We start from the raw sequence: 56,966 nt of genomic DNA, 5'->3' as shown, positions 1-56,966 counted from the left end.
CACACACCCTTGCGCGGATATTCGACCAGCCCGACCTGGCGGAACATGTCACCCTTGTTCGACAGCACGGTCTCGAAAATCTGCTTCAGCGAGCCATAGATGCCGCGCACCAGCGGCATGCGGCCAAGCAGGCGCTCGCCGAAATTGACGATGGCGCGGCCGACTATGTTGGCCGTCAGGAAGCCTATCAGCGTGATCAGGATCAACGCGACGATCAGCCCGAACCCCGGCACCGGAAACGACAAATAGGTGTCAGGGCTGTAGCGGGCCGGAATATAGGGTTTCACCCAGGAATCGACCCAGCCGATGAAAGACCATGCAATGTAGGCGGTGATCGCCAGCGGCGCGCAGACAATGAAGCCCGTGAGGAAATAGTTCCTCAGCCGGGTCACGCCGGAAGTCTTGGGAGCGTCGGACATGATTCACCGGAGGCGCGGGTTGCAGCGCAACATTAGTGAACCGGACGAAGCTTTGGAACTGCGAAGTTTTTAAAGAGCCGATTATGCCGCCGCTTCCAGCGAAGCAATCCAAACGGAAGCAGCATACGTTCGCGATTAGCCGAAACATCCCTCCCCTTCGTCATCCACGGGCGGAGCAAGGAGCGAAGCGACGCGGCGCAGACCCGAGGATCCATTCCGTGACGTCGGCCGAAGAACGCAACCCCTCAAGATGGTCGGCGAATCCTTCGGTCGCTATACTTCGTTCATGACGGGCTATGTCTATTTAACTGCGAGCCGGAAACGCGGCACCATCTATATTGGCGTCACAAACGATCCGATGCGATCCAGCGCGAGAAGTCGCTGAAACGTTGGCCGCGTCAGTGGAAGATTGAATTGATCGAAAAGGTCAATCCGGAGTGGTTCGAGCTTTTCCGCGGGACTGGGTGGTAGCGCCAAGTTCTGCACCGCTTTGATCCGCCATACCGTCCCGGAATGGATCCTCGGGTCTGCGCAGGAGCTTCGCTCCCGCTCCGCCCGTGGATGACGAAAGGATGAGGCCTACTCCACCGTCACCGATTTCGCCAGATTGCGCGGCTGGTCGACGTCGGTGCCCATAAAGACGGCGGTGAAATAGGCGAGCATCTGGATCGGCAGCGCGTAGATGATCGGCGAGATGATTTCCGGCACGTCCGGCAGCACGATCGTCTCCATCGTCTTGACGCTCGTCAGTGCCGCACCCTTGCTGTCGGTGATCAGGATGATCTTGCCGCCGCGCGCCGCCACTTCCTGCATGTTCGACACGGTTTTTTCGAAAATGCGGTCGTGCGGCGCGATGACGATGACCGGCATGTTCTCGTCGATCAGTGCGATCGGGCCGTGCTTCAGTTCGCCGGCTGCATAGCCTTCGGCGTGGATATAGGAGATTTCCTTGAGCTTTAGCGCGCCTTCCATGGCCAGCGGGAAATTGGTGTCGCGGCCGAGATAGAGCACGTTCTTATAGTGAGCGAGGTCGCGCGCGGTCTTTTCGATCTGATGGTCGAGCTTCAGCACCTGATTGGCATAGCGCGGTGCTTCCGAAAGCTCGCGCACAAAGGTCTTTTCCTGCTCCTTCGAGATCGTACCGCGCGCCACGCCAGCCCGCACGGCAAGCGATGCCAGCACCGACAACTGGCAGGTGAACGCCTTGGTGGAGGCGACGCCGATTTCCGGCCCGGCGAGCGTCGGCAGCACGACGTCGGATTCGCGCGCCATGGTCGATTCGCGCACATTGACGACGGCGCCGATCTTCATCCCCGCCTTGCGGCAGTAGCGCAGCGAGGCCAGCGTGTCGGCGGTCTCGCCCGATTGCGAGATGAAGAAGGCGGCATCGTTCTTCGACAGCGGCATTTCGCGGTAACGGAATTCCGAAGCGACATCGATATCGACCGGCAGTCGCGCGTAGCGCTCGAACCAGTACTTGCCAATCAGGCCGGCGAGATAGGCGGTGCCGCAGGCCGAAATCGCCAGCCGGTCGATTTTGGCGAAATCGAAAGGCAGGTCGAGCGGCTTGGAGACGCCGCCGACAAAATCCAGATAATTCGCCAGCGTGTGCGAGATCACCTCGGGCTGTTCATGGATTTCCTTCTCCATGAAGTGGCGTCTATTGCCCTTGTCGACCATGAAACTGGTCGAGAGGGACTGCTGGCGCTTGCGGTCGACCTTTGTGCCGTCGATGTCGAAGATGGTGACGCCGTCGCGGCGCACCACCGCCCAGTCGCCATCTTCGAGATAGGTGATCGAATTGGTGAACGGGGCGAGCGCGATGGCGTCTGAACCCAGAAACATCTCGCCATCGCCATGGCCGACAGCCAGCGGCGGACCGTTGCGCGCGCCGACGATCAGGTCTTCATCGCCCTTGAACATGATGGCCAGCGCGAAAGCGCCTTCCAGCCGCTTCAGCGCCTGGTGCGCGGCATCAACCGGCTTCAGCCCCCTGGCGAGTTCGCGCGCCACCAGATGCGCCACGACCTCGGTGTCGGTCTGCGACGAAAAAGAATAGCCGTCGCGGATCAGCTCGGCGCGCAGTTCGGCGAAATTCTCGATGATGCCGTTGTGGACGATGGCGACGCCATCGGAAAAATGCGGGTGCGCATTGGTCTCGTTGGGCACGCCATGCGTCGCCCAGCGTGTGTGACCGATGCCGATCGTGCCGTCGAGCGGCTCGTCCTTGAGCCGGCGCTCCAGGTTGATCAGCTTGCCTTCGGCGCGGCGGCGGGCGAGTTCGCCACGCTCGATGGTGGCGACGCCGGCCGAGTCATAGCCGCGGTACTCCAACCGCTTCAACGCATCGACGATGAGCGGCGCAACCTGCGAGTGGCCGACGATTCCAACGATACCGCACATGCAGAAAGCCCCCGATTCCCCGGAAAACCAGCGCTATTTAGGGATGGCCGGCCTGCCGTGGAAAGTCACATTGCATTTCGTCCCGTATAACGGAACGCTCATTCTGTCGATGCACCATGACAGGCCGCCTTGCAATCCGGTTACTGCAATCGTTCGGTTTGTCAGGCTTCGGTTTTCAGACGATGGTTTTCACCAGAGAGATATCTCGCTAATAGCCCTGCCATGAGCGAGAGCAAGCCCACCGTAACCCTCTGGCGCCCTGTCGGCCCCAGGGAACTGAAACTGATCCAGGCCTCGGGGATGCAGGCGTTTCCGCCGCGCCTGCCCGAGCAGCCCATTTTCTATCCCGTGACGACCGAAGCCTATGCGGTGCAGATCGCACGCGACTGGAACGTGCCGGCCAGCGGCTCGGGGTTCGTCACCCGGTTCGACGTTCTCAAGAGCTTTCTCGACCGCTACCGGGTCGAGCACGCTGGCAGCAAGGCGCATCTGGAATACTGGATTCCGGCCGAAGATCTCCCTGAATTCAACAAGGCGATCGTCGGCAAGATCGAAGTCACAGCCGCTTTCGGCAAGGACGCGAAGACTTCCGGCTAACGCCCGTTATCCAGCAGCCTTTTTCTTCGCCGCCGCCGCCGAAGCAAAGCGCTCGCGCAATTCCTTGCCCTTGCCTGGAATCGTCTTCTGGCGGGCGCGGCCGAAGGCCAGCGCGTCGTCGGGCACGCTTTCGGTGATCACGCTGCCCGAGGCGATGTAGCCGCCCTTGCCGATGGTGACAGGCGCCACCAGCGACGAATTGGAGCCAATGAACGCGCCCTCGCCGATGTCCGTGAAGAATTTCGAATAGCCGTCGTAATTGCATGTGATGGTGCCGGCGCCGATATTGGCACCCGCGCCGACGCGGGCATCGCCGATATAGGTCAGATGGTTGACCTTGGCGCCCTCCTCGATAACCGCCTGCTTGACCTCGCAGAAATTACCGACCTTGGCCTTGTTTCGGAGATCCGCGCCCGGCCGCAGCCGCGCGTACGGCCCGACATCGCAATTGGACGCAATGGTGGCGCCCTCGATATGGCTGAAGGCATGGATCTTGGCGCCCGTGGCGATTTTCACGCCCGGGCCGAACCAGACATTGGGCTCGACGATGGTGTCAGCGCCGATCTCGGTGTCGTGCGAGAAGTACACGGTCTCCGGCGCGATCAGCGTCACGCCCGACAGCATTGCCTCATGGCGGCGGCGCGCCTGCCAGATGCCCTCGGCCTGCGCCAGTTCGGCGCGATTGTTGATGCCGAGCGCGCTCTCGAAGCTGGCTTCGGTGGCGACGACATCGAGGCCTCGCGCGCCGGCGATCTCGACAATGTCGGTGAGGTAATACTCGCCTTTGGCATTCTTGTTGTCGACCTGATCGAGCAGCGTCAGCGCGTGAGCGCCGGCTAGCGCCATCATCCCGGCATTGCAGAAGCCGATTTTTTTCTCCTCCTCGGAGCAATCCTTTTCCTCGCGGATGGCGACCAGCTTGCCGTCCTTTTCGATCAGCCGGCCATAGCCCGTCGGGCTGGGCGGACGGAAGCCAACCACCACGACGGCCGCACCTTCCGCCAGTTTCAGCCGCGCCACGGTCAGCGCATCGGCGTCGATCAGCGGCGTGTCGCCGAACATCACCAGGATATCGTCATAACCCTTTGATATCGCATCGCGCGCGGCGAGCACGGCATGCGCGGTGCCGAGGCGCTTGTCCTGCACGAAGGTCTCGGCCTTTGGAGCGAATTTCGCCGCCGCCTTGCGCATCTCTTCGGCCCCATGGCCGATCACCAGCGCCTGGCTGCCGGCACCAGCGGCTTCGGCTGCCTTCACCACATGGGCGACCATCGGCAGGCCGGCGATCTGGTGCAGCACCTTCGGCAGCACGCTCTTCATGCGCGTGCCTTCGCCGGCGGCAAGGATGACGGACAGGCAGGATCTCTGGCTCATGGAACGACAACCATATGAAAGGGTTGGGAATCAAAGCATGCTAGCAGTGGCGCCATGCTTCACCAATGCGGTTAAATTCCGGTGAGGTGGGAGCGGAGGCGTTCAGGATTCGATCCGCGTTGCCGTAGGCATCCGCGTCGCCCTAAGCAAAAGCAAAGCGATAGCCGGTGCTGTTAGATCATGTTAAATTTTCTAATCGTCTCGGGGATAATTCACATGTGGCCGTTTTCAAAAAAGCAGTCGAATATCTCGCGAGAAATTGTTTCGAGCGCCGACCAGAAAAATTCAAGGCTTGGTAGTGTAGAGAACTTTGCAAGGTATCTTGGCGTTGACATCACCCCCTACGGAGCAGGTGTCGCGCTACTGTCTCTCGAGAGCGGATACAGCGAAGCCGAAACAGCATCACATTTCGCGGTTGTAACTTTGGCTCGCGACATTCGGGAGGCAGGATTCGATATCGAAAAGATAGTGCGATTTGCGCCCATTGCCATGGCAACGCTTGAATGCCTGAAGGAGCTGAAAGATCGAGGATTAATGCGCGAAGAAATTTGGCAAAATGACACCACGGCGATTGGCAAGATCGCTTTTCCAAGTCCGGATACCCATTCTTGGATCGAGCGAGTTCTCAGCGATCCCACGGTAGCTCGTGACCGCGTTGCGGTGAGCCGCATCCAAATTTAGATCAAACCTACCCCAGCCGCCCCAGCACCGGAAAATTCTCCAGCAGCCAATACGACACCGTCTGCACGCCACCAGTGAGGAAAAACACCCCGGCGACGACCAGCAGCGCGCCGATCGCTTTTTCGACGCGGCCGAGATGGACGCGGAATTTGCCGAGGAAGCGCATGAAGGCGCCGGAAAACAGTGCGGCGATCAGGAATGGGATGCCCAGCCCGAGCGAATAGGCGGCGAGCAGCAGCGCGCCCTCGCCCACCGTTTCGCGGCCACCTGCCAGCGTCAGGATCGGCCCCAGCACCGGGCCGATGCAGGGCGTCCAGCCGAAGGCGAAGGCCAGTCCCATGACATAGGCCGCGACGGCACTTGCCGGCTTGCCCTGCGACTGGAAGCGCGCCTCGCGCGACAGCAGCGGAATGCGCAGGATGCCGAGGAAATTCAGGCCCATCAGGATGATCAGCACACCGGCGCCCATTGCCAGCGGCTCCTGCCAGACGCGCAGCAGCCGGCCGATGGTCGAGGCGCCGGCGCCCAGCGCGACAAAGACGGTCGAGAAGCCGAGCACGAAGGCGATCGAGGAAAAGAGCAGCGCGCCGCGTGCGCCTTCACGCGCTGTCGCACCGGCATTGCCGCGGAAATCGTCGACCGACACGCCGGCCATATAACAGAGATAAGGCGGCACCAGCGGCAGCACGCAAGGCGACAGGAACGAGATAGCTCCCGCCCCGATCGCGCTGACATAGCCGATGTCCAATGCCATTTCCAAGAACTCCAATGCCGTGACGCCGATATAGCGACGCGCAGCCTTGTCCACCAATCACCATTGTGTTGGCAAGATCATCCATTGCCCGACGCACTTGCCAGGAAGAAACCACAGCCCGCAGGCGTTGATGCTGTGAGGCCGCGATTTCCCGCGCGTCTCCAGATATCAGTCAGGGAGATTTCCATGAAAACCATAACCGCAGGACTGGCAGCGCTTCTACTCAGCACAGCCGCATCCTTCGCCGCCGACGCGTGGAAGGAAGCCGAGGTCAATGGCACCAAGATCTACACCGACGCCAACGGCATGACGCTTTACACCTATGACAAGGACGAGAAGGGCAAGACCAACTGCTATGACAAATGCGCCACCAACTGGCCGCCGCTGAAGGCCGAAGCCGGCGCCAAGGCGGATGACGAATGGACCGTTGTCGACCGCACCGACGGCACCAAGATGTGGGCCTATGACGGCAAGCCGGTCTACACCTTCATAAAGGACAAGAAGCCCGGCGACGTGACCGGCGACGGCGTCGGCGAAGTCTGGCACATCGTCAAGGCCGACTAAGCCACTCTATCCCAGTCCCGCCTGCTGACTGGTCGCCGGGCATCGCTTCATGCCGCCGGCGGCCAGCATCAATCAGCCGTTCTGGCGTCGAACCGACGCTATTCCCGGCCGTCACTCCGCGACTCGGTGGAAAAGTGAAACCAGGTCGTTTTCGCCGGCTCGGCACCACATCTCCCTTTCCCAAAATTCTGTGATTTTCTCCATACACTCTTAGAGTGTATTGCTGCGGACCGGCCCGCAATTTGGGCGCTTCCCCTTGACCGGATGCAAAAGCGCGGCCATGTGAGCGACAAATAGAACGAGATTTCGTCGCGCGCAGCGGAATTCTTCTGCCGCACCACAGCTGATATGAGACCTCATGGACGTCGTCGTCGTCGAATCGCCGGCCAAGGCGAAGACAATCAACAAATACCTCGGCAAGAACTACAAGGTTCTGGCCTCGTTCGGCCATGTCAGGGATTTGCCGGCCAAGGATGGCTCGGTGCGTCCGGATGAGGATTTCGCCATGTCCTGGGCGGTCGACACCGCCTCTGGCAAACGCCTCGCCGACATCGCCAAGGCGGTCAAGGACGCCGACGGCCTGATCCTCGCCACCGATCCGGATCGCGAAGGCGAAGCGATTTCCTGGCATGTGCTGGAAGTGCTGAAGCAGAAGCGCGCGCTGAAGGACAAGCCGGTCAGCCGCGTCGTCTTCAACGCCATCACCAAATCGTCGGTGCTGGAGGCGATGGCCAATCCGCGCCAGATCGATGCACCGCTGGTCGATGCCTACCTCGCCCGCCGGGCGCTGGATTATCTCGTCGGCTTCACGCTGTCGCCGGTGCTGTGGCGCAAGCTGCCGGGCGCCCGCTCGGCCGGCCGCGTCCAGTCGGTTGCGTTGCGTCTCGTCTGCGACCGCGAATCCGAGATCGAGCGCTTCATCCGCGAGGAATACTGGCAGATCGCCGCCCTGCTGGGCACGCCGCGCAACGAGAATTTTGAAGCGCGGCTGACCGCCTTCGACCGCAAGAAGCTGCAAAAGCTCGACATTTCCAACAAGGCGCAGGCCGACGACATCAAGTCGATGCTTGATGGCGCAACCTTCAAGGCGGTGTCGGTGGAAGCCAAGCCGACCAAGCGCAATCCCGGCCCGCCCTTCACCACTTCGACCCTGCAGCAGGCCGCTTCGTCAGGTCTCGGCTTCTCGGCCAGCCGCACCATGCAGGTGGCGCAACGCCTCTATGAAGGCATGGAGATCGGCGGCGAGACCACAGGTCTCATCACCTATATGCGAACCGACGGCGTGCAGATGGCACCCGAGGCGATCGACGCCGCACGCGACGCCATTACCAAGGAATTCGGCGCAAAATACCTGCCGGAAAAGCCGCGCCAGTATACGGCCAAGGCCAAGAACGCCCAGGAAGCGCACGAGGCGATCCGCCCGACGGATTTCATGCGCACGCCGGCATCGGTCAGGCAATATCTCGATTCCGACCAGATGCGGCTCTATGAGCTGATCTGGAAGCGCGCCATCGCCAGCCAGATGCAGTCGGCCGAGATCGAGCGCACCACCGCCGAGATCGAAGCGGTCAATGGATCGCGCACCGCCGAGCTTCGCGCCGTCGGCTCGGTCGTTCGCTTCGACGGCTTCATTGCCGCCTACACCGACCAGAAGGACGACGATACGGAAGACGAGGAAAATCGTCGCCTGCCCGAAATCCGCGCCGGCGAGCAGCTTGCCCGCCAGGCGATCAATGCCACCCAGCACACCACCGAGCCGCCGCCGCGCTATTCCGAGGCGTCGCTGATCAAGAAGCTGGAAGAACTCGGCATCGGTCGGCCTTCCACCTATACGGCGATCCTGAAGACGCTCGAAGACCGCGACTATGTCACCATCGACAAGCGCCGGCTGGTGCCGCAGGCCAAGGGCCGGCTGCTGTCGGCCTTCCTCGAAAGCTTCTTCAAGCGCTATGTCGAGTACGACTTCACCGCGTCCCTCGAGGAAAAGCTCGACGAGATCTCGGACGGCAAGCTCGCCTGGAAGGACGTGCTGCGCGATTTCTGGAAGGATTTTTCCGGTGCCGTCGCCGACATCAAGGAACTGCGCGTCACCGACGTGCTCGACGCGCTCAATGAGGAACTGGCGCCGCTGGTGTTTCCCGCGCGCGAAGACGGTTCGAACCCGCGCATCTGCCCGAAATGCGGCACCGGCAATCTGTCGCTGAAACTCGGCAAGTTCGGCGCCTTCGTCGGTTGCTCCAACTATCCCGAATGCTCCTTCACCCGCCAGCTCGGCGACGCCGCCAATCCGAATGGCGAGAATGGCGGCGGCGAGGACGGCACCAAGGTCATCGGTAAGGATCCCTACACGTCAGAGGAAATCACGCTGCGGAGCGGCCGCTTCGGCCCCTACCTGCAGCGCGGCGACGGCAAGGAAGCCAAGCGCTCCAGCCTGCCCAAGGGCTGGACGGCAGAATCGATCGATCACGAAAAGGCGCTGGCGCTGCTGTCGCTACCCCGCGATGTCGGCCAGCATCCGGAAACGGCCAAGATGATCTCGGCCGGGCTCGGCCGCTACGGTCCGTTCGTGCTGCATGACGGCACCTATGCCAATCTCGAGAGCATCGAGGACGTGTTCTCGATCGGCCTCAACCGCGCCGTGTCGGTGATCGCCGAGAAGCAGTTGAAGGGCAAGGGCGGACGCAATGGCGGCACTGCCGCTGCGCTCAAGGAGCTTGGCGACCATCCCGATGGCGGCGGCAAGATCGTCGTGCGCGACGGCAAATACGGACCTTACGTGAATTTCGGCAAGGTCAACGCCACCCTGCCCAAGGGCAGGGATCCACAGTCGGTGACCATCGAGGACGCGCTGGCGCTGATTGCCGAGAAGGAAGCCAAGGGCGGCGGCGGCAAGAAGCCTTTCCGCAAGGCGGCAGCGGCCAAGGCGCCGGCAACCAAGAAAGTGGCAGCCAAGAAGCCGGCCGCGAAGAAAAAAGGATAGGGCAGCGTGGCGCGCAAGATCACCGGCAGAACCCACGGCGATCCGCGCACCGCCGACACCAGGGCCAAGGTCAAGGACGACTACCGGCCGTCGCGTGACGAAATCCTGCGCTACATCGCCGAAAATCCCGATCGCGCCGGCAAACGCGACATCGCAAAGGCGTTCGCGCTGCGCGGCGACGACCGCATCTGGCTGAAGGACATTTTGCGCGACTTGCAGGACGAAGGCATCCTTACCAAGGAGCGCAAGGGGTTGGCCCGCGTCGGCGCCCTGCCCCATGTCACGGTCCTCGATATTTTCGACCGTGATGCCGATGGCGTGCTCTTGGCGCGTCCTACCGAACACACGGCCAATGGACCGCCGCCCATCGTTTCCATCCGCCTGTCGCGCAGTGGCAGTGGACCGGCGCCCGGCATTGGCGACCGCGTGCTGGCCAAGACCTTTCCGGCCGACGACACGAACGTCGCCCTGGGCGGCCCCGCCTACACCGGGCGGGTGGTGAAGATTTTCGAAAAACGTACCGATGCCGTGCTCGGTGTCTTTCGCATCTTGCAGGACGGCACCTTCCGCATCGAGCCGGTGGAACGGCGCCAGCCCGAACTGATCGTCGACAAGGAATTCCAGAACGGCGCCAAGAACGGCGACCTGGTCGAGGTCGAGCCCGCGCGGGCTTCTCGCTATGGGCTGCCGAGAGCCAAGGTGCTCAACGTGCTGGGTTCGCTGACCAGCGAAAAGGCGGTCTCGATGATCGCCATCCACGCGCATGACATTCCGCATATCTTCCCGGCCGACGTCATCGCAGAATCCGAAGCGGTCAAACCCGCGACGCTGGATCACCGCGAGGACTGGCGCGACCTGCCGCTGGTCACCATCGATCCGGCCGACGCCAAGGACCACGACGACGCCGTCTTCGCCACGCCGGATCTCGACGAGAAGAACCCAGGCGGCGTGGTCGCCACTGTCGCAATCGCCGACGTCGCCGCCTATGTGCGCTACGGCACGGCACTCGACCGCGAAGCGCTGAAGCGCGGCAATTCGGTGTATTTCCCGGATCGCGTCGTGCCGATGCTGCCCGAGCGCATCTCCAACGATCTCTGCTCGCTGCGCGAGGGCCAGGACCGGCCGGCATTGGCAGTGCGCATGGTTTTTTCGGCCGAGGGCCGCAAGCTCAGGCACTCCTTCCATCGCGTCATGATGAAGTCGGCGGCAAAGCTCGCCTACCAGCAGGCTCAGGCGGCGATCGACGGGGCGCCGGACGACAAGACAGGCCCGATCCTCAAAACCGTGCTGAAGCCACTGTGGGACGCCTATGCGATCCTGAAGCGCGGCCGCGATGGCCGCCAGCCGCTCGAACTCGACCTGCCGGAGCGCAAGATCGTGCTAAAGCCGGACGGCACCGTCGATCGCGTCATCGTGCCGGACCGGCTCGATGCCCACAAGCTCATCGAAGAATTCATGATCCAGGCCAATGTCGCGGCGGCCGAAACGCTCGAAGCGAAGAAACAGGAACTGGTCTATCGCGTCCATGACGCGCCATCGCTGGCCAAACAGGAATCGCTGCGCGAGTTCCTGCAGACATTGGGCCTGTCACTTGCGCGCGGCGCGCAGATGCAGCCAAGCCAGTTCAACGGCATTTTGGAGCGCGTGCGCGGCGCCGACAATGAAGGCCTGGTCAACGAAGTGGTTCTGCGCTCGCAGAGCCAAGCCGAATACTCGCCAAAGAACATCGGCCATTTCGGTCTCAACCTCCGCCGCTACGCCCATTTCACCTCGCCGATCCGCCGCTATGCCGATTTGATCGTGCATCGCGGACTTATTGCCGCACTCGGATTGGGTCCGGGCGGGCTGACGCAGGACGAAGCGGCACGGCTCGAAGATGTCGCGGTGCTGATTTCCGGCACGGAACGCCGCGCAATGGCGGCCGAGCGGGACACGGTCGACCGTCTGATCGCCAGCTATCTCGCCGAACGCGTCGACGACCGGTTCGATGCCCGCATCTCCGGCGTCACCAAGTCAGGACTATTTGTCCAATTGCCGCAGTACGGCGCGGATGGCTTCATCCCGGTGTCAACTCTGGGCGGCGATTACTATATATACGATGAAACCGCTCGCTCCCTGTTCGGAGAACGCTCGGGCAAAGGTTATCAGCTCGCGGACCGTGTCGAGGTCCGACTCATTGAGGTGGCGCCGATGGCCGGGGCGATGCGCTTCGAGATGTTGAGCGACCCGAAGCCTCTGCCGGGCTCCAAGCGGTCGTTTCACAAGGCCAAGGGCCGCGCCCGCGCGTCGCAATCGCGACCGGGTTCGCGCGGCAGGAGACGATGATGACAACAGCCATGGAAGAACAGGTTTTCGGCGGAGAACATCACTCGGGCCGGACCACGCGCCCGCTGTGGACGGCGATGAAGCGCGGCCTGCTCGGCCGCTGCCCGCATTGCGGCGAAGGCAAGCTGTTTCGCGCTTTCACCAAGACCGTCGACACATGCAGTGTCTGCGGCGAGGAATTGCATCACCACCGGGCCGACGACCTGCCCGCCTATCTCGTCATAGTCATCGTCGGCCATATCGTGCTGGGCGCCTTCATGGGCGTTGAGGCGACGTCGACGCTGTCCACATGGCAGCACATCGCCATCTGGGTGCCGCTGACCATCCTTTTGTCGGTTGCGCTGCTGCAGCCGATCAAGGGTGCCGTCATCGGACTGCAATGGGCCTTCTATATGCACGGCTTCGGCGGCGAGCACGACGTGATCGAGCCGCATCCCGAAGCCTAGGCCGCAGCCAAGAATGCTGCCTGGTGCAACATACCGACCGTGAAAGGCCACTTTCGCTTGCCAGAAGTTTCCGCTAGGTCCTGCGCATGGACGGTATGACCAAGGCGGAAGTCGACAGGATCGAGCGGAGCATGATCGCTCATAGCGACCGGCCAATCCGCCCGCGCGACGCGGCAACCCTCATCCTGCTCGACCGCAAAGACGATGATGTGCTGGTTCTGATAGGTCGCCGTCATGCCGGCCACGCCTTCATGCCGGGCAAGTTCGTCTTTCCCGGCGGCCGCACCGATCCGGCCGACAGCCGCATACCGGTCGTCGCCGCCTTGCACCCGGAGCAGGAAGCCAGGCTGATCGCCGGGCCAGGCCGCACAAGCGCCGCACGAGCCCGCGCCATCGCCCTGTCGGCCATCCGCGAAACCTATGAGGAAGCCGGGCTGCTGATCGGCCGCAAGGGTGCTTTCGCAACCCTCAGGCCCGATTGGCAAGGCTTTGCCGAACACGGCGTGCAACCCTCTCTCGACATGCTGCGCTTCGTTGCGCGCGCCATCACGCCGCCCAACCGGGTGCGCCGCTTCGACACCCGCTTCTTCAGCGCCTGGCGTGACGACGTCGCCGTCGAACTGCCCGGTGGCGGTCCCACCAACGAGCTCGAAGAGCTGGTCTGGCTGCCGCTCGCCAAGGCCAGGGAAGCCGACATACCCGACATCACCCAAATGATCCTGGACGAGCTGCAAAAGCGCCTCGCCCATGACCCGCTGTTGCGTCCGGGCGGTCCCGTGCCCTTCTACCGGCTTGTCCGCAACCGCTTCACCCGCGAACTTCTCTAGAGCAATTCCAGGAAAAGTGTGACGCGGTTTTCCGCCCGGAATTGCGTAAGATCAAACAGACAGAGTATTCAGAATCCCATGACGGTCGATACCCAACCACAGGGCGACGAACGCGTACACTGGCTGCCGATGGTGGCGGCGATCTCGTCGATCAGCGTCGTCGGCATCGCCATCGGCCTCGGTATGCCGCTGCTCAGCGTCATCCTTGAAACGCGCGGCCATTCGGCTTCGATGATCGGCCTCAACACCGCCGTCGCCGGCCTCGCCTCGATCGCCGGTGCGCCGCTGGCGACCCCGCTCGCCATGCGCTTCGGCGTTGCCTGGACAATGATCGCCATGATCGCCGCCGGCGCGCTGGCCTTTGTCGGCTTCCATTTCGCACCCGATTTCTGGATGTGGTTTCCGCTGCGCATCGTGCTGCACATTGCGCTGACGGTGCTGTTCATCCTGTCCGAATTCTGGATCAGCACCTCGGCGCCGCCGCACCGACGCGGCCTTGTCCTCGGCATTTACGCCACTGTCCTGTCGCTCGGCTTTGCCGCCGGACCGTGGCTGTTCGCCCATCTCGGCAGTTCCGGTTTCAGGCCGTTCGGCGTTATCATCGCGTTGGTGACGCTGGCGGCCATACCCGTGCTGGCAGCACGCAACGAGAGCCCGTCGATCGCCTCGGATGGCGAAACCAGCAATTTTCTGCGCTACATCTGGCTCGTGCCGTCGGCGACCGCTGCCGTGCTGGTGTTCGGCGCGGTGGAAACCGGCGGCTTTGCGCTGTTCCCGATCTACGGCAGCCGAATCGGCTACTCCGAAGCCGATGCAGCCCTTCTGCTGACCATGATCGGCCTCGGCAATGTGTTGTTGCAGATCCCGATCGGCATGATCAGCGACCGCGTCAGCGATCGCCGCTACCTGCTGATTGCCTGCGCCACGGTCGGTCTTATCGGCACCGTCTTCATGCCCTTCTTCGCCCAGAATTGGCATTTGATGGCCGCGCTTCTGTTCGTCTGGGGCGGCGTCGTCGCTGCCATGTACACGATCGGCCTCGCCCATCTCGGCTCGCAGCTTTCCGGCCATGAACTGGCGTCGGCCAACGCCGCCTTCGTGCTGTGCTACGGCGTCGGCATGGTGCTCGGCCCGCAGGCGATCGGCATCGGCATGGATGCGTTCGGCCCGTCCGGCTTCGGCTGGTCGCTCGGCCTGTTCTTCGCCGCCTATATCGCTTTGGTCGCCGTCAGGTTGGTTCGCAAGATCCTGCTGTAGCGCGACTGTGGCCAGCCATGCATTTGGCACGGCACGGAGACAGGCTGCTGACAGAACCGTGTCAGGAGCACAGGGCTAAAAAGGCGTCCCAAAACACTCGAGGACACTTCCATGATCGACAGCGGCTTTGAAACCACATCGCTACGAATGACACTGCTTCTGCTCGTAACGTTCCAGGCTCCGGCCGCCGACGTCGACCGCATCATGGATGCCGTGGTGGCGATTGCGCCGCTGGCCATGGGCAAATACGACCGCAATGCCTATCAGTCGGCGCACGGCATCGAACGCTACAGGCCGCTTGACGGTGCGGCCGCCGGCGCCGAAACCGAATTGAGACGGCGGCCCGGCACGGTCGAGGTTTCCTTCGAACTGCCGGACGATCAGGCGCTGGCCGCTCGTGTCGTCGAGGCGATTTTCCAAGCACATTCCTATCAGGAACCGGTGATCCGCATTCAACCGATTCTCGCCAGCCGTTCCAAGGGGCTGGACGACCGCGCCAATCCGAATCGCTGGTGGAACACGACCGGAGACTGGAAGAAGGTTGCTGCACCGGCGACAGAAACCGCATGATTTCCGTTCACCAGCAGGCTCAGGCGGATCGCACGAGGCTTGCCGGGCTTGACTTTCCGGGCGCGTTCTTTATGTGTCGCGCCAAGTTTCCCGCGTCCGGGTGTTTCCCCGTGCTCCAGCGGCCAAAACCCCACGAACAAACGGACTGATATCATGGCCAAAGCCGCAAACATCAAGATCAAGCTTCTGTCGACCGCCGACACCGGTTTCTTCTACGTGACCAGCAAGAACAGCCGCACCAAGACCGACAAGCTGTCGTTCCGCAAGTACGACCCGGTCGCCAAGAAGCACGTCGAATTCAAGGAAACCAAGATCAAGTAATCTGGGTTTCTCGCTGCAATGCCGAAACGCCGCCCAATGGGCGGCGTTTTTCGTTTGTAGCCAATTGATTTCGTTGCATCCGAGCAGAGACTCCAGCCAAAGGATTGACCCTTCGCCATGGTTGCGGCACCCTTGGCCGTGGGTTGGGTGTCACGAACAAGGCGCCTATGGATGTCGAAGAAGTTGAAAGCTGCAATCATTGCAGCCCTTGTCGCTCTGGCTGCTGGTTTCGCCGTCAGCAACGGGCTGATAAGCCAGCAGACGGCCGATGAGATCAAGGCCAGGACTGACCAGGTTCTGACTGAGGAAGAGGCCGCACAGCCTGCACCTCAGCCTGACAGCCCCGCCCCGCCTTCCACGGAACCCACACCGCAGGCTCCGGCCCCTCCCGCCGCGGCACCCCCGCAAGGATCACAACCGGGTCAATGAAGAAGCCCCGCCAGAATGGGCTCCTCTCGTGCGATCGCGCCATCACCATACCTGCTGAGTGTATCGTTTTAATACAATCGCCGATTGGTAGACTTGCACCACGGATAGGCAGTTAGTTTCAGCGTCAGGCAAAAAGGGGGGAAATGCCTCGCACTGGGAGAAAACGATGTCCGTACAAAAAGGCGACTTTCGAACCAACAGAGCCGACTACGTGATTGCCGCGATGCATGGCGGAGTGACCGCCGAAGACAGCGTTCGAGACGAGAACCTGGCAAGGAGAAAGAAGTCCCTGTGGCTGAAGGAGCGGCGATCGGCCAAGTCGGCTGAGAACCCGTTGGACAGCTCGCCGCTGTCTAAAAGAAGCCCTCGCGGTTAGCGATTTACAATCACCTTCCGCGATCACACCATATCCGCACACAACCCACTCACCCATATTGCAGGTGCCGCCGTCGGTGTTGACTAGCTCCGACGGCGGCCTAGTTCGTGGCGAAATAACCTCCGTTTTTTGAGAAGACGGCGGGACCAAGGTCTTGTGCTCGACACGCAAAGGTCCGAGTGGTCCTGTTAGGTTCCGGAAATGTCTCTTGGACGTTCCGCTATTTTATCCAATTGAAATGTAGCGTTACCGTGTATTCCCGCCCGATAGCGGCGCGTGATCCTGCCCGCATCCGCCCTGGCTGAGTCCCTCAGCCGATGCGCTCACCGCTCTTCGGATCGAATAGATGCAGCTGGTGTGGTTCGGCCGCCAACCGTACCTCGTCGCCGGGCTTCACGCCGGCACGGCCCATAGCAAAGACGCAAAGCTGCTGGCTGGCCAGCTTGACGTAGAACTGCGTCGAAAGCCCGAGCGGCTCGACCACACCCACCTCGCCCTTCAAGGCGCCGTCATCCGCCAACTTGATATGCTCGGGCCGCAAACCGACGGTGATGGCGTCACCATCCTTGAGCGGCAGGCCTTCCGGCAGCCTCAGCGCCTGGCCGTCGGTCAGCACGGCCTCCGGGGTAGCGCCCTCCCGAACCGTCGCCGGCAGGAAATTCATGCCGGGTGAACCGATGAAACCGGCGACGAACATGTTGGCCGGCCGATCGTAGAGATCGAGCGGCGCGCCGACCTGCTGGATCAGCCCGTCATGCATGACGACGATCCGGTCGGCCATGGTCATCGCCTCGATCTGGTCGTGCGTGACATAAACCGATGTCGTCTTCAGCTGCTGGTGCAGCGCCTTGATCTCGGCGCGCATATGGACGCGCAGCTTGGCGTCGAGGTTCGACAGCGGTTCGTCGAACAGGAAGACCTTGGGATCCCGCACGATGGCACGGCCCATGGCGACGCGCTGGCGCTGGCCGCCCGACAATTGCCGCGGCAGGCGCTGCAGGAAGGTGTCGAGCCCGAGCCGCTTGGCGGCGCCGTCCACCCTGGCATCGATCGTCGTCTTCTGCGCCTTCTTCAAGAGCAGGCTGAAACCCATGTTCTTCGACACGTCCATATGCGGATAGAGCGCATAGGACTGGAACACCATGGCGATGTCGCGGTCCTTGGGTGCTACGTCGTTGACCAGCCGCTCGCCGATGCGGATCTCGCCGCCGGAAGCCTCCTCCAGCCCGGCGATCATGCGCAAGAGCGTGGACTTGCCGCAGCCTGACGGCCCAACCAGGACCACGAACTCGCCATCGGCGATTTCAAGGTCGACCGCGTGCAGGACGCGGACGGCGCCATAGTCCTTGCGGACGTTTTCGAGCGTAACAGAGGCCATCGATCTATCCTTTGACGGCGCCGGCGGTCAGGCCGGTGACGAGATAGCGTTGCAGGAAGGCGAAGAAGATACAGACCGGGATCAGCGCCAGGATGGACGCCGCCATCATCTGTCCCCAGTCGACGGCGAACTTGCCGATGAAGGTGAGCAAGCCGACGGCAAAGGTCTTTTGGTCGTCGCTGGAAATCAGCATCAGCGCGAACAGAAGCTCGCTCCAGGCGGCGGTGAAGACGAAGCCGAGCGTTGCGCCCATGCCCGGTAGCGTCAACGGCACGATCACCTTGCGCATCGCCTGCGCTCGGGTGCAGCCGTCGATCATCGCGGCCTCCTCCAAATCCTTTGGGATGCCGTCGAAGAAGGACTGCATCAGGAAGGTGGCAAAGGCCGTGTTGAAGGCGGTGTAGATGATGATCAGCCCGGTCAGGCTGTTGATCAGGCCGATCTGACCCATCACGCGGTAGATCGGCGGAATGACCATCACCAGCGGAAAGGTCTGGGTCAAAAGCAACATCAGCGCCAGTGCCGCCTTGCCGCGAAAGGTGAAGCGCGACATTGCATAGCCGGCGAGCGTGGCGATGATTGTCACCAGTGCCGCCGTCGATACCGAGACGATGACGCTGTTGAGGAAATAACGCGGAAAATCGGTGGCCTCGAGCACGGTGACGAAATTCTGCAGCGTCATGTGCGACGGCCAGAAGGTGATGCCTTCGGAATAGAGAAGCCGCTCCGGCGTGACCGAGATTTTTAGCGTCCAGTAGATCGGGAACAGGGCAAAGAGCACGTAGGCCGCGATTGCCGCGTAGAGGCCGATGCCGCCGAAGAAGCGCTGCGAGGTTGAGCGTCCTGCGATCATCAGACGTGCCTCACCAGGGTGCGGCGGATACCGATCAGCGCAATCGCATAAGCAATGAGCAGGACGAGCAGCAGCACCGCCACCGCCGAGGCATAGCCCTTGTCCAGCGATTTGAAGGCGCTGACATAGATGTAGACCGGCACCGTGTTGGTCGAGCCGGCTGGCCCGCCCTCCGTCATGACGAAGATCAGGTCGGCGAAGGTGGCGATCCAGATGGTGCGCAACATCACGGTGATGGCGATGGTCGGCGCCAGAAACGGCAGCGTCACCTTGGTGAAGCGCTGCCAGGGCGAAGCGCCGTCGATGGCCGCCGCCTCATGCAGTTCCGATGGAATGGATTTCAGTGCCGCCAAGAGCGTGATGGCGAAGAACGGAATGCCGAACCAGATATTGGCGACGATCGGCCCCCACATGGCGGTTGACGGATCGGACAGCACATTGGTCGGCTCGGCCTTCAGCCCCAATGCAAACAGCCAGTGCGGCAACGGGCCGATGATCGGATTGAACAGCCAGGCCCAGGTCAGGCCTGACAGGAAGGACGGCACCGCCCAGGGCAGGAACACCAGGGCTTGCACGGCCTTGCGGCCGCGAAATGGCTTGTCGAGCAGCAGCGCCAGGCCGAGGCCAAGGAAGAACTGGAAAAACAGACTGGCGACGGTCCACCACAACGTGTTGACCAGCGCCTGCCCCAGCACCTGATCCGACAGCATCGCCTGATACTGCCCAAGCCCGACATATTCGGACTTGAACGCCGAGAATTTGCGGAAGGAGTAGCTGATGCCGATGACCAGCGGCACCAGAAGCACCACGACCAGCAGGATGATCGCCGGGCTGAGATAGAGCCATGGCTCGATTGCGGCGTGGGATAACCGCTTGCGGCGCGGCTGGCCGGCGGATCGTATTTCGGACACGGCATAGGTCATTGGTTTAGGGGTCACTCCTGGAACGTCGGCTGGCGGAGAGTGTCCTTCTCCCCGTGAAACTGGGAGAAGATGCCGTAGACAGATGAGGGGCAGCGCTAACCTGGCAGAAGCTAGTGCTGCCCTCATCCGTCATTTCGTGACACCTGCTCCCCGTGAACGGGGGAGAAGGAAAGAAGAGCTACTTCTTGTTCTTCGCCAGCCAATCCTGCTGTTCCTTGGTCAGGAAGGCAGCCCACTGGTCGGCGACGTCCTTGGCCGTCTTCTGGCCAAGCAGCACTTCCTGAAAATTCTTGATCGCCACCTGGTCGACGAAATTGCCGAGGTTCTCCAGATGCGTCGGCGGGGTGACCATTTCATATTTGGAGCTGTCGCTGAGCTCCGTAAACCAGCCCTTGAACTGCTCCGTCTTGAAATGGGGATCCTGGTCGGCGCCGTTGTGGATCGGGACAACGCCGACTTCCTTGGCCCATTCCAGATTGTCCTTCGGCGAGAGCAGCGTCGCCATCAGCTTCCACGCGTCGTCCTTGTGCTGCGAGTTGGCAAACATCGCCCAGCCGGCATAACCCAGCGTCGGATAGGACTTGCCGCTCGGCCCGACCGGCAATGGCGCCACGGCGAAGTCGTCGGCGCTCATCTTGTCGGCGATGCCGAGCAGCGCGTCCGGATCCTGGTTGAGCATGGCACAGGTGCCGGAATAGAAGCCGGTGACCGTTTCGTTGAAACCCCAACTCACCGCATCCTTCGGCGCCAGTCCGTCCTTGTACATGTCGGCCAGCATCTGCAGGCCCTTGACCGAGCCTTCTTCGTTGATCGTCGAAGTGCCATCCTCGTTGAAGTAGCCGCCCTTGCCGGCGGCGATGTTCATGAACATGTGCATGCCGTTGAAGGCGCCCGGCCCGCCGCGCAGGCAGTAGCCGTACTTCCCCGGGAGCGCGGAAATCTTCTTGGCGTCGGCGATGAAATCATCGAGCGTCGCCGGCGGGCCATCGAGGCCGGCTTCCTTGAACAGTTTCTTGTTCCAGAACAGCGCGTTCACATAGTAGCCGTAGGGGATCATGAACTGGGTGTTGTTGACGGTCGAGCCGAACTGCTTGGCGCGGTCGCCCAGCGTCTTGGCGTCATCCCATTTGGCCATATAGGGGCCGAGATCCTCGAGCTGGGCATTGTTGGCATAGAGCCCCATCCAGCGTTCCGGCATTTCGACGATGTCGGGCGTATCGCCGGCCTGCACCATGGTCAGGAATTTCTCGAACGCCTGACCCCAGGGCAGCGAGATAAGCTCGACCTTGATGCCCGGATTGGCGGTTTCGAATTCGGCGATCTGCTTCTTCAGGAATTCGGTGCGCGGCGGGCTGGTGATGACTTCGACCATTTTCAGGGTCGAGTCGGCCACGGCATTTCCGGCTGAAATCGCCAGCCCCGCAACGGTGGCCAGCATGACGGTCAGTTTTTTCATGTTCAAGACTCCCATTTTGAACCCGCTTGTTATTTTCTGGCTTTTTCGAAGGCCTGGGCCACGTCGGCCCACAGGTCTTCGACACTCTCCAATCCGACATTGAAGCGGATGGTTCGGGGGCTGACGCCGAAGCGCGCCATCGAATTCAGGCCCGGCGTCTGCTCAAGCGACGCCTTGGCCGGTACGACCAGGCTTTCATGGCCGCCCCAACTGACGCCGATGCGGAAATATTTCAGCGCATCGACGAAGGCCGGGATGTCGATATCGTCCGTCACCTCGAAGGAGAACAGACCGGCATAGCCGGCCAGTGTCGCCTTGCCCGGATGGTTCGAATAGACGGGATGGTTGACGCGCTCGACATTGGCATGCGCCTTCAGCCGTTCGGCGATGGTCAGGCCGCTCTTCATGTGGTGCGGCAGGCGCAGCGGCAGCGTGCGCAAGCCGCGCAGCAACAGCCAGGCTTCGAATGGCGACAGCTTGCCGCCGAGATAGGAATAGGTCTGCTCGTTGATGTGCTTGATATGAGCGGCCGAACCCGCGACGACGCCAGCGACGGTGTCGCTGTGGCCGCCAAGGTATTTCGAGGCCGAATGCAGCACCAGGTCGACGCCATGCGCGATCGGCTTCTGGAACACCGGCGTCGCCCAGGAATTGTCGATGGTGGAGACGATGCCCTGTTCCTTGGCCAGCCGTGTCAGATGCGCGATGTCCTGCAGCTCGAACATCATCGAGGTCGGGCTTTCCAGGTAGAGCAGCTTGGCGCCGGGAAGTGCCGCCGCGACCGCATCCGGGTCGGAGCCGTCGACATAGTCGACCTTGATGTTGAGCCGAGGCAACAGCCGCTCGAACAGCCGATAGGCATCGCCATAGCAATTGCGCACCGCCACGATGCGCTCGCCTGCCCCAACGAACGCAAGCACCGTGGCACTGATCGCCGCCATGCCGCTGGAAAAGCCGCGCGCGGCTTCTGCGCCCTCAAGCGCTGCCACGCGCGCCTCGAACTCCATCACCGTCGGATTGTCGCCGCGCGAATAGATCGGCTGCTTTCGTTTGCCGGCAAAGGTATCGGCCATCTCGGCATAGCTGGCGAAGGTGAACAGCGAGGTCTGGTAGATCGGCGGCACCACCGCACCGCCAGGGAACGGTTCGTCATGCGCCAAGAGTGTCGCCGCCTCGGCGAGATAGTCGTGATCGAAACCGGATGGATGCTCGTTCATGTCTGGCTCGAAAGTTTGAGTTTGGCGGCACCGCGCTTGAGATCGTCCTCGACGGTAGCGATCAGCTTGAGGGCTTCGGCGCGGGCGCCCTGCGGGTCACGGGCTGCGATGCATTCGTAGATGGTGCGGTGATAGGGAAAGCTGGCATGGCCGAAATCGCGAACGCCGAGCGGATGCTCCCAGAAGCGGTGGAACAACTCGTACATGGCGGCGATGATCTGCTCGAACAGCGGATTACCCGAGGCCCGGTAGATCGCCTGGTGGAATTCCCAATCCTCTTCCGCCGACATGCCGTCGCGCGTGCGGAACGCCTGCTCCATGATGTCGAGCTTGCGTGCGATTTCGGCGATATCTGCCTGGCTGGCGCGTTCGGCGCAAAGAGCTGCGGCCTCCGCCTCCAGCGCGCGGCGGATCTCCATCGTCTGCATCAGGCTGGTGAAATCATTGCCGCCCGCCAGCGTCAGCGGCATGTGCAGCATATCGTGTGAAACAGCCGCTTTGAGATAGGTGCCGCTGCCCTGCCGCCTCTCGACGAGGCCGAGCCCTTCCCAGCGTGTCAGCGCCTCGCGCACGGTGTTGCGGCTGACCTTCAGCCGCTCGGCCAGAATGCGTTCGGTTGGAAGTCTCTCACCCGGCTGCAGGGCTTCGGCGCGAACAAATCCCACCAACGCCTTCAACACCGCGTCGTCGCGCGCCGTGGTCTGAATGGGTGGCAGGCTGTTCTGGTCCACATTTCCTCCAAGTGGTCCAATGGCCCAACCAATTTCTGCACAGAAGGAAGCTCCTGTCAACCAACTGTCAGGAGCACTGTCGGAGGGAGCGACGCAATACTTTCAAGGCGGTCGCGCGATCGCGCTTCGATCGTATCTAATCTGAGGCAGCAGGCGACCCGAACCAGGTGGTCAGCGCGTCCACCAGCCCCTGTTGGGTTCCCGCCCCGGCCCAAGCCACATAACCATCGGGCCGGATCAAGACGGCGCCGGGCGCGGCGACCCTCCCGAGCACCGGGAGGTCCCAGATACCGGCGTAACCGGCGTCGATCTGCCGGACCCGGTCAGCCCAGGGCGCGAGGTCCAGCCTGCCGGGCTCACCGAAGTTGAGCAGCACGGGCCGCGCGTCGTGCAGCAAGGTGAAGACCCGCAACGGCCCGCCGGCGGTGGTCAGATCGAGATCGGGCATTCGCCGCCCAAGCAGTGGATGCCCCTCGCCAAGGTCGTAATGGACACCCAAACCAGACATCTCCGCGGCGATTTTCTTGCGGGCTTCATCCATGCCGAGCAACTCGGCAACAGTGTCGGCCAAGGCCTTGCTGCGGTCATCCGTGCGGCGAAGCGCGACCTGCGCCATCGTATTGCGCAACACGCGGGCGGCAACCGGATGACGCTCGGCGTGATAGCTGTCGAGCAGGCTTTCCGGCGATATCAGCTTGACCACTTGGGCGAGCTTCCATCCCAGGTTAACCGCATCCTGCACGCCGATATTGAGGCCCTGCCCACCCATCGGCGGGTGGACGTGCGCTGCGTCACCGGCCAGCAGGACGCGTCTGTCGCGGTATTTCACGGCTTGTCGCGTCATGTCGGTGAACCGCGAGAGCCAGGTCGGATTGTGGACCCCGTAATCGGTGCCGTAGATGGCGATCAGCGCCTCGCTGAGCTCGCGCAGGGACGGTTCGCCGCGGGCCTCCAGGCATGGTTCCGTCAGCACGACGCCAACTTTTTTGCCGTCCTCGATCTTACCCAGGGCATGAATTCCGAAGGCGTTGCTGCGGAAGCCCCATTCCGGCTCTTCCGATATCTCGACCTCGGCAATCATCCAGCTCATCGTCGGATCCCATCCGGCGAACTCAATACCGGCTGATTTGCGAACGGTGCTGCGGCCTCCGTCGCAACCAACCAGATATGTCGTCTTCAGCCGGTGGCCGTTGGACAGTTTGACATCGACGCCGCTGGCGTCCTGGGCAAACCCCGCAACCTCGTGTCCGCGATAGATCGGCACCTTGAACTCGCCGACCCAGTCGGCCAGGATGTGCTCGATGTGGTTTTGCCGCAGTGCCAGCAGATAATTGTGCCGGGTTCGGAAGTCGCTGATGTCCAGGCGGATCATGTGAAAACCCACGGCCGGGCTCACTTGGCCCTCCGAGAGGAACCGATCCGCAATTCCGCGCTGGTCGAGCACCTCAAGGGTGCGCGCATGCAGGCCGCCCGCGCGCAGGCCGGCAAGCTTCTGATCCGGCCGCCTTTCGACAATGGCAACGTCGACGCCTGCCAACGCCAGTTCGCCCGCCAGCATCAATCCCGTCGGACCACCCCCGGCGATCACAACCGCATGATCTGAAATCATTATCGTAACTCCCGTTTTCCGCACCCTGGCTTGGGTCGCGGTTTTACGGGAGGAGCCGGGTCTTGCCGCAAGCCTCTTGCGCGCCATATGTATGAAATGGAAGGGGTGCTCTTCCCCTCATCGTTGGCTGCCCTCACAGCGAAACTGTGTAGGAACGGCTAAAACGGGTATTCCGATTTCACGTGCAAAAACGCAGATTCCTCCGTGCTTTGGCACGGAGTTCTAATGTTCTTTTGGAGAAAAGGGGGCCGGTCGGCGTTTGGCAGCGGTACGAGGAGGCCACTATGTGCCAGCGCCGGCCGGCCGACCCCACGGACCCAGGAGATGCGGCGGACCTGAGCATCATGGGGTATTCCCAGGATCGGAGCCGGCTTTCTATCCTCGTGCCGGCTTCGTCTAGGCCTGCACAGTTGCGCAAGAGCTTATGAAAATCAACAGTTTCTTAACCAAGGCTCGCGAATCGCTTGGATTAAGGTAAACGGGTAACCCTGTCGGGTTGACTGGATATTCGGAGCCTTGGCCGGTTATGCGGCTTTGGCAACAACCCGGTTGCGGCCGCCGCTCTTGGCTTCGTAGAGCGCGAGATCGGCACGCTTCATCAGCGCCACCACCGTGTCCACGCCTTTCAGCACCGACGACACGCCGACGCTGACCGTGACTTCGATCGCCTTGCCGTCCTGGCCGATGGCAAAAGCTGCCTGGGCGATTTCGGCGCGAATGCGCTCGGCTACCTTCTCGGCCACCGCGCCCTCGGTGTCCGGCATCACCACGACGAACTCCTCCCCGCCAAAACGGCAGGCAAGGTCGATACCCCTGACATTCTTGCGCAGCCGCCGTGCGAATTCCCGCAGAACCTCGTCGCCGCCGTCATGACCGTGCGCGTCGTTGATCGCCTTGAAGCGGTCGAGGTCGGTGATCATCACCGACAGCGGCCGGCGCCGCGCCACGGCGCGATCGAACAGCGTCTGCAGATGGCTGTCCAGATAGCGGCGGTTGTGCAGCCCGGTCAGTCCATCGGTCACCGCCATTTCGATGGTCTGGGTGACGCTGGCGCGCAGCTGGTCGTTGTAGCGCTTGCGGCGCACCTGGGTGCGCAGCCGCGCCGTCAACTCCTGCTGGTCGATCGGCCGCATCAGATAATCATTGATGCCGAGTTCGAGGCCGCGGATGATGCGTTCCTCCTCGCCCTCCTCCGCCAGCAGGATGATCGGCACGAAACGGGTGCGATCGAGCGAGCGCAACTGCGAACAGAGCCTCAGCGGATCGAAATCGGCGAACGCGGTCGAGATCATCACGCATTCATAGGACGTCTCGGCGGCCTGGAAGAAACCGGCATGCGGATCATGTGTGACGTCGAGATCGGCCCGGTCGCGCAGCATCTTCTGGATGCGCTCGACGGATGATTTGCGTTCGTCGATCAAAAGCACTTTGGGCGTCGTGTCCTCGGATGCGAAATTACGGCTGAGCAACTCCTCGATGCCGATGTTGCGCGTCGTCGAGGCGCGCAGCCGCAACTCGTCGGTCAGCGACTTCAGGCGAACCAGGCTCTTGACTCGCGTCATCAGTTGCAGATCGTTGACCGGCTTGGTCAGGAAGTCGTCGGCGCCGGCCTCGAGCCCGCGGACGCGGTCGGAAACCTGGTCGAGCGCGGTGATCATCACCACCGGAATGTGCGATGTCGCCGGATCGCTCTTCAGCCGCCGACAGACCTCGAAGCCGTCCATGTCCGGCATCATCACGTCGAGCAGCACGACATCGACCTTGCCGTTCTCGCAGGTCTCGATCGCATCCGGCCCGTTGGTGGCGGTCAGCACTTCGAAATATTCGGCCAGCAGCCGGACTTCCAGCAGCCGCACATTGGCAGGGATGTCGTCGACGACGAGGATCCGCGCAGTCATTTCACAAGGCTCCGGCTCGGCTGAAAGGGCACATCACGCATCGCCCAGATAGGATTTGATGGTTTCGATGAAACGCGGCACCGAGATCGGCTTCGAAATATAAGCCTCGCAGCCGCCCTGGCGGATACGTTCCTCGTCACCCTTCATGGCGAAGGCGGTCACCGCAATGACCGGGATGACGTGCAGCTCGTCGTCTTCCTTCAGCCATTTGGTCACTTCAAGCCCCGACACTTCAGGCAATTGGATATCCATCAGGATCAGATCCGGCCGGTGCTGGCGCGCCAGATCGAGCGCTTCCAGACCGTTGCGGGTGCGCACGGTCTCGTAACCGCTTGCCTCGATGAGGTCCCGAAAGAGCTTCATATTGAGCTCATTGTCCTCGACGATCATAACCTTCTTCGGCATCGATTTCCCGTCCCGGCTGCCCTTCCGCTTCGAAGGCGACCGTCATGCGCCCATGTCTGAACGCACCAAACCCTGCTTCACTTTACGGCAATATGATTGACGAAACGGAAATCCACCGTGCGAAAAGCTGTTTGGATTCCACCTCGGGCGCCGCTCTAACCGCTTGCCGCCAGCAACTCTTGCCATTATTGCGGGAGAGACTCATTCCACGCACCGAAGGTAGTGATGGCAAACGCAGCGTCAATGCGTGAAGAAGCGGAATCGATTGCCGTGAAGGCCCTGGGCTTCGTCGCCTCCGATCCGGAGCTGCTGCCGCGCTTTCTGGCGATCACCGGCATAGAGGCGCATTCAATCCGCAAAGCCGCCAGCGAACCGGGATTCATGGCCGGTGTGCTGCAGTTCATTCTTGCCCACGAGCCGACGCTGATGCGCTTTGCCGAGGAAACCGGCACGCCGCCGGCTGCTGTCGGCAAGGCGCTGCGGTCGCTGCCGCTGGGCGACGACAACCACGAGCATTCCATATGAGCGATGATCCGGAAACCGCGCGCCAGATTGAAGAACTGGTAGCCGACGACCGACCCTTGCTTGTCCTCGATGTCGACGATGTCGTGCTCGAATTCATCCGGCCGTTTCCGAATTTCCTCAAGGCGCGCGGCTATGGCTTGACGCTGGCCTCGTTTCGGCTGACCGGCAACATCGCAGAGACCGCCAGCGGCCGCCTGATCGAACAGCCCGAAGTCACGGCACTGCTGGCCGATTTCTTTGACGCGCAAGCCGATTGGCAAAACATTACGGACGGCGCGGCAGAAGCCCTGGCAGGGTTTGGCGACCGCGCGGAAATCGTTTTGCTGACGGCCATGCCGCACAAGCACCGTGCCGTGCGTCGCGTCCATCTCGACGCGCTTGGACTGAGCTATCCGCTTCTGACCACTGAAATGGCCAAAGGACCGGCGGTGGCCAAGCTTCGCGGCAGGGCCGGCCGACCGGTGGTTTTCGTCGACGATCAGCCGCACAATCTGGCGTCGGTACGGGAATCGGTCGCCGACGCCGAACTGTTCCACCTGATGGCCGACAATTCGCTGCGCGCATTCCTGCCGCCGGTGACGGACGATGTGGTCGTCGTCCAGGACTGGCACGAGGCAGCGCCCAAGATCGCAAGCGCGCTGGGGCTCTGAACTCCAGCTTCAGGGGTTCAGTTCGCACCTGCGCCGCCGCTGTCGTCTCCGCTGTCATCGGCGCCGTCACCATCATCCACGCTGTCGTCCACGGCCGGATCGGCGGGCTTCAGCATGACGCCATTGACGGTGACCGAGCCATCGGCCTTGGCATTGACGATCCATTCCAGCCGGCCATCGGGCAGCGTCTTGCCAAAGCCCTTCGCCATGAGAGCGACTGGCACGTATTGGCCAACCTCCGGTTCCGACTTTGCCGCCTGCTGCAGGCCTTCGACAAGCTTGTCGAAGCCGGCGACATCGACGGTTACGCTTCCTTCGGGCTTTTCGCCTGGGAATGTCATCTCGCCTTCCAGCGCGATCTCCGTGTCCTTGTTCTTCACGGTGCTGTGGCCAAGCACGACCTTCGGCATCCTGGCCATGAAGTCGACTTTAAGTTGCTCGCCGAATTCGGCCGACAGCGGCGGATTCTTGTTGAGATCAAAGGCTTCGATCGCCTTCTTCGCCATGCTGTCGAGATCGATATTGGCGCCGCCAAAGTTCAAATCGACATCGGTGGGCAACAACCCCACGCTCCAGCTCGGCAGAAGCTGGGTCGGCACGGTCAGCCCCGATGCCTTGATGCCGTACGCGATCGTGCCGTTCTGGGCCACGCCATCGGTGCCGAACACGGTGCTGAGCTGGGTGGCGCCGAAATTGCCGACCGGGCTTTCCACCGCGAAATCCTTGAAACCGTAGGTCCCGTCGATACGCTGCCAAAGCGGCAAGGCGGCGAGCAGAAGCGATTTGAGCTGCGCCTGCTTGCCCTTCAGCGTCGCCTCGTCCTCATTGGCCACCGCAAATGCCAGGAGATCGAGCAATGGCTTGGTCCGCACGCCCTTGCCGCTGGCTTCGACCGACAATTCCGGCGACCTGACGGTGACCGGGAATTTCAGCCCGCTCTCGGGGTCATCGAAATTGATCGCTTCGACAAAACTCGACACCTTCTGCGAGGTTGTGAAATCGACGCCCCCGGTCGCCGACTTGGTCGCGGCAACGGTCGCGATGCCGGCGCCCGTGCTAGCTTCCATGTGCTGCTTGGCATCCTTCGATGCCATCGTCATGCCGGCCATCGAGCTGGTGCCGCTGGTAAAGGCCGCCAGATTTGGATCGTAGACGCCCGAACCCTTGCCGTCCTTGATCGAAAACTGAGTGCTTTGCAGCCCCTCGGGTCCGTTGAACTCGAAGGAGGCGGTTTGGGAGAAATCCATGGAGACATCCCAGGACCCGTCGCTGCGCGGCTTGACCATCAAGGCATAGGGCGCGAAGTCGAACTTCAGCAGTTTCTGGTCCGGAAATGATGCGGCAAGTGCCTTGAAATCGAACACGATCTTGTAGGCGCCACCTTCGAGCGAAACCTTCAAAATGCCTTTGTCGATGGCCTGCTTGCCGACATAGCGGGACAAGTCGTCGGACAATTGCTTCGCACCCTGACTGTCGGAGGTCTGGCCGAAAGCAGGGGCACTCAACGCAAGAAGGAACACGAATGGCAGGGCACGGTTCACGCGAATTCTCCGTTTGACCTAGAAGAAAGACTTTGTCCGTCTGGTATGAAATTACCGCTGCAACCGCAAGGTGAGATCGACAACGGCACCCGGGCAGACCATCTCGATCAAAGCACCAGCCGCATCAGCGGGCGACCGGCCTTGCGTTCCACCAGCCGCTCGAAACCCGCCTTCTCGAAGACCCGTGACGAACCGACGAACAGGCCGATCGAGCGCGAATCGCGAGACAGGTCCATCGGGCACGCCTCGAGCAGCCGGGCCCCATTCTGGCGGGCGAAACCTATGCCGCCTTCGACGAGGCGATGCGTGATGCCCCTGCCGCGCGCCTTGGCGCGGATGAAGAAGCAGGAGATCGCCCAAACGGCCGCATCCCCCGCGTCGGCAGGATCGACCGGTGCCGACCCCCTGCCCTGATTGTTCCATTCGGGCACGTCGGCGCGCGGTCCGATCTGCATCCAGCCAACCGCCTGGCCATCCTCGAATGCCAGCAGTCCGGGCGGCGGGCCGGCTTCGATACGCGCCTTGATGTGGTCCTTGTTGCGTTCCCGGCTGCTCTCGCGGCGCATCGCCGGCGCCAGCCGGAAATGCGTGCACCAGCAGCCGTAGCAGGCGCCTTGCTTGCCGAAGAGGTCCTCGAATTCAGCCCAAAGCTCGGGCGCAAGCGGCGCTATGGTCGTGCTCATGCGTTCTCCCCAGGCCAGCCTTGTCGCTGGCCTTGCACTGTCGTACCATTGCTTCTGTTCTCTTTATGTTCGCAGCGATGGCGGCCCCTGTCAACAATCCCGATCACGGTTTTTGCCGCGACTGCCTGATGTTTCAGCGCAGCCCGACGCGCCGCTGCGAGCGCTGCGGCAGCCCCCGGCTTGTGCGTCATCCCGAGCTTTACCGGCTGCATCTGGCCCATATCGATTGCGACGCCTTCTATGCGGCGATCGAAAAGCGCGACAATCCGGCGCTCAAGGACAAGCCGCTGATCATCGGCGGCGGCAAGCGCGGCGTCGTCTCCACCGCCTGTTACATCGCCCGCATCCAGGGCGTCCGCTCGGCCATGCCGATGTTCAAGGCGCTCGAAGCCTGCCCGGAGGCGGTCGTCATCAGCCCCAACATGGAAAAATACGTGCGCGTCGGCCGCGAAGTGCGCGCCATGATGCAAGCGCTGACACCGCTGGTCGAGCCGCTGTCGATCGACGAGGCGTTTCTCGACCTCGCCGGCACCGAACGACTGCACGGCCTGCCGCCTGCTGTGGTGCTGGCGCGCTTCGCGCAGGCCGTCGAGAAGGAGATCGGCATCACCGTTTCGGCCGGCCTGTCCTATTGCAAGTTCCTTGCCAAGATTGCGTCTGATTTTCGCAAGCCGCGCGGTTTCTCGGTCATCGGCGAGGCCGAGGCAGTCGGCTTCCTGGCGGCGCAGCCGGTGACCATGATCTGGGGTGTCGGAAAGGCATTCAACGCCACGCTGGAGCGTGACGGCATCCGCACTATCGGCCAGTTGCAGCAGATGGATCGCGGCGACCTGATGCGCCGCTACGGCACGATGGGCGACCGGCTCTACCACCTTTCGCGCGGCGAGGACGTCCGCCGCGTCGATCCCGACCAGGATGTCAAGAGCGTATCGGCCGAAACCACCTTCGACACCGACATCGCGTCGCTGGAGGAACTGGTCGCGGTTCTCAGGGGTCTTTCGGAAAAGGTTTCGGCACGGCTGAAAAAGTCAGGCATTGCCGGGCGCACTGTGGTGCTGAAACTGAAGAGCCAGGATTTCAAGCTGCGCACGCGCAATCGCCAGCTCGGCGATCCGACCCGGCTCGCCGACCGCATCTTTCAGACCGGGGTGGAGCTTCTGCGCAAGGAAACCGACGGCACGAAATATCGGCTGCTAGGCATCGGCGTCAGCGACCTTTCGGACGACGACAAGGCCGACCCGCCCGATCTGGTCGACATCCAATCGCGCAAGCGCGCCATGGCCGAAGGCGCCATCGATGCCCTGCGCGACAAGTTCGGCCGCAAGGCGGTGGAAACCGGCTACACATTCGGCAAGGGCCGCGACGCCCATCCGCCGGAGCCGCTTGAGGATTAGGTGCGCTGCAGATCAATCCTGCTCGTCACCACGCTCTTGCCGGTTTTCGGGTCGGTGTCGATGACGGTCAGCCGCATGCCGTTCTCGCCGCGTTTCTCGACCTTCATCTGCGCCCTTCGGTCGCCATTGACCTCCTTGGCCCAGCGAATGCCCAGGTTGATCGCGTTGCCCGAACGGCTGCCGTTGAGCTGTGCCGGTCCCGTGCGAGAGCCGACATAGGTGCCGCTGTATTTGGCGCCGCTGGCCTTCAGATCCGCGCTGATGGCACGCGTGACCACGACAAGCCCCCGGCAATTGCCGTCGAGCGACAGGGAGGTCGATGTCGCGTTCGAGCTGAACGTGCAGGACACGTTCACGGTCGGCGCATCGGTGGTGACCTTGACGATACCCCTGCCGGCGAAATTGCCCTTGAACGACTGGAGAAATTGCGTCTCGTCGGCATGTGCCGCGCCTGCCGCAACCAGTAAACCGCCGGCAAGCGCGAATTGCGCGAAGGATCTCATCGAAGCTCTCCCTGTCGATCTTCAAAAAGGCGGGACGGTCCGCCAGCACGGCTGACCATCGGGATTCAACGCCACTTGCCGTTTCAGGTTCCGCCCGCCACATGACTGTTTTACAACATCCAGGCAGTCGCGACTGGCCCAGAAGAATGCCTTGCGTAGCGATTGCGGCAGAAGTCCTGGCCTGCGACATAGCGCGAATGGCACCCACACCCTCGATCCCCAAGGCCGCGTTCTGGATGGCGCTGTCGATCGCTTCCTTCCTTGGGATGACGGTCGCCGGCCGAGCCACGACAGCGGAGCTCAACGTCTTCCAGGTGCTGGAGTTGCGCTCTGTGATCGGCTTCTTCATCCTTCTGCCGCTGGTGATGACGAGTGGCGGCTTTCAAGCCATGCGCACGCGGCGCCCCATTGCCCATATCGCCCGCAACGTCATCCACTACACGGGCCAGGCGGCCTGGCTCTACGCCCTCACTTTGATCCCGCTGGCCGTGCTGATCTCGATCGAATTCACCACGCCGATCTGGACAGCTATCCTGGCGGTGATTTTTCTTGGCGAAAGGCTCAACCGGCCCAAGCTGGCAGCGATCGGGCTGGGGCTGATCGGCGTGGTGATCATCGTGCGCCCCGGTGTCGGCTCGATCGATCCTGGACATCTCGTCGTGCTGGGTGCCGCGGCCTGCTTCGGCATCTCGGTGGTCACGATCAAGTCGCTGACCCGGACGGACAGCGTCGTGCGCATCATCTTCTGGATGCTGGTTATCCAGTCGATGGTCGGTCTCATCCCGGCGCTTTATACGTGGCGCAACCCGCCACTGGAGCTGTGGCCATGGATCGTGCTGATCGCCTTCACCGGCATGTCGTCGCATTTCTGCATGGCCCGTGCGCTTGGTCATGCCGACGCGACTATCGTCTCGCCGATGGATTTCCTGCGCGTGCCGCTGTCGGCGCTGATTGGCTGGCTGCTCTATAGCGAGCAGATCGACGCCTTCACCGCCGGTGGCGCGCTGCTGATCCTGATGGGCAATCTGCTCAATCTTCAGCGCAGGCCAATGAAGCCGGCCGAAGTGGCGGCGACGTAGTCCCGCCGGCCGTCAGTTCCCTTCGTCGGGTATGTTGAGAAGATGGCCGCAGGCCTTGCAATGCACGGCGTCCGGCTCGTGCCGCCGCAGGCCGCACTGCGGGCAGGGAAACAAAACCTTGGCTGGCCGGAAGATCGCCTGAGCCAGTCTGACAAACAGCGATATGCCGATGATCATGGTGACGATTGCCGTCAGCTTGCCGGCCATGCCCGGCAGCACAATGTCGCCGAAGCCGGTCGTCGTCACCGTGGCGACGGTGAAATAAAGCGCGTCGATATAGTTTTCCAGACCGGCGCCAGTGCGGAAGAAGAACGTGTAGACGAAGCCAGTGATGACGAACAGGAAGGTCAAAAGGTTGATGACGGCGTGGCTGGCCTCGCGCCACGGCCGCAGGCCGCGCATCTCCAGATGCCGCCAGAGCGAACCGCTGCGCGACAACGACCACAGCCGCAGGATGCGCAGGAAGGCGAGATTGGCGAACGCCGTCGGCATCAGCAGCGTCAAAAGGATGAAGACATCGACCCACGACGTCGGCTGCTTCATCAGCCGCAGCATGTTTTTGGAGGCAAGCAGCCGGGCGATCAGGTCCGCGGCGACAAGCGCGGCCGCCGAATAGTCGAGCCAGAGGAATGACGGCTTGTCCTGAAGGACCGGCGTCGCGATGAAGAAGGCGATGATGGCGAGGTCGATGACGACGGCCACCAGTTGGAACCGGAAAGCGGCCGGCGTGCGCCCATGATAGAGCCTGCGCAGCCTGTCACGCAGCCGCGCCAAGGCTGAAACCGCCTGCGACCCGTTCCTCTGCGCCGGCTTCATGCTGACTGCGCTGGCGTTCGCGGCAGCGACCGCCAGGCTGATTGCCGCGCGCGAGAAAGAGCGGGGGTCACACCAACTCCACTTCGACCACGCCCGGCACCGCGCGCATCGCCGAGGCGATCTGCGGCGAAATCCGGTAGCGGTTCGGCAGCTCGATCTCGATTTCCCCCTCGCCCTCTTCCTTGATCAGCACGAAGCTGACCTGGCCTTCGCCCCTGACGGTCAGTTGGCCGGCCAGCGTGTTGATCGGCGAGGCGTTGCGCACGAAAATGCGAAGTGCCTTCTGGATACGGCTTGCCTCGTCCTCCAGCGACTGCACTGAGTTGATGCGCAGATTGACGCCTTCCGGCCTGTCCTCGGCGGCAACGGTGATGACCACGGAGCGGCCGGCCTCGAGCAGATCGCGATATTGCGCCAGTCCTTCGGAAAACAGCACGGCTTCGTACTGGCCGGATGTGTCAGAAAAGGCGATAACGCCCATCTTGTTGCCGGTGCGCGTCTTGCGCTCCTGCTTGGACGTCACCGTGCCGGCCAGACGGCCGGCGGCGGCACCGCGTTTGACGGCCGCCGAAAACTCGGCCCACGTCTGAACCCGCATCTTCTGCAGGGCCGCCTTGTACTCGTCGAGCGGGTGCGCCGAGAGATAGAAGCCGACCACCTCGAATTCACGGTGCAGCCGGTCGGCGGCGAGCCACGGCTCTGTCGCCGGCAGATTGAGTGCCTGCGACTGGGCGCCGAGCGAAGCGCCGAAGATGTCGTGCTGGCCGGAAACCGCATTCTGCTGCGCCAGCGACGCCAGTCCCATCATGCGCTCCACGCCCGCCATCATCGACGCGCGGTCGTGGCCGAAGCAATCGAGCGCACCGGCCATGATCAGGCTTTCGAAGACGCGCTTGCCGACAATCTTGGGATCGACCCGCTCGCAGAAATCAGCAAGGTTCTTGAACGGCCTTTCCCCACGTTGGGCAACGATGTGTTCGACCGCCGCGTCGCCGACGCCTTTGAGCGCCGCCAGCGAATAGTAGATGCGGTTCTCACCGACCTCGAAGGGGCGAAAGCTCGATGTCACCGACGGCGCCAGAACCTCTATGCCGAGGCGTAGCGCGTCCTGGCGGAAATCGGCGAGCTTGTCGGTGTTGCCCATGTCGAGCGTCATCGACGCCGCCAGGAACTCGACCGGATAATGCGCCTTGAGATAGGCGGTCTGGTATGAAACCACCGCGTAGGCGGCGGCATGCGATTTGTTGAAACCATAGTCGGCGAACTTGGCCAGCAGGTCGAAAATGAAGTCGGCTTGCGGCTTGCCGACGCCACGCTCGACAGCGCCGGAGACGAAGCGCTCGCGCTGCTTGTCCATCTCGGCGCGGATCTTCTTGCCCATGGCGCGGCGCAGCAGATCGGCTTCGCCGAGCGAGTAGCCGGACAGCTCCTGCGCGATCTGCATCACCTGTTCCTGGTAGACGATGACGCCTTGCGTCTCCTTCACCAGATGGTCGATCTTGGGATGGATCGACGCCATCTCCTCCTCGCCATGCTTTCGGGCGTTGTAGGTCGGAATGTTCTCCATCGGACCGGGGCGGTAGAGCGCGACCAGCGCGATGATGTCCTCGATGCAGTCGGGCCGCATGCCGATCAACGCCTTGCGCATGCCGGCGCTTTCCACCTGGAACACGCCGACCACTTCACCGCGCGACAGCATGGCGTAGGTGTCGGGATCGTCGAGCGGGATCGTTGCCAGGTCGATCTCGATGCCGCGCCGGCGGATCAGCTTCACAGCCGTTTCCAGCACCGTCAGCGTCTTGAGCCCGAGGAAGTCGAACTTCACCAGCCCGGCCTGCTCGACATATTTCATGTTGAACTGGGTGACCGGCATGTCCGAGCGCGGATCTCGGTACATCGGCACCAGTTCCGACAGCGGCCGGTCGCCGATGACGATGCCGGCGGCGTGCGTCGAGGCGTGGCGGTAAAGGCCCTCCAGCTTCTGCGCCATGTCAAGCAGCGTCTGGACGATCGGCTCCCTCTCGGCCTCTTCGGCAAAGCGCGGCTCGTTGGCGATGGCGTCGGCGAGCTTGACCGGATTGGCCGGGTTCTGCGGCACCATCTTGGAGAGCTTGTCGACCTGGCCATAGGGCATCTGCAGGACGCGGCCGACGTCGCGCAGCACGGCGCGAGCCTGCAGCGTACCGAAGGTGATGATCTGGCCGACCTGGTCGCGACCGTATTTCTGCTGGACGTAGCGGATGACCTCCTCACGTCGATCCTGGCAGAAGTCGATGTCGAAGTCGGGCATCGACACGCGATCGGGATTGAGGAAGCGCTCGAACAGAAGCGAGAAGCGCAGCGGATCGATGTCGGTGATGGTCGTCGAATAGGCGACCAGCGAGCCTGCGCCCGAACCGCGGCCCGGCCCGACCGGAATGCCCTGAGCCTTCGCCCATTTGATGAAGTCGGCAACGATCAGGAAGTAGCCGGGAAACTTCATCTTGGTGATGATGCCAAGCTCGAAGTTCAACCGCTCGCGGTATTGCTCGACCGTATAGCCGGCGGTTGGGCCATGCATGGCGAGGCGCGCGTCGAGCCCCTCATGCGCCTGGCGGGCCAGTTCGTCGGCTTCCGCCTGCACCGCGGCGTCATTGTCGGCGACATCGCCGCCGGTGAAGCGCGGCAGGATCGGATTGCGATTCCTGGGATAGTAGGAGCAGCGCAGCGCGATCTCGACAGTGTTGTCGATCGCCTCCGGCAGATCGGCAAAGAGCCGCGCCATATCGGCCTGGCTGCGCAGGAAATTGTCCGGCGACAGCCGGCGACGATTGTCGGCGGCGACGACCGATCCCTCGGCGATGGCGATCAGCGCGTCATGTGCGTCATAGTCGTCACGAGAGGAAAAGAACGCCTCGTTGGTGGCGACCAGGGGCAATTCATGCGCATAGGCCAGATCGATCGAGGATTTCTCGATTACGCGATCATAACCGGAAACCCGGTCCAGTTCGACATAGAGGCGATCGCCGAACATGGCCTTGAGGGTCAAAAGCCGTGCCTCGGCCAGATCGCGGCGATCTTCCTTGAGCGCGGTGCCGATCGGTCCGCGCGGCCCACCGCTGAGGCAGATCAATCCGTCACAAAAGCCTTCCATCATTTCGGTGGTCAGGTGCACGGCTTCGCCCGGCGGCGTTTCGAGGTAGACGCGGCTAACCAGCCTGACCAGATTGGAATAGCCGGCTTCGGTCGCGGCGAGCAGGACCACCGGCCGCATATCCGGGCCCTGCCGCCTGCGGTCGCGCTGGCCATCGCTGTTTTCGCCGGAAAAGGCGAGCGCCGTCTGACAGCCGATGATCGGCTGGATGCCGTCCTTCACCGCCTTCTGCGCGAATTCCAGTGCGCCGAACAGATTGTTGGTGTCGGTGACGGCGATGGCCGGGGCTTCGTCCTTGACCGCGTGAGCCACCACCTTGCCGATCTGCAAGGCTCCTTCCAGCAGCGAATAGGCCGAATGCACGCGCAGATGCACAAACGGCCGCGACGGCGCCTCCGGCCGCGCAGCCGCGATCGCGGCTTCACGCTTCAGGGGATCGCGGGGAAGTTTTTCGTCGGCCATGGTGCTGCGTCAAGGTCCTTGAGTCGATGGAGATGTATTGTCCGGGACCGCGCGATGCCAGTCCAGCACAAACCGCTGCTGATCACAGGCTGCCTGCCCGGCTAGCCCTAAGCAAACTCCATGATCACCGCATCCACCGCCAGGCTGTCGCCTGGCTTGGCGTTGAGTTTCGACACGACAAGGTCGCGTTCGGCGCGCAGCACGTTTTCCATCTTCATCGCTTCGACCACCGCAAGCGTCTCGCCGGCCTTGACCTCCTGGCCTTCGGCAACGGCAATCGACACGACGAGGCCAGGCATCGGACAAAGCAGCAGGTTTGACGTGTCCGGCGCTATCTTTTCGGGCATCAGCCTTTCCAGCTCGGCGGTGCGCGGCAGCATGGCGCGCGCGGTCACCGACATGCCTTTCCAGGCTATGCGAAAGCCGTTGGCAACCGGCCTGACCTGAGCCGTAACCTTGCGCTTGCCGACCGTGCCGCGCCAGATCAGATCGCCCGGCCGCCAGTCTGATGCAACGGTCAACGCCCTGCCGCCCTCGATCGACAGATCGATTTCCATCGGAATGGAAATCATGCCCTCGATAATCGACGCCGACAGATAGTCATCGCCGATCTTTACCACCCAGTCGCGCTTCAGAGCTCCCGAATGCGGCGCCAGCCGCCCGCCCAGCCGGTCGAGCCGGTCACGGCGCAGCAGTTCCACCGCGGTCGCGATCGACGCCAGCACGGCCTTCTCATCGTCGTTCGGTACGACCGGCGCGAAGCCGTCGGGATATTCCTCCGATATAAAAGCGGTCGATATCCGCCCTTCCCGCCAACGCGGATGCTGCATCAAGGCGGCCAGGAACGGAATGTTGTGCTCGATACCGTCGACGACGAAGCTGTCGAGCGCTTCCGACATGGCATCGATGGCCTCCAGACGCGTCGGCGCCCAGGTGCACAGCTTGGCGAGCATCGGATCGTAGAACATCGAGATTTCGGAGCCTTCGGTGACGCCGGTGTCGTTGCGGATGACGACATCGCCGAATTGTCCTTCCTCAGGCGGCCGGTAGCGCGTCAGTCGGCCGATCGAAGGCAGGAAGTTGCGGTAAGGGTCTTCGGCATAGAGCCGGCTTTCCACCGCCCAGCCGTTCAGCTTGATGTCGCTTTGCTTCAGGCCAAGCTTTTCGCCGGCGGCGACGCGGATCATCTGCTCGACCAGATCGATGCCGGTGACGAGCTCCGTCACCGGATGCTCGACCTGCAATCGTGTATTCATTTCAAGGAAATAGAAGTTCTTGTCCTTGTCGACGATGAATTCGACCGTGCCGGCGCTCTGGTAATCGACAGCCCTGGCCAGCGCCACCGACTGCTCGCCCATGGCCTTGCGTGTCGCGGCGTCCAGGAATGGCGATGGCGCCTCTTCGGCGACCTTCTGATTGCGTCGCTGGATCGAGCATTCGCGCTCGCCGAGATAGAGCGCGTTGCCATGCGCGTCGGCCAGCACCTGGATTTCGATGTGGCGCGGATCGACGATGAATTTCTCAATGAAGAGACGATCGTCGCCGAACGAGCTCTTGGCTTCCGAGCGCGCGCGGTCGAAGCCGTCGCGCACTTCGGCCTCGCTCCAGGCGATGCGCATGCCCTTGCCGCCGCCGCCGGCCGAAGCCTTGATCATCACGGGATAGCCGATTTCGCCGGCGATCTTTTCGGCATGGTCGGCATTCTCGATGACGCCGAGCCAGCCGGGCACGGTGGAAACCTTGGCGGCGTTGGCGAACTTCTTCGATTCGATCTTATCGCCCATCGCCTTGATCGCCTTGGGCTTCGGGCCGATGAAAATGATGCCTTCCGCTTCCAGCGCTTCACAGAAAGCCGCCCGCTCGGACAGGAATCCGTAGCCGGGATGCACGGCCTGGGCTCCCGTTTCCTTGCAGGCGGCGATGATCTTTTCCGGGACGAGATAGCTCAGCGCGGCTGGCGAAGGCCCGATATGCACCGCCTCGTCGGCCATCTCGACATGCACGGCATCGCGATCGGCATCGGAATAGACGGCAACCGTGGCAATGCCCATCTTGCGCGCCGTCTTGATTACGCGGCAGGCAATTTCGCCGCGATTGGCGATCAGGATCTTGGTGAACATGCGAAATGTCATCCCTCGGGTCGGCCGTTCCTTTTATGGCCTGTGCTTGCAGGGTCAAGCCGACCATGCAATTCACTGCCTTTCAATCGACTTGCGATTCCAATTCATCGCTGTGGCCCAGTCGGGGAGCCAGCTGCCAGTTGATCGTGTCGGCAAAACCTGAAACCTTGGAAAAAAATCCGCATTGGAGGACGCCTGATGAAAACCCGCGCCGCTGTCGCTGTCGCCGCCGGAAAGCCGCTGGAGATCATGGAGGTCGATCTCGACGGCCCACGTGAGGGCGAGGTGCTGGTCGAGATCAAGGCGACCGGCATCTGCCACACCGACGAATTCACGCTGTCGGGCGCCGATCCCGAAGGCCTGTTTCCAGCCATCCTCGGCCATGAGGGCGCCGGCGTCGTCGTCGATATCGGCAAGGGCGTCACCTCGCTCAAGAAGGGCGACCACGTCATCCCGCTCTATACGCCCGAATGTCGCCAGTGCCATTCCTGCCTGTCGCGAAAGACCAATCTGTGCACGGCCATCCGCGCCACGCAGGGCCAGGGGCTGATGCCGGACGGTTCATCGCGCTTCTCGATCGGCAAGGACAAGATCTTTCACTATATGGGCTGCTCGACTTTCTCCAACTTCACCGTGCTGCCCGAGATCGCGCTGGCCAAGGTCAACCCCGACGCGCCCTTCGACAAGATCTGCTACATCGGCTGCGGCGTCACCACCGGCATCGGTGCTGTGATCAACACCGCCAAGGTCGAGATCGGCGCCACCGCGGTCGTCTTCGGTCTCGGCGGCATCGGCCTCAATGTCATCCAGGGCCTGAAACTTGCCGGCGCCGACATGATCATCGGCGTCGATTTGAACAACGACAAGAAGGAGTGGGGCGAGCGGTTCGGCATGACGCATTTCGTCAATCCGAAGGAGATCGACGGCGATGTCGTGCCCCACCTCGTCAACATGACCAAGCGTGGCGCCGACCAGATCGGCGGCGCCGACTACACATTCGACTGCACCGGCAGCACCAAGGTGATGCGTCAGGCGCTGGAAGCCTCGCATCGCGGCTGGGGCAAGTCGGTCGTCATCGGCGTTGCCGGTGCCGGCCAGGAGATTTCGACAAGGCCGTTCCAACTGGTCACCGGCCGCACCTGGATGGGAACCGCCTTCGGCGGCGCGCGCGGCCGCACCGACGTGCCCAAGATCGTCGACTGGTACATGGACGGCAAGATCCAGATCGACCCGATGATCACCCACACGCTGAAGCTCGAGGACATCAACAAGGGTTTTGATCTCATGCATGAGGGCAAATCGATCAGGAGTGTCGTGGTTTACTGAGCAAGACCACAAGTCGCCGACCAGCCGGCCTGCGACTTCTGGGTTCACAACTGGGAGGAAAAAAGAATGCCGGAAAAACTGCATCCGAAAATCGACAATGGACTGCCCCGGGAAAGCGCCAGCTTTGCCGGCGGCACGCTGGTCTGCGCCTGCACCAGCAAGCCGGTCAGGGTGAAGGTCAAAGGCCAGATCGCCCACAACCACGCCTGCGGCTGCACAAAGTGCTGGAAGCCGGAGGGCGCGGTGTTCTCGGTCGTTGCCGTTGCCGGCACCGGCGACGTCACCGTCACCGAGAATGGTGACAAGCTGAAGGTGGTCGACCCCTCGGCGCTGATCCAGCGCCATGCCTGCACCGGCTGCGGGGTGCACATGCACGGACCGGTCGAGCGCGACCACCCGTTCAAGGGCCTGTCCTTCATCCATCCCGAGCGCTTCGAGGAGGACGGCTGGTCGCCTCCGGGCTTCACTGCCTTTGTCTCGTCGATCATCGAATCCGGTGTCGATCCAAAGCGGATGGACGGCATCCGTTCGCAGCTGAAGACGATCGGGCTCGAACCCTATGACTGCCTCAATCCCGGACTGATGGACTATATCGCAACCTGGACGGCGAAGAAGTCCGGCGCCTTGCCGGCCTGACTATCGTGAGATTTCAGGGTATGGGGCCGGACAGGTTTCCGGCCCCTGCTCGTTCTGGAGAGACAATGCCCTCACCCGCCATTCTCGTCGATGCCGACGCCTGCCCGGTCAAGGCCGAGGTCGAAAAAGTGGCCGACCGGCATGGCGTCGTTGTCACCTACGTCTCCAATGGCGGCCTGCGGCCATCGCGCGATCCGATGGTCCGCAATGTCGTGGTCTCAAAGGGCGCTGATGCCGCCGACGACTGGATCGTCGACAATGCGCGCACCAACGACATTGTGATCACCGCCGACATTCCGCTGGCCGCCCGCGCGGTGGCGCTCGGCGCCCATGTGCTTGGGCCAACGGGGCGCCCCTTCACGCCGGAAACGATCGGCATGGCGGTGGCGATGCGTGACCTGAAGCAGCATCTGCGCGAGACCGGCGAAAGCAAGGGCTACAATGCCAGCTTCGCGCCGCAGGACCGGTCGCGGTTTCTCGGTGAACTCGACCGCATCTTGCGGCGGGCGCTCAAATCCGCCACACCAGACTAGAAACCGAGCGCCATCCAAGGTTGGAACCGACATGGCTGCCGAAACCCCCGTGAAGTCTCCCATTCAGCGCCACATGCTGTTCGCTGTGTCGGCCTGCGTTGGCGTCTTTGCGCTTCTCGTGGCGTTGCTGCTGCACGCCCCGCTTGCCTATTCGATCGGCGCCAACGCGTTCTTTGCCGCTTATGTCATTCTCGTCGTCGCCCAGATGCCGAAGTTCACCGGCAGGTATCTGAGCAGGAATGCGCGTGCCACGGACCAGCCGGTGCTGGTCATCTTCGCTGTGACGCTTGTCGTCGTCGGCGTTGCCGTTATCTCATTGTTCCTGCTGATCAATCAGAAGGACAGAAGCCATCCCGTCGAGGTCATCTTCGCGCTGCTGTCGATCCCGCTCGGCTGGTTCACAATCCATGCCATGGCAGCGCTCCATTATGCCCATGTCTACTGGATGGACGGCGATGCGGTGGATGCCGAGACCAGGAAGAAAATCCCGGTCGGCGGACTGCTGTTTCCGGGCGACAAACGGCCGGAGGGCTGGGATTTCCTGTACTTCTCGACGGTGATCGGCATGACCGCACAGACTGCCGATACCAACATCTCGACAACGGATATGCGTCGTGTCGTGCTTGTCCATTCCATCCTGTCGTTTTTCTTCAACACGGTCATCGTCGCCGCTGCCGTCAATCTCGCCGTCAGCCTGGGCGGTCCGTAATAAATCCGTGATCGGATGAAACATCGGTTTGGATCGCGACGTATCAGGAGGACAATGAACGCGCAGGCCATGCCGCGAGGCCGGGAGACGAAAGACGATGGAATCCGTTGCCAGAAGCCAATCCGCCGCCGATCCAGGCGCTTCTGCGTCGAACGACAAAACGCTGATCTACCGGCAGTCTCGCTGGACGCGGCTGACGCATTGGCTCTGGGCCATCTCCTTGTTCTTCATGCTGCTGTCAGGCCTGCAGATCTTCAATGCCCGTCCGCAGCTCTATATCGGCAAAGAATCGGGCTTTGACTACAACAACACCATCTTCGCCATCGGCGCCGAGAATTCCGATGCGGGTCCGCGCGGCTACACCGAAATCTTCGGGCATCGCTTCGACACGACTGGCGTGCTCGGCTGGTCGGGTCCGGCCGGCCAGGAGACATCCCGCGCCTTTCCATCCTGGGCGACCATCCCGTCCTACTATGATCTCGGCACCGCGCGCGTCATCCATTTCTTCTTTGCCTGGATACTGACCACGACGTTGATCGTCTGGTTTGTCGCCAGCATCGTGAACGGCCATCTGCGGCGCGATCTCGCGCCACGCCTCGACGATTTGAAGCGATTGCCGCAAGACATCGTCGACCATGCCAAGCTCAAATTCCACCACGCGCGCGAATACAACACGCTGCAGAAGATGGCCTATAGCGGCGTGCTGTTCGTGCTGTTGCCGCTGATGATCATCACCGGCCTGGCGATGTCGCCGAGCATGAATTCGGTGCTGCCGTTCCTCAACGATCTGCTCGGTGGCCGGCAGACGGCACGCACCATCCATTTCACCGTCATGGTGCTGCTGGTCGCCTTCTTCGTCGTCCATATCCTGATGATCCTGGCCGCCGGCCCGATCAACGAACTGCGCTCGATCATCACCGGCTGGTATCGCACCGATCCTCCCGCACAGGACGACAAACCCGTCGAGAGGAATGCCTGACATGGCAAAATTCCAGATCAGCCGCCGCAAATTCCTGACCGGTGCCAGCCTTGGCGTCTCCGGCATCATGCTGTCGGGCTGCGACGCCTTCGACAGTCAGCTAGGTGTTGGCAGCGGCCTGCGCAGTTTTCTCGAAAACGCCAATGACCTGACATACCGGGCACAGCGCCTGCTTGCCGGACGTGACGCGCTGGCGCCGGAATTCACCGAGGCCGACATACGCCAGCCGCAGCGGCCGAACGGTGTCACCGCTCCCGATGACGATGTTTACAAAGGCCTGCTCGCCAACAATTTCGCCGACTGGCGTCTGGAAGTGACGGGTCTCGTCGAAAAGCCGCTGTCGCTCAGCCGCGAGCAGCTTCAGAACATGCCGAGCCGCACCCAGATCACCCGCCATGACTGCGTCGAAGGCTGGAGCTGCATAGCCAAATGGACCGGCACCCCGCTGTCGCTGGTGCTGGACCAGGCGGTGGTCAAACCACAGGCGCGCTATGTCATGTTCCATTGCCTCGACACGATCGACCGCAGCCTGTCGGGCGACATCAAATATTACGGCAGCATCGACCTGATCGATGCCCGTCACCCGCAGACGATCCTCGCCTATGGCCTGAACGGCAAGCCGCTGCCGGTCGAGAACGGCGCGCCGCTGCGGGTTCGCGTCGAGCGCCAGCTCGGCTACAAGATGCCGAAATATCTCTACAAGATCGAGCTGGTCGACGGCTTCGCCACTGTCGGCGGCGGTCGCGGCGGCTATTGGGAAGACAATGGTTATGACTGGTACGGCGGAATCTGAATCGCACACCGCAAACGCTGCGGCCCCAAAGATGGCCAACCTATAGCGAGCGGCGAAACAGTTCGCCCTTTCCGGCGATCTGCTCGCCAATGCCGCCGAGCCGCAGCATGTGCCAGGCAAGGGCGTGATTGCTCGAGGTTACCGGTTTCCCCAGTTCCTTCTCGACCTCCTCGATGATGCGGGCAACGCGCATGCTCGTGCAGGAAACAAACACCGCCTCACAGTCGCTCGACGCGCCGATCTCCAAAATGGCCTGCTTGACCTATGCCTGCTTGATGCGTTCATCGAGATTGTCGTCCTCCTCGTTGAAGGATCCCATGACCGTAATATCCATCACCCGCTCCATCCGCGATGCCCGCAAGGAATGATTGATTTTCGCCAAATAAGGGGTGAGCAACGCGATCCGCGAAACGCCCAGGGCCTTCAGCGCCGCCCGCGCCGCCGTCACCGGGTTGGTCACTTGCACGCCCGGCAGCACCTCGTGAACGCGTTCGGCGACCTTGTCCTCGCCGATAACCAGCGCTCCCGAGGTGCAGGCAAAACCGATCACATCGAACTTGACGTCCGGCAAGAGCCCGACAGTTCCCGGAATCACGGCCGACATCTTCATCAGGTTTTCAGGCGTGATCTCGACATCACTGTAGAGCCGCGCCTCGTACAGCGCGATGGCGCGCGCGGGCAGCGCATAGCGGAATTCATCCTCGATGGTCTGGTCGGTTCGAAGGACGAGCAGGCCGAGATTGGCGCGGGTGCCGATGCCGTCGTCGGTCGTGAAGGGAATGTGTTCCTTGTCGAGGACAAGCGTGTCGTCGGCGCGGCTAAGCGGGGCGTCCATGGCACAGTCCCCTTCCTGATGCCAATCAGAATTGTCGACAATAGAAACGACAACTTTGCCAAACGTGTCAAGAGCTCCGTTCGAATTTTGGCAACCGAGAAATGCAGGAATTTCGCCCTGTCTGAACGGTGAATCTATCGTCGACCCACGTGCCCGTTGACAATGACCAGCGTCTTCCTATTGAATTGTCGACAATAGAAACGACAACCATTCGGGACAGCGATGCGCGTATTGATCTTGGGCGGCGGCGTTGTCGGGATCACCACGGCCTATCAGTTGCAGAAGGACGGCCACACGGTCACCGTTCTCGAGCAGGCATCACAGGTAGCCGAAGGGGCAAGCTGGGCAAATGCCGGCATGATCGCGCCCGGCCATTCCTTCGTCTGGTCATCGCCGGCCGCGCCAAAAACCCTGCTGAAGTCACTGTTCCTGAAAGACCAGGCGCTTCGTTTCAAACTCTCCGCCGACCCGCATCTCTACAGCTGGTCGCTGCGCTTCCTCATGCAATGCACGGCCGCCAAAGCGCGTCGCAACACCCTTCTCAAACATCGGCTTGCGGTCCATTCCCAATCGGTCCTGCAGGCGGTCGTCAGGGAAGAGGCGATCCCGTACGACAGGACGTCGGACGGCATTCTTTATTTCCACCGCAGCCATCAGGCGCTCGACAAGGGCGTCGCCAACATGCGCCTGCTGGAAGCCGACGGCCAGGAGATCCGCATCGTAGACGCGCAGGAAATCGTTGACCGCGAGCCGGCGCTGGCTTCGTCGCGCGACAACATTGCCGGCGGCGTATTGTGTCCGACCGACGAAACCGGCGACGCCGCCAAGTTCACGCGCGCGCTGGCGGCCATCGTCGAAAATAGGGGCGGCAAGATCCTGACAGGGACCAGGATCGTGGGGATCGAACGCAGAAAGGAAACGATCACCAAGGTCGTCACCGACAAGGGAGAGTTTCTGGCCGACACCTACGTTCTGTGTCTGGGCGCGGAAAGCCCGATCCTCGCCCGCAACATCGGCCTTGGTCTGCCGATCTATCCGGTCAAGGGATATTCCCTGACCATTCCCATCGTCGATCGGGCGCTGGCTCCAAAACTCCCTGTTATCGATGAGCACAACCTCGTCGCCATCACGCCGATGGGCGATCGCATCCGCGTGACCGCCACCGCGGAATTCGCAGGCTATGATCGCAGCCACAAGCCTTCGGATTTCGCCTTCATGAAGCGCGTCACGCAGGACCTGTTCCCGCGCGGCATCGCCTATGATCGCGCCGAGATGCGGGCCTGCCTGAGGCCCATGACGCCCGACAACCTGCCGATCCTCGGCCTGCGCAACATCAAAAATCTCTGGCTGAACACCGGCCACGGTCATATCGGGTGGACCATGGCACATGGATCGGCCCGCATCGTCGCCGATCTGATCGCCGGCCGGGCGGCACCAATCGCCCTCGATGACATCCTTCCCACACGGGCGCGGTTTGCCGAACCAAGCGCCGCAAAGGCTTGACCGACGCCATGCTCCGACCCACCAGGCAAACCAACCAGGGCAACAGCGCGGCCCTGCCATCCAAGCCGATCAAGACCGGCCCGCATGTCTATGAAGAAATCCGTCGCATGGCGATGGACTATCGCTTCAAGCCGAACGAGCGCATCAACGAAGTGGCGCTTGCCGCCAGGCTGAATGTCAGCCGCAGCCCGATCCGGGAGGCGCTCCAGCGGTTGGTCACAGAAGAACTCATCACTTTCCAGACCAATCGCGGCTTCTTTTGCCGGGGCTTCGATGTAGACGAGATCGTCAATCTTTCCGACGTGCGGGCGGTGCTCGAGGAGCGCTCCGTCAGGCTGGCGATCCAGCGCGCGACAGATGAGGAGCTTGCCGCGCTCGTCGACTGGTGGACGCTCACCATGGCGCGCGCCGACTCATTTTCCAGCGCCGAACTGACCGCCAGGGACGAGGAATTTCATATCCGCATCGCCAGGCTGTCAGGCAATCCCGAACTGGCGCGCATGCTCGAAGGCATCAACACGCGCATCCATTTCGTTCGCAAGATCGAAGTGGAGAAGCACCGGCGATTGTCGACGACCTACACCGAACACAGCGAAATCGCCCGGGCCATGGTAGCCCGCGATGCCAACAGGGCCGCAAGGCTCATGCACGACCACATCGCCATCAGCGTCGCCGATGCCATGTCGACCGTCAGGGAAGGCTTGGCAAGGATATACATCGACGTCGACCAGATCTAATCGGGCAACCCCGGCTTTGACCGAGGCAACCCCCTACCGCTCAGGCAACCTTGTCGAGCAGCGGCCTCAGCGCCGGATGGATTTCCGGTGAGGCGTGCTTGATCAGCGTCAGCAGCGCGCGTTCGTTCTCGTAAAGAGGCCTGTCGACGCCGATATGTTCGATCAGCCAGCCGGCTTCGCCGGCATCGATCGTCTCGGCGCGGCGGGCCAGGGTCTCGGCCGCCCTGTTCTTGGCTTCCCACTCGGCCTCGATGTCGCCCGGGGACCGATAGGCTTCCATGATGCCGGCAAGGCCGCCAGAGATCATGCGGCTGAAGAAGCCGCCGATTTCCGGATCGGCATGTTCGAGGAAGGCATCGCGGCGCAGCGCCACATCGCGCGTCGGTGCTTCGTAGCCGGCCGAGCACATGACGAAATTGGCGATCGCCTTGACGAACAGCTCGTTCCAGGACGGATCGTTGTGCCCTTGAGCAGTGCACTCGTTGATCTTGAACAGCACCTCGGCCTCGGCGCGCGTGATGGCGATGTTGCCGTCGCCGCCATGGGCATGGAGGATCCGGCGCAGCAGCTCGACCTCCGCCTGTGCGATGAGGCCGGGAGCCAGCGCGCCGCCGAGCATCAGCGGCCCCTTGCCGTCAATGACGGCATGCGCCACCTGCTCCAGCGCATAGACGCAAAGCTGGCTCGGCGACGATCTTGCCTGTTCCAGCACATGCACCAGCAATTCGAGCTCGGTCCGGCTGTCGACCATGCCATCGCGCGAGATCGTGCGGATCAGCCAGTCGGCATTGTCCTGCGAGATATAGCCCGACGGCTTTTCCTGGTGGACGATATAGTCGGTAACCGCCTCCACGAAGAAGGGCGGCCATTCCTCGCATTTGTCCTTCGCCGTTGCATCGAGCGCAAACAGCGCCTCGGCCTCGCCGCGCGTCACGACGCCATCGCCGAACACTTCATGGCGCAACATCGCCACGTCCTCCGCGGCGATGCGGCTTTTCGAGGTCAGCCCGGCCACCGGCGCGCTCATGATCAATTCGCCCATTTGTCGTCCCCGTCCGCCGTCGCCAAGCGCCGGCCCCAAGCGTCATACAAGCCAACATATCAGCAGTGTCTTGAAAAACCGGCAAACGGCGTGGTTAGCGAAGACTTGTCGGCCAACGCATGTCGCCCAAAAACGTGCCGCGGTTTTGAAGAATGGCATGCACGCGCTTTAGATGTCGCTGACAGGTGACAAGCCGTCGCGCGCGAGCTATGGATGGCGCGTCGAGGACTCAGGGTCTGAGTCCTACCTGTTTGCGGGAGAGAACAGCGAGAGCTGTCGCCGAAGGGGAAATCGCCCGAAATCTCTCAGGCAAAAGAACCGTAGACGGGAAAGACACTCTGGAAAGTCGGGGCTTGCCCCCGCGCCGAAGGTGTAAGCGCCGCTGACAGAGCTCCGGCTGCGCGAGTCTCTCAGGCTTCAGACAGAGGGGCACGGACTGGTCGCCATTCGCGGCCGATTGCGTGCGACTCTGGAGACGACATGACGGGCGACGATACAAGACACCTACCCCTCGAAGACATCCATGTGGCCGCCGGTGCGCGTTTTGGCGCTTTTGCCGGCTGGTCGATGCCGCTGACCTATCCGGCGGGCGTCATGAAGGAACATCTTCACACCCGCGAACAGGCTGGCCTGTTCGACATCTCGCATATGAAGCTGTTCGAAGTCAGCGGGCCGGAGGCGGTTGCGCTGCTCAACCGCGCTTGCCCCTTGGATGCAGGCGCACTCCAAATCTCACAGTCCAAACTGTCCTTTTTCCTCAACGAGGCAGGCGGCATTCTGGACGACCTGATCGTCACCAGACTTGGCGATAGCAGGTTCATGGTGGTCGCCAACGCAGGCAACGCCGTCGCCGACGAAAAGCATTTGCGTGCACTTGCCGCGGATTTCGACGCCAGGGTCGAGCCGCTCGACCGCGTCTTCCTGGCCATCCAGGGTCCTGAAGCCTGGGCCGCCCTTTCGCGCGCCGGCATCGAGACCGGCTCGCTGCTGTTCATGCATGGTGTCGAACCGCGCAAGAACTGGTTCATGAGCCGGTCGGGCTATACCGGCGAGGACGGTTTCGAGATCGGCCTGTCGGAAGCCGATGCGCGCGACCTCGTCGCGAAGCTGCTCGGCGATGAACGCGTGCTGTGGATCGGCCTGGCCGCCCGCGACAGTCTGCGGCTGGAGGCCGGGCTCTGCCTGCATGGCCAGGACATCACGCCGGAGACCGACCCGGCCAGCGCTGCCTTGATGTGGGCTATTCCGAAAGACATCCGCGCTTCCGGCACTTTCATCGGCGCCGATGCGCTCCGCGCCGCCGTGGAACGAGGACCCGCGCAAAAGCGCGTCGGGCTGAAGCCGGAAGGCCGCCAGCCGGTGCGCGCCGGCGCCGCGCTCTTTGACGCCGACGGCACGCCCGCCGGCCATGTCACATCAGGCGGCTTTGGCCCGTCAGCCGGCCATCCGGTCGCCATGGGCTATGTCACGGCGCCACTGGCCAAACAGGGAATACGGGTTTTCGCCGATGTTCGCGGCACGAAAATCCCAGTCGATATCAGCTCCCTGCCCTTCACACCGCATCGCTACCGCAAAGGATGATCTCAATGGCAACGACCTATTTCACATCAGATCACGAATGGCTCCGCGTCGAGGGCGGCATCGCCACTGTCGGCATCACCGACTATGCGCAGGAGCAGCTCGGCGACCTCGTCTTCGTCGAACTGCCGGAGACCGGAAAGAAATTGACCAAGGGCGACACCGCCGTCGTGGTCGAATCCGTCAAGGCGGCTTCCGATGTCTACGCGCCGGTCGATGGCGAGATCACCGAAGCCAACAGCACGCTGTCGTCGGACCCGTCACTGGTCAACTCGGCGGCAACCGGCGCCGGCTGGCTGTGGAAGATGAAGCTTGCCGACGAAAGCCAGCTCGCGGGCCTCATGGATGAGGCCGCCTACAAAGCCCATATCGGCTGATATCAGGACGGATTGACATGACCGCAGCACTCACTCCCTTCTCGGCCCGCCACATCGGCCCGAGCGTCAACGATGTCAGAGCCATGCTTGCCGTGATCGGCGTTCCGTCCATCGAGACGCTGATCAGCCAGGCCGTGCCGCAGTCGATCCGCCTCGACTTGCCGCTGACCCTGCCCGCACCGGCCAGCGAAGCGGAAGCGCTGGCCGAATTGTCGGCGACCATGGCCAAGAATACGGTGCTGAAGAGCTTTATCGGTGCCGGCTATCACGGCGTGCATGTGCCGCCGGTCATCCAGCGCAACTTGTTCGAGAACCCGGCCTGGTACACGGCCTACACGCCCTATCAGGCCGAGATCAGCCAGGGCCGGCTGGAGATGCTGTTCAACTTCCAGACGCTGGTCACGGAATTGACCGGTCTGCCGGTGGCGTCGGCCTCGCTGCTGGATGAAGCAACCGCGGTCGCCGAAGCCATAGGCATCGCCTTGCGCCACCACCGCGACAAGCGCACCAAGATCGCACTTGCCGGCACGCCACACCCGCAGACACTGGACGTCGTGCGTACCCGCGCCGAGCCGCTCGGCATCGAGATCGACGGCGAGACGATCGACGACAACACCGCTGCTTTGCTCGTCTCCTGGCCGGATACGTTTGGCGTCTATGGCGACCACAAGGCGGCGATCGACAAGGCGCGTGCGACCGGCGCCATCGTCGTCTTCATTGCCGATCCGCTCGGCCTGGCGCTGACCGATGCGCCGGCCAAGCTTGGCGCCGACATTGCCGTCGGCCCGATGCAGCGTTTTGGCGTGCCGATGGGCTTTGGCGGGCCGCACGCCGCCTATTGCGCCGTCTCCGACAAGTTGACGCGGCTGATGCCTGGCCGCCTGGTCGGCCAATCCACCGATAGCAAAGGCCGGCCCGGCTACCGGCTTGCCTTACAGACACGCGAACAGCATATCCGCCGCGACAAGGCGACCTCCAACATCTGCACCGCACAGGCGCTGCTTGCCAACATGGCGACGGCTTATGCGATCTGGCACGGCCCCGCCGGGCTGCAGGCGATTGCCGGGCGCATCCACACGCTGGCCAATCGTCTGGCAAGCGGCCTCGAAGCGGCAGGCGTGTCGGTGATCGGCGCCAGCCGTTTCGACACGGTGACGGTGGAGACCAAGGGCAAGGCGGCGCAGATCGCCACTGCGGCTGAAAAGACCGGCCGGCTGCTGCGCGTCATCGATGCCGACCATGTCGGCATCAGCTTCGATGAGACCTCGACCGATGCCGATCTCGATGCGATCGCCGCCCTGTTCGGCGCCAAGGCCTCTCCGTCGGCCGACAGCACCGTACCTGGCAAGCCGCGCGGCAAGGAGTTCCTGACCCAGCCTGTGTTCCATGAGAACAAGTCGGAAACCGACATGATGCGCTTGCTGCGCCGGCTGGCCGACAAGGATCTGGCGCTCGACCGCAGCATGATCCCGCTCGGATCCTGCACCATGAAGCTCAACGCGGCGGCGGAAATGATGCCGGTAAGCTGGCCTGAAATCGCTAATTTGCATCCCTTCGCACCGGCCGCACACTCTGCCGGCTATCGCGCCATGATCGGCGAACTGGAAGGATGGCTGTCGGAGATCACGGGCTTCGACGCCGTTAGCCTGCAGCCCAATGCCGGCAGCCAGGGCGAATATGCCGGCCTGCTAGCCATCCGCGCCTATCACCGCTCACGCGGCGAAGGCCATCGCACCGTCTGCCTGATCCCCTCCTCCGCGCATGGCACCAATCCGGCGAGTGCGGCGATGGCCGGCATGAGCGTTGTCGTTGTGCGCTGCCTGGAGGACGGCAATATCGACATGGACGACATGAGAGCCAAGGCCAACGAGCATTCCAAGAATCTCGCGGCACTGATGTTCACCTACCCCTCGACGCATGGCGTCTACGAGGAAGGTGCACGCCACCTCTGCGCCCTTATCCACGAGCATGGCGGCCAGGTCTATTTCGATGGCGCCAATCTCAACGCGCTGGTCGCCTTGGCGCGGCCCGCCGATATCGGCGCCGATGTCTGTCATATGAACCTGCACAAGACCTTCTGCATTCCGCATGGCGGCGGTGGCCCGGGCATCGGCCCGATCGGCGTAAAGGCGCATCTGCAGCCCTATCTGCCGGGACATGTCACCGAAGGTTCGGCGCACGCCGTGTCGGCCGCACCATTCGGCAGTGCCTCGATCCTGCCGATCACCTGGATGTATATCCGCATGATGGGCGCCGCCGGACTGAAGCAGGCGACGGAGACCGCCATCATCTCGGCCAACTACGTGGCGACACGGCTCGCGCCGCATTTCCCGCTTCTCTACAAGGGCAGGCACGATCGCATCGCGCATGAATGCATCCTCGACACCCGCGTGCTCAAGGACAGCGCCGGCATCAGTGTCGACGATGTCGCCAAACGGCTGATCGACTACGGCTTCCACGCGCCGACCATGTCCTTCCCGGTCGCCGGCACGCTGATGGTGGAGCCGACCGAATCCGAGCCCAAGCGGGAACTCGACCGCTTCTGCGAGGCGATGATCGCCATCGCAGGCGAGGCAGCGAAAGTCGCCAGGGGCGAATGGCCTTTGGCCGACAATCCGCTGGTCAACGCGCCGCACACCGCCGCCGAGGTGCTGGCCGGCCAGTGGACGCATCCCTACTCGCGCCTGGAGGCGGCCTATCCCGCCGGCGACGCCGACACGGCAGCCAAATACTGGCCACCGGTGTCACGCATCGACAATGTCGCCGGCGACCGCAACCTGGTCTGCTCCTGCCCGCCACTGTCGGACTATCTGGGTGCGGCGGAATAATTACGCGGAGCGCAAGGCCGGCTTGATAGGTTCGGCCTTGCCTGTCCTTTTACGGCTGATGACGCAGTTTCGCCCGGCGCGCTTGGCGGCATAGAGCGCCGCATCGGCCTCGGTCAGCACCTCATCGAGGCTGCTGCCGCTTGCCTCGCCAAAGCCGATGCCGCCGCTGACCGTGCTGCGCAACTTGCCGAGTTGGGTGGCGACGATCTCGGTGCCGAAGGCCACACAGATCTTGCTGGCGAGATCATGGGCCTTCTCTTCCGTCATTCGCGACATGACGACGGCGAATTCCTCGCCGCCCAGGCGAAAAGCGTCGACGCCGGTCCTGGCATATTTCTTGATGACCGCGGCGAAGCGGCACAAGACCTGGTCCCCGACCGGATGGCCATAGACATCGTTCGTCCGCTTGAAGTGGTCGAGGTCGAACATGACGACGGACATGAACGGACCGAAACTCCGCTCGCCGTAGAGCGACGTCAACGCCCGCCGGTTCATCAACCCCGTCAGCGGGTCGGTCATGGTCTCGGCCTTCAGCTCGATCTGCGCCTGCAGATGGTGGAGGGAGAGCGTCAATGCGCCGAGCCCGGTCATGCAAGCCACCGCCACGACGGAATTCAGTCGTTCGGCCCAGTTGTCGGGCGCGACCGCGAGCGTCCATTGCCCCTTGGTCAGCAGAACCACGCCACAAAGCGCAAACGACACAGCGCAGGTGCCGCTCAGAAACGAAACCACCAGCAGGATCCGGCGATCGTGACTGCCATTGATCCAAAACATGGCGCCGATCGCCGACAGAAGCACCGTCACCGTGGCGTAGGTGACGATGAAGCCGACACCGTCAAGCCCCAGGAAGGTCACTGCCGCACAGACAGCCATGGCGGCAAGCGCCGGTGCAACGGCGCGTCTGTGGCCGGGCACGCCCAGATATTGCATGGCCGACACGCAGAGGATCAGGAACCCCAGGCTGAGCAGCGCAAGCACGATCTGACAGAGCAGCGGATCGGGATCCTTGGTGTATCGCCAGAACAGGATCACATGCGCGACGAGCACCAGAATGCCGCACGCCACCGTCAGCACGAAGCCTGCCTTGGGCGCGGTGAACCAGATCGCAAACATGGTGACGCTGAGGCAGATGCCCGACAGCGCAGCTGCGAGCAGGAGCGAACTGAAGTCCAGCATATCGGGCAAGGGCCTCTCGAGCGTCGGCGGTTGCGCTGCACTCTAAGGTCAGCGGCAGCCCTCAGATATGGGTTTTCAGCCGATCTATCGATGCAACCTACGGATAGGGTTTACAAAACGTTCGATGCCATGTGTCCCGAAACCGGACCCTTGGACGACGCGAGGTCAACCCTTGTTCAAGAGAGCGAGGTTGGCGTTGACGACGGTGGGATCGGCCATGCCGGCCTTCGCTTCGAGCAGCAGCGCCTTGGCCTTCTTGCGATTGCCGCGCAGCAGTTGCGAATAGCCCATGTTGTTGACGATCTGCGGCTTGCGGCCGGCGACTTTCAAAAGCTGGCCGTAGGCACGGTCGGCGAAGTCGAAGCGGCCGAGTTCATCATAGGAAGCAGCGAGCCCCATCCAGGCCTCCGCATTGTCGGCCTTCAACTCGACGGCCTTGCGGAAGTGCTTTTCGGCGAGGCCGTAATTGGCGTCGCGAAACTGCGCCTTGCCTTGCGCCAGATCGGAGGTGTCGATGTCCTTTGCCGCCGGTTGGATGGCGGTGGTCTTGGTGGTGTCGACGCCGCCCGTTGTACAGCCAGACATCATCAAGACGGCCGAAATCGCGGCCATTGCCGTGAAGTTACTGTGACGCATGCCCCTGCCTCATCGCCCGATTTGCCGGGTCGTTCTTCAGGAAACACATTATATCAGCGACGCTTAAACTTTGGTGCCGAAACGTCACCAAAATTTGGTTTCGGGCACACCAGCCATTAACCACCAGGCCACGCTGCTTCAGTCGCAGCCAGCGGCGTCCTCACGGCTCCAGGGCTTTGAGCCCCGCAGGAGCCGTATACCGGCTGCCATCATAGCGCAGCCGGTAGGTTTGGCTCACGGACTTGCCGGGATGGGACTGGCACTCGCCATCCTTGTCGGGCAACGGATTGTCAGTATCCATTTGCTCGACCACCGTTATGTCGTGGTAGCCATGATGTTTGGCCGGGCTCATCGCCAGGCTAACCCGACTAGTATGAAAGTATCCGGCGCAATTGGTATCGCCCTCGCCGCCATTGCCGCCCACGACCAGGCCATCGAGCACCATCCTCAGGGAATCGCCATCGACGGCATAGAGCCGCAGGTCGGTTTCACTGAAGGGATTAGGCAGCGAATTGTTCGCCATTTCGATGCGCAGGCCAAAGGCAGTAACATCGGGCGCCAGCGCATAGCGGCCGGTATCAAGTTCGACCTTGCGGATGGCGATGGCATCATCATTCATCAGCCCGGGCTGGAGCAAGCGCTGGCGCACCTGCCGGCTCTTCCTGTCGACAATCAAAAGCTCGATATCGCCGGCATGCGCGTAGTCGCTGGGTTGGGACCCCTCCATCAGCGGCACTGCGACCAACAGCAGGTCGTCATGGGCGGGCCAGATCTTGCAAACCAGCCCCGGCGGATCGCCATACGCGAATGTCAGGGCGATGCTGGTGTGGGGTTCGAGCGTGAACGAGGTGCCGTCGGCGCTCTTTCGAGCCTTGGGGTAGGCCTGCTGCAGCAGGGCGGCGGCATCGCCGCAATCGTCGGCCACAGCCCAGGCGGGCGACAGGCTGGCCGCGGCAAGGCCGAGGAAGAAGGTGCGCAACAGCATGGACTTTTCACCTGCAAGGCCGCGTTCGGTCAGAACAATGGTTTGTCAGTCCCATTGTTAGGACTCTTGTGGGGCGCTCGCTAGAGCCGGACGATTTCAGGTCGAATCGAAGCCTCACACTTTTCGGCATCATGCTAGTGCGCCGTCATTTTGACGATGACTGGAATGGCCGCGATCATCAGCACTACCGGCAGGATGCACACAACCACCGGCACCGACATCTTGGCCGGCAGAGCGTGCGCCTTTTCCTCGGCCAACGACATACGCTTGTGGCGCATGTCGTCGGAGAAGACGCGCAGCGCCCCCGACAGGCTGGTGCCGAGTTCCTTGGACTGCTGCAGCAGCGTGGCGAAGGAACGCACCTCGTCCAGGCTGAGGCGGTCGGCGAGCGCCTTCAGCGCATCGTCAAGGCTGCGCCCTGCCCTCAGCTCCAACGACACCAGCTGCAGGTTCTGGCTGAGCGCGGGATAGGTCTTGGCAAGTTCCTTGGAGACGCGCTCTATGCCGGCCTCCATGCTCATTCCGGCATCCGAGCAGACAATCATCAAGTCCATGAAATCGGGAAAGCCGTTGCGGTACTCACGCCTGCGTTCC

Annotated in this window: 52 protein-coding genes, 1 pseudogene and 1 riboswitch (2 of these 54 only partly in view); of the genes and pseudogenes, 27 read left to right on the top strand and 26 right to left on the bottom strand. The window is 62.4% G+C overall.

The genetic code is table 11. The features are described 5' to 3' along the window. Window positions 1-419: the 5' portion of a DUF502 domain-containing protein gene (locus NKH06_RS06285; RefSeq protein WP_027036784.1), read on the bottom strand. Its footprint begins 337 nt before the window's first position; 419 of the gene's 756 nt are visible here — the first part of the coding sequence; its start codon is at window positions 417-419; the stop codon falls past the left edge of the window. Between the two features lie 286 nt (window positions 420-705). Between NKH06_RS06285 and NKH06_RS06280 the strand changes: the two are divergent. Beyond that, window positions 706-890 (top strand): annotated as a pseudogene (locus NKH06_RS06280) (GIY-YIG nuclease family protein). Between the two features lie 108 nt (window positions 891-998). Here NKH06_RS06280 and glmS read toward each other — a convergent pair. After that, window positions 999-2,822: a glutamine--fructose-6-phosphate transaminase (isomerizing) gene (glmS, locus tag NKH06_RS06275; protein ID WP_023810553.1), complete on the bottom strand. Its 1,824-nt coding sequence runs from the start codon at window positions 2,820-2,822 to the stop codon at window positions 999-1,001. A 222-nt stretch (window positions 2,823-3,044) separates the two neighbouring features. On the opposite strand from glmS, the gene NKH06_RS06270 reads away from it, so the two are divergent. Further along, window positions 3,045-3,419 (top strand): hypothetical protein, encoded by a 375-nt coding sequence (locus NKH06_RS06270; protein WP_023810552.1) that lies wholly within the window; start codon window positions 3,045-3,047, stop codon window positions 3,417-3,419. Window positions 3,420-3,425: 6 nt separating this feature from the next. On the opposite strand, the gene glmU is transcribed toward NKH06_RS06270, so the two are convergent. Continuing rightward, a complete protein-coding gene (gene glmU, locus NKH06_RS06265; protein WP_352892536.1) occupies window positions 3,426-4,793 on the bottom strand; it encodes a bifunctional UDP-N-acetylglucosamine diphosphorylase/glucosamine-1-phosphate N-acetyltransferase GlmU in 1,368 nt (455 codons plus the stop codon). 216 nt (window positions 4,794-5,009) lie between these two features. Here glmU and NKH06_RS06260 point away from each other — a divergent pair, with 216 nt between their 5' ends. Beyond that, window positions 5,010-5,474, top strand: a complete 465-nt coding sequence (locus tag NKH06_RS06260; RefSeq protein ID WP_023810550.1) for a hypothetical protein — start codon at window positions 5,010-5,012, stop codon at window positions 5,472-5,474. Between the two features lie 7 nt (window positions 5,475-5,481). Here NKH06_RS06260 and NKH06_RS06255 read toward each other — a convergent pair whose 3' ends face one another. Then, window positions 5,482-6,228: a cytochrome c biogenesis CcdA family protein gene (locus NKH06_RS06255; RefSeq protein ID WP_023810549.1), complete on the bottom strand. Its 747-nt coding sequence runs from the start codon at window positions 6,226-6,228 to the stop codon at window positions 5,482-5,484. Window positions 6,229-6,414: 186 nt separating this feature from the next. On the opposite strand from NKH06_RS06255, the gene NKH06_RS06250 reads away from it, so the two are divergent. The 9 genes from NKH06_RS06250 to NKH06_RS06210 all read left to right on the top strand — a co-directional run bounded on the left by NKH06_RS06250 (window position 6,415) and on the right by NKH06_RS06210 (window position 16,323). Next, on the top strand, window positions 6,415-6,792 hold the full coding sequence (locus NKH06_RS06250; RefSeq protein WP_128303545.1) for a COG4315 family predicted lipoprotein: 378 nt from the start codon (window positions 6,415-6,417) through the stop codon (window positions 6,790-6,792). Between the two features lie 358 nt (window positions 6,793-7,150). After that, the gene (gene topA / locus NKH06_RS06245; protein WP_352440272.1) at window positions 7,151-9,772 is read left to right on the top strand and encodes a type I DNA topoisomerase; all 2,622 of its coding nucleotides are present in this window, start codon (window positions 7,151-7,153) and stop codon (window positions 9,770-9,772) included. A gap of 6 nt (window positions 9,773-9,778) precedes the next feature. Next, window positions 9,779-12,097 (top strand): ribonuclease R, encoded by a 2,319-nt coding sequence (gene rnr / locus NKH06_RS06240; RefSeq protein WP_352892534.1) that lies wholly within the window; start codon window positions 9,779-9,781, stop codon window positions 12,095-12,097. Between the two features lie 11 nt (window positions 12,098-12,108). After that, entirely contained in the window at window positions 12,109-12,543 is a 435-nt protein-coding gene (locus tag NKH06_RS06235) for a DUF983 domain-containing protein (RefSeq protein ID WP_206638025.1), read from the top strand. A gap of 86 nt (window positions 12,544-12,629) precedes the next feature. Next, window positions 12,630-13,370: an NUDIX hydrolase gene (locus tag NKH06_RS06230; protein ID WP_352440270.1), complete on the top strand. Its 741-nt coding sequence runs from the start codon at window positions 12,630-12,632 to the stop codon at window positions 13,368-13,370. Between the two features lie 78 nt (window positions 13,371-13,448). Beyond that, the gene (locus tag NKH06_RS06225) at window positions 13,449-14,627 is read left to right on the top strand and encodes an MFS transporter (protein WP_023810543.1); all 1,179 of its coding nucleotides are present in this window, start codon (window positions 13,449-13,451) and stop codon (window positions 14,625-14,627) included. A 111-nt stretch (window positions 14,628-14,738) separates the two neighbouring features. Further along, window positions 14,739-15,197, top strand: a complete 459-nt coding sequence (locus NKH06_RS06220) for a YqfO family protein (protein WP_023810542.1) — start codon at window positions 14,739-14,741, stop codon at window positions 15,195-15,197. 153 nt (window positions 15,198-15,350) lie between these two features. After that, window positions 15,351-15,518, top strand: a complete 168-nt coding sequence (gene rpmG / locus NKH06_RS06215; protein ID WP_006201775.1) for a 50S ribosomal protein L33 — start codon at window positions 15,351-15,353, stop codon at window positions 15,516-15,518. A 595-nt stretch (window positions 15,519-16,113) separates the two neighbouring features. After that, window positions 16,114-16,323 carry a hypothetical protein gene (locus tag NKH06_RS06210; protein WP_013531922.1) on the top strand — a complete coding sequence of 70 codons (210 nt, stop codon included), beginning with the start codon at window positions 16,114-16,116 and terminating at the stop codon, window positions 16,321-16,323. Between the two features lie 310 nt (window positions 16,324-16,633). On the opposite strand, the gene NKH06_RS06205 is transcribed toward NKH06_RS06210, so the two are convergent. The 9 genes from NKH06_RS06205 to NKH06_RS06165 form a co-directional block, all read right to left on the bottom strand. Next, window positions 16,634-17,701, bottom strand: a complete 1,068-nt coding sequence (locus tag NKH06_RS06205) for an ABC transporter ATP-binding protein (protein ID WP_352440269.1) — start codon at window positions 17,699-17,701, stop codon at window positions 16,634-16,636. Between the two features lie 4 nt (window positions 17,702-17,705). Next, window positions 17,706-18,554, bottom strand: a complete 849-nt coding sequence (locus NKH06_RS06200; protein ID WP_027036797.1) for a carbohydrate ABC transporter permease — start codon at window positions 18,552-18,554, stop codon at window positions 17,706-17,708. After that, complete coding sequence (locus NKH06_RS06195) at window positions 18,554-19,477, bottom strand: carbohydrate ABC transporter permease (protein WP_292177192.1); 924 nt, start codon at window positions 19,475-19,477, stop codon at window positions 18,554-18,556. Before NKH06_RS06195 ends, NKH06_RS06200 begins: the two co-directional genes overlap by 1 nt. 178 nt (window positions 19,478-19,655) lie before the next feature. Next, window positions 19,656-20,933, bottom strand: coding sequence for an ABC transporter substrate-binding protein (locus tag NKH06_RS06190; protein WP_127296148.1), 1,278 nt, complete (start codon window positions 20,931-20,933; stop codon window positions 19,656-19,658). Between the two features lie 29 nt (window positions 20,934-20,962). Then, on the bottom strand, window positions 20,963-22,150 hold the full coding sequence (locus NKH06_RS06185) for a PLP-dependent transferase (protein ID WP_352440268.1): 1,188 nt from the start codon (window positions 22,148-22,150) through the stop codon (window positions 20,963-20,965). Then, window positions 22,147-22,881, bottom strand: coding sequence for a FadR/GntR family transcriptional regulator (locus NKH06_RS06180; RefSeq protein ID WP_352440267.1), 735 nt, complete (start codon window positions 22,879-22,881; stop codon window positions 22,147-22,149). Before NKH06_RS06180 ends, NKH06_RS06185 begins: the two co-directional genes overlap by 4 nt. A gap of 136 nt (window positions 22,882-23,017) precedes the next feature. Continuing rightward, window positions 23,018-24,490, bottom strand: a complete 1,473-nt coding sequence (locus tag NKH06_RS06175; protein ID WP_352440266.1) for an FAD-dependent monooxygenase — start codon at window positions 24,488-24,490, stop codon at window positions 23,018-23,020. Window positions 24,491-25,014: 524 nt separating this feature from the next. After that, window positions 25,015-26,388, bottom strand: coding sequence for a PleD family two-component system response regulator (locus NKH06_RS06170; protein ID WP_352892531.1), 1,374 nt, complete (start codon window positions 26,386-26,388; stop codon window positions 25,015-25,017). A 33-nt stretch (window positions 26,389-26,421) separates the two neighbouring features. Beyond that, window positions 26,422-26,793: a response regulator gene (locus NKH06_RS06165; RefSeq protein WP_013531932.1), complete on the bottom strand. Its 372-nt coding sequence runs from the start codon at window positions 26,791-26,793 to the stop codon at window positions 26,422-26,424. 225 nt (window positions 26,794-27,018) lie between these two features. Between NKH06_RS06165 and NKH06_RS06160 the strand changes: the two genes are divergently transcribed. Further along, on the top strand, window positions 27,019-27,318 hold the full coding sequence (locus NKH06_RS06160; protein WP_127296144.1) for a DUF3572 domain-containing protein: 300 nt from the start codon (window positions 27,019-27,021) through the stop codon (window positions 27,316-27,318). Continuing rightward, window positions 27,315-27,968 carry a hypothetical protein gene (locus tag NKH06_RS06155; protein WP_352892529.1) on the top strand — a complete coding sequence of 218 codons (654 nt, stop codon included), beginning with the start codon at window positions 27,315-27,317 and terminating at the stop codon, window positions 27,966-27,968. The genes NKH06_RS06160 and NKH06_RS06155 overlap by 4 nt, the downstream gene beginning before the upstream one ends. A 17-nt stretch (window positions 27,969-27,985) precedes the next feature. Here the strand turns inward: NKH06_RS06155 and NKH06_RS06150 are convergent, their stop codons facing one another. Both NKH06_RS06150 and NKH06_RS06145 read right to left on the bottom strand, forming a co-directional pair. Beyond that, complete coding sequence (locus NKH06_RS06150; RefSeq protein ID WP_352892528.1) at window positions 27,986-29,509, bottom strand: hypothetical protein; 1,524 nt, start codon at window positions 29,507-29,509, stop codon at window positions 27,986-27,988. A 107-nt stretch (window positions 29,510-29,616) separates the two neighbouring features. Then, window positions 29,617-30,192 carry a GNAT family N-acetyltransferase gene (locus NKH06_RS06145; protein ID WP_023810530.1) on the bottom strand — a complete coding sequence of 192 codons (576 nt, stop codon included), beginning with the start codon at window positions 30,190-30,192 and terminating at the stop codon, window positions 29,617-29,619. 65 nt (window positions 30,193-30,257) lie between these two features. Between NKH06_RS06145 and NKH06_RS06140 the strand changes: the two genes are divergently transcribed. Next, a complete protein-coding gene (locus NKH06_RS06140; protein ID WP_352892526.1) occupies window positions 30,258-31,586 on the top strand; it encodes a DNA polymerase IV in 1,329 nt (442 codons plus the stop codon). Here NKH06_RS06140 and NKH06_RS06135 read toward each other — a convergent pair. Then, a complete protein-coding gene (locus tag NKH06_RS06135) occupies window positions 31,583-32,089 on the bottom strand; it encodes a hypothetical protein (protein ID WP_352440262.1) in 507 nt (168 codons plus the stop codon). The genes NKH06_RS06140 and NKH06_RS06135 overlap by 4 nt on opposite strands. A gap of 197 nt (window positions 32,090-32,286) precedes the next feature. On the opposite strand from NKH06_RS06135, the gene NKH06_RS06130 reads away from it, so the two are divergent. Then, complete coding sequence (locus tag NKH06_RS06130; RefSeq protein ID WP_352892525.1) at window positions 32,287-33,168, top strand: DMT family transporter; 882 nt, start codon at window positions 32,287-32,289, stop codon at window positions 33,166-33,168. A 12-nt stretch (window positions 33,169-33,180) separates the two neighbouring features. Here the strand turns inward: NKH06_RS06130 and NKH06_RS06125 are convergent, their stop codons facing one another. From NKH06_RS06125 to NKH06_RS06115, 3 genes are all read right to left on the bottom strand, one after another. Further along, window positions 33,181-33,984, bottom strand: coding sequence for a potassium channel family protein (locus NKH06_RS06125; protein WP_128303380.1), 804 nt, complete (start codon window positions 33,982-33,984; stop codon window positions 33,181-33,183). Window positions 33,985-34,051: 67 nt separating this feature from the next. After that, complete coding sequence (gene dnaE, locus NKH06_RS06120; protein ID WP_352892522.1) at window positions 34,052-37,579, bottom strand: DNA polymerase III subunit alpha; 3,528 nt, start codon at window positions 37,577-37,579, stop codon at window positions 34,052-34,054. 107 nt (window positions 37,580-37,686) lie between these two features. After that, window positions 37,687-39,699 carry an acetyl-CoA carboxylase biotin carboxylase subunit gene (locus NKH06_RS06115; RefSeq protein ID WP_352892520.1) on the bottom strand — a complete coding sequence of 671 codons (2,013 nt, stop codon included), beginning with the start codon at window positions 39,697-39,699 and terminating at the stop codon, window positions 37,687-37,689. Window positions 39,700-39,897: 198 nt separating this feature from the next. On the opposite strand from NKH06_RS06115, the gene NKH06_RS06110 reads away from it, so the two are divergent. From NKH06_RS06110 to NKH06_RS06085, 6 genes are all read left to right on the top strand, one after another. Further along, window positions 39,898-41,025 carry an S-(hydroxymethyl)glutathione dehydrogenase/class III alcohol dehydrogenase gene (locus NKH06_RS06110; RefSeq protein ID WP_127270241.1) on the top strand — a complete coding sequence of 376 codons (1,128 nt, stop codon included), beginning with the start codon at window positions 39,898-39,900 and terminating at the stop codon, window positions 41,023-41,025. A gap of 66 nt (window positions 41,026-41,091) precedes the next feature. Then, complete coding sequence (gene gfa, locus NKH06_RS06105; protein ID WP_352891194.1) at window positions 41,092-41,661, top strand: S-(hydroxymethyl)glutathione synthase; 570 nt, start codon at window positions 41,092-41,094, stop codon at window positions 41,659-41,661. A gap of 65 nt (window positions 41,662-41,726) precedes the next feature. After that, window positions 41,727-42,194: a YaiI/YqxD family protein gene (locus NKH06_RS06100; protein ID WP_352892517.1), complete on the top strand. Its 468-nt coding sequence runs from the start codon at window positions 41,727-41,729 to the stop codon at window positions 42,192-42,194. Window positions 42,195-42,225: 31 nt separating this feature from the next. Beyond that, entirely contained in the window at window positions 42,226-42,903 is a 678-nt protein-coding gene (locus tag NKH06_RS06095) for a DUF1345 domain-containing protein (protein WP_352892514.1), read from the top strand. Window positions 42,904-43,000: 97 nt separating this feature from the next. After that, window positions 43,001-43,882 (top strand): cytochrome b/b6 domain-containing protein, encoded by an 882-nt coding sequence (locus tag NKH06_RS06090; protein ID WP_352892513.1) that lies wholly within the window; start codon window positions 43,001-43,003, stop codon window positions 43,880-43,882. Window position 43,883: 1 nt separating this feature from the next. Continuing rightward, window positions 43,884-44,675, top strand: coding sequence for a molybdopterin-binding protein (locus tag NKH06_RS06085; protein ID WP_023810518.1), 792 nt, complete (start codon window positions 43,884-43,886; stop codon window positions 44,673-44,675). 40 nt (window positions 44,676-44,715) lie between these two features. Here the strand turns inward: NKH06_RS06085 and NKH06_RS06080 are convergent, their stop codons facing one another. Further along, complete coding sequence (locus NKH06_RS06080) at window positions 44,716-44,922, bottom strand: aspartate racemase/maleate isomerase family protein (RefSeq protein WP_352892512.1); 207 nt, start codon at window positions 44,920-44,922, stop codon at window positions 44,716-44,718. Window positions 44,923-44,937: 15 nt separating this feature from the next. Next, window positions 44,938-45,510 (bottom strand): Asp/Glu racemase, encoded by a 573-nt coding sequence (locus NKH06_RS06075; RefSeq protein ID WP_352892511.1) that lies wholly within the window; start codon window positions 45,508-45,510, stop codon window positions 44,938-44,940. A gap of 222 nt (window positions 45,511-45,732) precedes the next feature. Between NKH06_RS06075 and NKH06_RS06070 the strand changes: the two genes are divergently transcribed. Beyond that, on the top strand, window positions 45,733-47,013 hold the full coding sequence (locus tag NKH06_RS06070) for a D-amino acid dehydrogenase (RefSeq protein ID WP_352865531.1): 1,281 nt from the start codon (window positions 45,733-45,735) through the stop codon (window positions 47,011-47,013). Between the two features lie 8 nt (window positions 47,014-47,021). Further along, on the top strand, window positions 47,022-47,750 hold the full coding sequence (locus tag NKH06_RS06065) for a GntR family transcriptional regulator (RefSeq protein WP_352865533.1): 729 nt from the start codon (window positions 47,022-47,024) through the stop codon (window positions 47,748-47,750). Between the two features lie 40 nt (window positions 47,751-47,790). On the opposite strand, the gene NKH06_RS06060 is transcribed toward NKH06_RS06065, so the two are convergent. Further along, complete coding sequence (locus NKH06_RS06060; RefSeq protein WP_352759140.1) at window positions 47,791-48,792, bottom strand: hypothetical protein; 1,002 nt, start codon at window positions 48,790-48,792, stop codon at window positions 47,791-47,793. A 244-nt stretch (window positions 48,793-49,036) separates the two neighbouring features. Further along, a riboswitch (glycine riboswitch) is annotated at window positions 49,037-49,123 on the top strand. A gap of 149 nt (window positions 49,124-49,272) precedes the next feature. Here NKH06_RS06060 and gcvT point away from each other — a divergent pair. Genes gcvT through gcvP form a run of 3 tightly spaced genes read left to right on the top strand, consistent with a single transcriptional unit; the run spans window position 49,273 to window position 53,575 of the window. After that, a complete protein-coding gene (gene gcvT / locus NKH06_RS06055; protein ID WP_352630168.1) occupies window positions 49,273-50,373 on the top strand; it encodes a glycine cleavage system aminomethyltransferase GcvT in 1,101 nt (366 codons plus the stop codon). 5 nt (window positions 50,374-50,378) lie between these two features. Beyond that, window positions 50,379-50,747: a glycine cleavage system protein GcvH gene (gcvH, locus tag NKH06_RS06050; protein WP_128303368.1), complete on the top strand. Its 369-nt coding sequence runs from the start codon at window positions 50,379-50,381 to the stop codon at window positions 50,745-50,747. Window positions 50,748-50,764: 17 nt separating this feature from the next. Then, window positions 50,765-53,575 (top strand): aminomethyl-transferring glycine dehydrogenase, encoded by a 2,811-nt coding sequence (gcvP, locus tag NKH06_RS06045; RefSeq protein ID WP_352440247.1) that lies wholly within the window; start codon window positions 50,765-50,767, stop codon window positions 53,573-53,575. Here gcvP and NKH06_RS06040 read toward each other — a convergent pair whose 3' ends face one another. The 4 genes from NKH06_RS06040 to NKH06_RS06025 form a co-directional block, all read right to left on the bottom strand. Then, window positions 53,576-54,751 carry a GGDEF domain-containing protein gene (locus NKH06_RS06040; RefSeq protein WP_023810510.1) on the bottom strand — a complete coding sequence of 392 codons (1,176 nt, stop codon included), beginning with the start codon at window positions 54,749-54,751 and terminating at the stop codon, window positions 53,576-53,578. A 165-nt stretch (window positions 54,752-54,916) separates the two neighbouring features. Beyond that, window positions 54,917-55,387, bottom strand: coding sequence for a hypothetical protein (locus NKH06_RS06035; RefSeq protein WP_023810509.1), 471 nt, complete (start codon window positions 55,385-55,387; stop codon window positions 54,917-54,919). Between the two features lie 160 nt (window positions 55,388-55,547). Beyond that, window positions 55,548-56,372, bottom strand: coding sequence for a PA3715 family protein (locus tag NKH06_RS06030; RefSeq protein ID WP_352892509.1), 825 nt, complete (start codon window positions 56,370-56,372; stop codon window positions 55,548-55,550). A gap of 134 nt (window positions 56,373-56,506) precedes the next feature. Then, on the bottom strand, window positions 56,507-56,966 hold the final stretch of the coding sequence (locus NKH06_RS06025) for a type II secretion system F family protein (protein WP_127322803.1). The gene runs 503 nt beyond the window's last position; only the last 460 of its 963 coding nucleotides appear in the window; its start codon lies beyond the right edge, outside the window — the gene reads right to left on this strand; the stop codon is at window positions 56,507-56,509.

Source organism: Mesorhizobium sp. M1342 (assembly GCF_040317955.1).
Lineage (GTDB): Bacteria > Pseudomonadota > Alphaproteobacteria > Rhizobiales > Rhizobiaceae > Mesorhizobium.
The sequence above is the reverse complement of the archived record's forward strand: the minus strand, read 5'-3'. Positions and strand labels throughout refer to the sequence as shown.

Coding starts and splice junctions, on each gene's coding strand:
- glmS (WP_023810553.1), bottom strand. CDS start 2,822: ATGTGCGGTATCGTTGGAATCGTCGGCCACTCGCAGGTTGCGCCGCTC.
- NKH06_RS06270 (WP_023810552.1), top strand. CDS start 3,045: ATGAGCGAGAGCAAGCCCACCGTAACCCTCTGGCGCCCTGTCGGCCCC.
- glmU (WP_352892536.1), bottom strand. CDS start 4,793: ATGAGCCAGAGATCCTGCCTGTCCGTCATCCTTGCCGCCGGCGAAGGC.
- NKH06_RS06260 (WP_023810550.1), top strand. CDS start 5,010: ATGTGGCCGTTTTCAAAAAAGCAGTCGAATATCTCGCGAGAAATTGTT.
- NKH06_RS06255 (WP_023810549.1), bottom strand. CDS start 6,228: ATGGCATTGGACATCGGCTATGTCAGCGCGATCGGGGCGGGAGCTATC.
- NKH06_RS06250 (WP_128303545.1), top strand. CDS start 6,415: ATGAAAACCATAACCGCAGGACTGGCAGCGCTTCTACTCAGCACAGCC.
- topA (WP_352440272.1), top strand. CDS start 7,151: ATGGACGTCGTCGTCGTCGAATCGCCGGCCAAGGCGAAGACAATCAAC.
- NKH06_RS06235 (WP_206638025.1), top strand. CDS start 12,109: ATGGAAGAACAGGTTTTCGGCGGAGAACATCACTCGGGCCGGACCACG.
- NKH06_RS06230 (WP_352440270.1), top strand. CDS start 12,630: ATGGACGGTATGACCAAGGCGGAAGTCGACAGGATCGAGCGGAGCATG.
- NKH06_RS06225 (WP_023810543.1), top strand. CDS start 13,449: ATGACGGTCGATACCCAACCACAGGGCGACGAACGCGTACACTGGCTG.
- NKH06_RS06220 (WP_023810542.1), top strand. CDS start 14,739: ATGATCGACAGCGGCTTTGAAACCACATCGCTACGAATGACACTGCTT.
- rpmG (WP_006201775.1), top strand. CDS start 15,351: ATGGCCAAAGCCGCAAACATCAAGATCAAGCTTCTGTCGACCGCCGAC.
- NKH06_RS06210 (WP_013531922.1), top strand. CDS start 16,114: ATGTCCGTACAAAAAGGCGACTTTCGAACCAACAGAGCCGACTACGTG.
- NKH06_RS06205 (WP_352440269.1), bottom strand. CDS start 17,701: ATGGCCTCTGTTACGCTCGAAAACGTCCGCAAGGACTATGGCGCCGTC.
- NKH06_RS06200 (WP_027036797.1), bottom strand. CDS start 18,554: ATGATCGCAGGACGCTCAACCTCGCAGCGCTTCTTCGGCGGCATCGGC.
- NKH06_RS06195 (WP_292177192.1), bottom strand. CDS start 19,477: ATGACCTATGCCGTGTCCGAAATACGATCCGCCGGCCAGCCGCGCCGC.
- NKH06_RS06190 (WP_127296148.1), bottom strand. CDS start 20,933: ATGAAAAAACTGACCGTCATGCTGGCCACCGTTGCGGGGCTGGCGATT.
- NKH06_RS06185 (WP_352440268.1), bottom strand. CDS start 22,150: ATGAACGAGCATCCATCCGGTTTCGATCACGACTATCTCGCCGAGGCG.
- NKH06_RS06175 (WP_352440266.1), bottom strand. CDS start 24,490: ATGATTTCAGATCATGCGGTTGTGATCGCCGGGGGTGGTCCGACGGGA.
- NKH06_RS06170 (WP_352892531.1), bottom strand. CDS start 26,388: ATGACTGCGCGGATCCTCGTCGTCGACGACATCCCTGCCAATGTGCGG.
- NKH06_RS06165 (WP_013531932.1), bottom strand. CDS start 26,793: ATGCCGAAGAAGGTTATGATCGTCGAGGACAATGAGCTCAATATGAAG.
- NKH06_RS06160 (WP_127296144.1), top strand. CDS start 27,019: ATGGCAAACGCAGCGTCAATGCGTGAAGAAGCGGAATCGATTGCCGTG.
- NKH06_RS06155 (WP_352892529.1), top strand. CDS start 27,315: ATGAGCGATGATCCGGAAACCGCGCGCCAGATTGAAGAACTGGTAGCC.
- NKH06_RS06145 (WP_023810530.1), bottom strand. CDS start 30,192: ATGAGCACGACCATAGCGCCGCTTGCGCCCGAGCTTTGGGCTGAATTC.
- NKH06_RS06140 (WP_352892526.1), top strand. CDS start 30,258: ATGTTCGCAGCGATGGCGGCCCCTGTCAACAATCCCGATCACGGTTTT.
- NKH06_RS06135 (WP_352440262.1), bottom strand. CDS start 32,089: ATGAGATCCTTCGCGCAATTCGCGCTTGCCGGCGGTTTACTGGTTGCG.
- NKH06_RS06130 (WP_352892525.1), top strand. CDS start 32,287: ATGGCACCCACACCCTCGATCCCCAAGGCCGCGTTCTGGATGGCGCTG.
- NKH06_RS06125 (WP_128303380.1), bottom strand. CDS start 33,984: ATGAAGCCGGCGCAGAGGAACGGGTCGCAGGCGGTTTCAGCCTTGGCG.
- dnaE (WP_352892522.1), bottom strand. CDS start 37,579: ATGGCCGACGAAAAACTTCCCCGCGATCCCCTGAAGCGTGAAGCCGCG.
- NKH06_RS06115 (WP_352892520.1), bottom strand. CDS start 39,699: ATGTTCACCAAGATCCTGATCGCCAATCGCGGCGAAATTGCCTGCCGC.
- NKH06_RS06110 (WP_127270241.1), top strand. CDS start 39,898: ATGAAAACCCGCGCCGCTGTCGCTGTCGCCGCCGGAAAGCCGCTGGAG.
- gfa (WP_352891194.1), top strand. CDS start 41,092: ATGCCGGAAAAACTGCATCCGAAAATCGACAATGGACTGCCCCGGGAA.
- NKH06_RS06100 (WP_352892517.1), top strand. CDS start 41,727: ATGCCCTCACCCGCCATTCTCGTCGATGCCGACGCCTGCCCGGTCAAG.
- NKH06_RS06095 (WP_352892514.1), top strand. CDS start 42,226: ATGGCTGCCGAAACCCCCGTGAAGTCTCCCATTCAGCGCCACATGCTG.
- NKH06_RS06090 (WP_352892513.1), top strand. CDS start 43,001: ATGGAATCCGTTGCCAGAAGCCAATCCGCCGCCGATCCAGGCGCTTCT.
- NKH06_RS06085 (WP_023810518.1), top strand. CDS start 43,884: ATGGCAAAATTCCAGATCAGCCGCCGCAAATTCCTGACCGGTGCCAGC.
- NKH06_RS06075 (WP_352892511.1), bottom strand. CDS start 45,510: ATGGACGCCCCGCTTAGCCGCGCCGACGACACGCTTGTCCTCGACAAG.
- NKH06_RS06070 (WP_352865531.1), top strand. CDS start 45,733: ATGCGCGTATTGATCTTGGGCGGCGGCGTTGTCGGGATCACCACGGCC.
- NKH06_RS06065 (WP_352865533.1), top strand. CDS start 47,022: ATGCTCCGACCCACCAGGCAAACCAACCAGGGCAACAGCGCGGCCCTG.
- NKH06_RS06060 (WP_352759140.1), bottom strand. CDS start 48,792: ATGGGCGAATTGATCATGAGCGCGCCGGTGGCCGGGCTGACCTCGAAA.
- gcvT (WP_352630168.1), top strand. CDS start 49,273: ATGACGGGCGACGATACAAGACACCTACCCCTCGAAGACATCCATGTG.
- gcvH (WP_128303368.1), top strand. CDS start 50,379: ATGGCAACGACCTATTTCACATCAGATCACGAATGGCTCCGCGTCGAG.
- gcvP (WP_352440247.1), top strand. CDS start 50,765: ATGACCGCAGCACTCACTCCCTTCTCGGCCCGCCACATCGGCCCGAGC.
- NKH06_RS06040 (WP_023810510.1), bottom strand. CDS start 54,751: ATGCTGGACTTCAGTTCGCTCCTGCTCGCAGCTGCGCTGTCGGGCATC.
- NKH06_RS06035 (WP_023810509.1), bottom strand. CDS start 55,387: ATGCGTCACAGTAACTTCACGGCAATGGCCGCGATTTCGGCCGTCTTG.
- NKH06_RS06030 (WP_352892509.1), bottom strand. CDS start 56,372: ATGCTGTTGCGCACCTTCTTCCTCGGCCTTGCCGCGGCCAGCCTGTCG.